The 57,671-nt window shown below is 39.9% G+C and carries 50 protein-coding genes and 3 pseudogenes; 46 read left to right on the plus strand and 7 right to left on the minus strand.

Features of this window, described 5'->3' with window-relative positions; translation table 11 throughout:
* The 10 genes and pseudogenes from CZ225_RS19505 to CZ225_RS19555 all read left to right on the plus strand — a co-directional run.
* Window positions 1–344 (plus strand): hypothetical protein (locus tag CZ225_RS19505; RefSeq protein ID WP_077155121.1); only part of this gene is annotated, 344 nt, incomplete at its 5' end.
* A 4-nt stretch (window positions 345–348) separates the two neighbouring features.
* Window positions 349–690: an IS66 family insertion sequence element accessory protein TnpB gene (tnpB, locus tag CZ225_RS19510; protein WP_234982990.1), complete on the plus strand. Its 342-nt coding sequence runs from the start codon at window positions 349–351 to the stop codon at window positions 688–690.
* Between the two features lie 88 nt (window positions 691–778).
* Window positions 779–2,374, plus strand: a complete 1,596-nt coding sequence (tnpC, locus tag CZ225_RS19515; protein WP_077155898.1) for an IS66 family transposase — start codon at window positions 779–781, stop codon at window positions 2,372–2,374.
* A gap of 185 nt (window positions 2,375–2,559) precedes the next feature.
* A pseudogene (locus CZ225_RS19520) lies at window positions 2,560–3,387 on the plus strand (Rpn family recombination-promoting nuclease/putative transposase); the annotation flags it as partial.
* 84 nt (window positions 3,388–3,471) lie between these two features.
* A pseudogene (locus CZ225_RS19525) lies at window positions 3,472–3,909 on the plus strand (PD-(D/E)XK nuclease family transposase); the annotation flags it as partial.
* Between the two features lie 1,275 nt (window positions 3,910–5,184).
* Window positions 5,185–6,456, plus strand: coding sequence for an Mfa1 family fimbria major subunit (locus CZ225_RS19535; protein WP_077155123.1), 1,272 nt, complete (start codon window positions 5,185–5,187; stop codon window positions 6,454–6,456).
* 117 nt (window positions 6,457–6,573) lie between these two features.
* Window positions 6,574–7,683 (plus strand): FimB/Mfa2 family fimbrial subunit, encoded by a 1,110-nt coding sequence (locus tag CZ225_RS19540; RefSeq protein ID WP_077155124.1) that lies wholly within the window; start codon window positions 6,574–6,576, stop codon window positions 7,681–7,683.
* A gap of 12 nt (window positions 7,684–7,695) precedes the next feature.
* Complete coding sequence (locus CZ225_RS19545; protein ID WP_077155125.1) at window positions 7,696–11,619, plus strand: BACON domain-containing protein; 3,924 nt, start codon at window positions 7,696–7,698, stop codon at window positions 11,617–11,619.
* Between the two features lie 12 nt (window positions 11,620–11,631).
* A complete protein-coding gene (locus tag CZ225_RS19550) occupies window positions 11,632–12,924 on the plus strand; it encodes a hypothetical protein (RefSeq protein WP_077155126.1) in 1,293 nt (430 codons plus the stop codon).
* 30 nt (window positions 12,925–12,954) lie between these two features.
* Window positions 12,955–13,218 carry a hypothetical protein gene (locus CZ225_RS19555; protein ID WP_077155127.1) on the plus strand — a complete coding sequence of 88 codons (264 nt, stop codon included), beginning with the start codon at window positions 12,955–12,957 and terminating at the stop codon, window positions 13,216–13,218.
* 251 nt (window positions 13,219–13,469) lie between these two features.
* Here the strand turns inward: CZ225_RS19555 and CZ225_RS19560 are convergent, their stop codons facing one another.
* Window positions 13,470–14,402, minus strand: a complete 933-nt coding sequence (locus CZ225_RS19560) for a PD-(D/E)XK nuclease family transposase (RefSeq protein WP_077155128.1) — start codon at window positions 14,400–14,402, stop codon at window positions 13,470–13,472.
* A gap of 202 nt (window positions 14,403–14,604) precedes the next feature.
* On the opposite strand from CZ225_RS19560, the gene CZ225_RS19565 reads away from it, so the two are divergent.
* The 31 genes and pseudogenes from CZ225_RS19565 to miaA all read left to right on the plus strand — a co-directional run bounded on the left by CZ225_RS19565 (window position 14,605) and on the right by miaA (window position 44,141).
* Window positions 14,605–15,096: a hypothetical protein gene (locus tag CZ225_RS19565; RefSeq protein ID WP_077155129.1), complete on the plus strand. Its 492-nt coding sequence runs from the start codon at window positions 14,605–14,607 to the stop codon at window positions 15,094–15,096.
* A 25-nt stretch (window positions 15,097–15,121) separates the two neighbouring features.
* Complete coding sequence (locus CZ225_RS19570) at window positions 15,122–16,768, plus strand: flotillin family protein (protein ID WP_077155130.1); 1,647 nt, start codon at window positions 15,122–15,124, stop codon at window positions 16,766–16,768.
* 164 nt (window positions 16,769–16,932) lie between these two features.
* Window positions 16,933–18,642, plus strand: a complete 1,710-nt coding sequence (locus CZ225_RS19575) for an ATP-binding protein (RefSeq protein WP_077155131.1) — start codon at window positions 16,933–16,935, stop codon at window positions 18,640–18,642.
* Between the two features lie 32 nt (window positions 18,643–18,674).
* On the plus strand, window positions 18,675–19,352 hold the full coding sequence (locus tag CZ225_RS19580; protein WP_077155132.1) for a DUF5715 family protein: 678 nt from the start codon (window positions 18,675–18,677) through the stop codon (window positions 19,350–19,352).
* A gap of 131 nt (window positions 19,353–19,483) precedes the next feature.
* Window positions 19,484–19,720, plus strand: a pseudogene (locus tag CZ225_RS19585) (PD-(D/E)XK nuclease domain-containing protein); the annotation flags it as partial.
* A gap of 86 nt (window positions 19,721–19,806) precedes the next feature.
* Complete coding sequence (locus CZ225_RS19590; protein ID WP_077155133.1) at window positions 19,807–20,823, plus strand: PhoH family protein; 1,017 nt, start codon at window positions 19,807–19,809, stop codon at window positions 20,821–20,823.
* Between the two features lie 49 nt (window positions 20,824–20,872).
* Window positions 20,873–21,817 carry a phosphoribosylaminoimidazolesuccinocarboxamide synthase gene (locus CZ225_RS19595; protein WP_077155134.1) on the plus strand — a complete coding sequence of 315 codons (945 nt, stop codon included), beginning with the start codon at window positions 20,873–20,875 and terminating at the stop codon, window positions 21,815–21,817.
* A 2-nt stretch (window positions 21,818–21,819) separates the two neighbouring features.
* Complete coding sequence (ubiE, locus tag CZ225_RS19600) at window positions 21,820–22,557, plus strand: bifunctional demethylmenaquinone methyltransferase/2-methoxy-6-polyprenyl-1,4-benzoquinol methylase UbiE (RefSeq protein ID WP_077155135.1); 738 nt, start codon at window positions 21,820–21,822, stop codon at window positions 22,555–22,557.
* A 38-nt stretch (window positions 22,558–22,595) separates the two neighbouring features.
* Window positions 22,596–23,342 (plus strand): shikimate dehydrogenase family protein, encoded by a 747-nt coding sequence (locus tag CZ225_RS19605; protein WP_077155136.1) that lies wholly within the window; start codon window positions 22,596–22,598, stop codon window positions 23,340–23,342.
* Between the two features lie 61 nt (window positions 23,343–23,403).
* Window positions 23,404–24,351: an alpha/beta hydrolase gene (locus CZ225_RS19610; RefSeq protein WP_077155137.1), complete on the plus strand. Its 948-nt coding sequence runs from the start codon at window positions 23,404–23,406 to the stop codon at window positions 24,349–24,351.
* A gap of 72 nt (window positions 24,352–24,423) precedes the next feature.
* Window positions 24,424–25,350 carry a TPM domain-containing protein gene (locus CZ225_RS19615; protein WP_077155138.1) on the plus strand — a complete coding sequence of 309 codons (927 nt, stop codon included), beginning with the start codon at window positions 24,424–24,426 and terminating at the stop codon, window positions 25,348–25,350.
* Between the two features lie 81 nt (window positions 25,351–25,431).
* Window positions 25,432–26,013 carry a LemA family protein gene (locus CZ225_RS19620; protein WP_077155139.1) on the plus strand — a complete coding sequence of 194 codons (582 nt, stop codon included), beginning with the start codon at window positions 25,432–25,434 and terminating at the stop codon, window positions 26,011–26,013.
* A gap of 124 nt (window positions 26,014–26,137) precedes the next feature.
* Window positions 26,138–26,506, plus strand: coding sequence for a LytTR family DNA-binding domain-containing protein (locus CZ225_RS19625; RefSeq protein ID WP_077155140.1), 369 nt, complete (start codon window positions 26,138–26,140; stop codon window positions 26,504–26,506).
* An 11-nt stretch (window positions 26,507–26,517) separates the two neighbouring features.
* Complete coding sequence (locus CZ225_RS19630) at window positions 26,518–27,222, plus strand: FHA domain-containing protein (protein WP_077155141.1); 705 nt, start codon at window positions 26,518–26,520, stop codon at window positions 27,220–27,222.
* A gap of 290 nt (window positions 27,223–27,512) precedes the next feature.
* Window positions 27,513–28,607, plus strand: coding sequence for a leucine-rich repeat domain-containing protein (locus CZ225_RS19635; RefSeq protein WP_083714677.1), 1,095 nt, complete (start codon window positions 27,513–27,515; stop codon window positions 28,605–28,607).
* A gap of 22 nt (window positions 28,608–28,629) precedes the next feature.
* Window positions 28,630–29,001, plus strand: coding sequence for a hypothetical protein (locus CZ225_RS19640; protein ID WP_077155143.1), 372 nt, complete (start codon window positions 28,630–28,632; stop codon window positions 28,999–29,001).
* A gap of 2 nt (window positions 29,002–29,003) precedes the next feature.
* Complete coding sequence (locus tag CZ225_RS19645; RefSeq protein ID WP_077155144.1) at window positions 29,004–30,521, plus strand: serine/threonine-protein kinase; 1,518 nt, start codon at window positions 29,004–29,006, stop codon at window positions 30,519–30,521.
* 92 nt (window positions 30,522–30,613) lie between these two features.
* Window positions 30,614–31,102, plus strand: coding sequence for a hypothetical protein (locus CZ225_RS19650; RefSeq protein WP_077155145.1), 489 nt, complete (start codon window positions 30,614–30,616; stop codon window positions 31,100–31,102).
* A gap of 47 nt (window positions 31,103–31,149) precedes the next feature.
* Entirely contained in the window at window positions 31,150–32,157 is a 1,008-nt protein-coding gene (locus CZ225_RS19655) for a hypothetical protein (RefSeq protein WP_077155146.1), read from the plus strand.
* Window positions 32,158–32,187: 30 nt separating this feature from the next.
* On the plus strand, window positions 32,188–32,913 hold the full coding sequence (locus CZ225_RS19660) for a caspase family protein (protein WP_077155147.1): 726 nt from the start codon (window positions 32,188–32,190) through the stop codon (window positions 32,911–32,913).
* A 24-nt stretch (window positions 32,914–32,937) separates the two neighbouring features.
* Complete coding sequence (locus CZ225_RS19665; RefSeq protein ID WP_077155148.1) at window positions 32,938–33,495, plus strand: FHA domain-containing protein; 558 nt, start codon at window positions 32,938–32,940, stop codon at window positions 33,493–33,495.
* Window positions 33,496–33,519: 24 nt separating this feature from the next.
* The gene (locus CZ225_RS19670; protein WP_077155149.1) at window positions 33,520–34,428 is read left to right on the plus strand and encodes a PP2C family protein-serine/threonine phosphatase; all 909 of its coding nucleotides are present in this window, start codon (window positions 33,520–33,522) and stop codon (window positions 34,426–34,428) included.
* A gap of 409 nt (window positions 34,429–34,837) precedes the next feature.
* Window positions 34,838–36,004: an AIR synthase related protein gene (locus tag CZ225_RS19675; RefSeq protein ID WP_077155150.1), complete on the plus strand. Its 1,167-nt coding sequence runs from the start codon at window positions 34,838–34,840 to the stop codon at window positions 36,002–36,004.
* A 3-nt stretch (window positions 36,005–36,007) separates the two neighbouring features.
* Window positions 36,008–37,120 (plus strand): peptide chain release factor 1, encoded by a 1,113-nt coding sequence (prfA, locus tag CZ225_RS19680; RefSeq protein ID WP_077155151.1) that lies wholly within the window; start codon window positions 36,008–36,010, stop codon window positions 37,118–37,120.
* 26 nt (window positions 37,121–37,146) lie between these two features.
* Window positions 37,147–37,971: an orotidine-5'-phosphate decarboxylase gene (gene pyrF, locus CZ225_RS19685; RefSeq protein ID WP_077155152.1), complete on the plus strand. Its 825-nt coding sequence runs from the start codon at window positions 37,147–37,149 to the stop codon at window positions 37,969–37,971.
* Between the two features lie 6 nt (window positions 37,972–37,977).
* Complete coding sequence (locus CZ225_RS19690; protein ID WP_077155153.1) at window positions 37,978–39,207, plus strand: HD domain-containing protein; 1,230 nt, start codon at window positions 37,978–37,980, stop codon at window positions 39,205–39,207.
* 81 nt (window positions 39,208–39,288) lie between these two features.
* On the plus strand, window positions 39,289–40,329 hold the full coding sequence (lpxD, locus tag CZ225_RS19695) for a UDP-3-O-(3-hydroxymyristoyl)glucosamine N-acyltransferase (protein ID WP_077155154.1): 1,041 nt from the start codon (window positions 39,289–39,291) through the stop codon (window positions 40,327–40,329).
* Window positions 40,330–40,332: 3 nt separating this feature from the next.
* A complete protein-coding gene (locus CZ225_RS19700) occupies window positions 40,333–41,718 on the plus strand; it encodes a bifunctional UDP-3-O-[3-hydroxymyristoyl] N-acetylglucosamine deacetylase/3-hydroxyacyl-ACP dehydratase (protein ID WP_077155155.1) in 1,386 nt (461 codons plus the stop codon).
* Window positions 41,719–41,738: 20 nt separating this feature from the next.
* Entirely contained in the window at window positions 41,739–42,506 is a 768-nt protein-coding gene (lpxA, locus tag CZ225_RS19705; protein WP_025074266.1) for an acyl-ACP--UDP-N-acetylglucosamine O-acyltransferase, read from the plus strand.
* 22 nt (window positions 42,507–42,528) lie between these two features.
* Window positions 42,529–43,083 carry an IS1096 element passenger TnpR family protein gene (locus CZ225_RS19710; protein WP_077155156.1) on the plus strand — a complete coding sequence of 185 codons (555 nt, stop codon included), beginning with the start codon at window positions 42,529–42,531 and terminating at the stop codon, window positions 43,081–43,083.
* Between the two features lie 155 nt (window positions 43,084–43,238).
* Window positions 43,239–44,141, plus strand: coding sequence for a tRNA (adenosine(37)-N6)-dimethylallyltransferase MiaA (gene miaA / locus CZ225_RS19715; protein ID WP_077155157.1), 903 nt, complete (start codon window positions 43,239–43,241; stop codon window positions 44,139–44,141).
* Window positions 44,142–44,197: 56 nt separating this feature from the next.
* Here the strand turns inward: miaA and CZ225_RS19720 are convergent, their stop codons facing one another.
* Both CZ225_RS19720 and CZ225_RS19725 read right to left on the minus strand, forming a co-directional pair.
* Window positions 44,198–45,577 carry a M56 family metallopeptidase gene (locus CZ225_RS19720; RefSeq protein WP_083714678.1) on the minus strand — a complete coding sequence of 460 codons (1,380 nt, stop codon included), beginning with the start codon at window positions 45,575–45,577 and terminating at the stop codon, window positions 44,198–44,200.
* 67 nt (window positions 45,578–45,644) lie between these two features.
* Window positions 45,645–45,950 (minus strand): G protein-coupled receptor family protein, encoded by a 306-nt coding sequence (locus tag CZ225_RS19725; RefSeq protein WP_077155899.1) that lies wholly within the window; start codon window positions 45,948–45,950, stop codon window positions 45,645–45,647.
* Between the two features lie 291 nt (window positions 45,951–46,241).
* Between CZ225_RS19725 and CZ225_RS19730 the strand changes: the two genes are divergently transcribed.
* The 3 genes from CZ225_RS19730 to CZ225_RS19740 all read left to right on the plus strand — a co-directional run bounded on the left by CZ225_RS19730 (window position 46,242) and on the right by CZ225_RS19740 (window position 50,486).
* Window positions 46,242–48,452: a S9 family peptidase gene (locus CZ225_RS19730; RefSeq protein WP_077155158.1), complete on the plus strand. Its 2,211-nt coding sequence runs from the start codon at window positions 46,242–46,244 to the stop codon at window positions 48,450–48,452.
* Window positions 48,452–49,300, plus strand: coding sequence for a lipoyl synthase (gene lipA, locus CZ225_RS19735; RefSeq protein ID WP_077155159.1), 849 nt, complete (start codon window positions 48,452–48,454; stop codon window positions 49,298–49,300). The genes CZ225_RS19730 and lipA overlap by 1 nt, the downstream gene beginning before the upstream one ends.
* Window positions 49,301–49,364: 64 nt before the next feature.
* Window positions 49,365–50,486, plus strand: coding sequence for a hypothetical protein (locus CZ225_RS19740; RefSeq protein ID WP_077155160.1), 1,122 nt, complete (start codon window positions 49,365–49,367; stop codon window positions 50,484–50,486).
* Here CZ225_RS19740 and CZ225_RS19745 read toward each other — a convergent pair.
* The 3 genes from CZ225_RS19745 to CZ225_RS19755 are packed head-to-tail and all read right to left on the minus strand — an operon-like array spanning window position 50,452 to window position 53,066.
* On the minus strand, window positions 50,452–51,156 hold the full coding sequence (locus CZ225_RS19745; protein ID WP_077155161.1) for an SAM-dependent methyltransferase: 705 nt from the start codon (window positions 51,154–51,156) through the stop codon (window positions 50,452–50,454). The genes CZ225_RS19740 and CZ225_RS19745 overlap by 35 nt on opposite strands.
* A 43-nt stretch (window positions 51,157–51,199) precedes the next feature.
* Complete coding sequence (locus CZ225_RS19750; protein ID WP_077155162.1) at window positions 51,200–52,204, minus strand: gliding motility protein GldB-related protein; 1,005 nt, start codon at window positions 52,202–52,204, stop codon at window positions 51,200–51,202.
* Window positions 52,205–52,208: 4 nt separating this feature from the next.
* Window positions 52,209–53,066 (minus strand): enoyl-ACP reductase FabI, encoded by an 858-nt coding sequence (locus CZ225_RS19755; protein WP_025074255.1) that lies wholly within the window; start codon window positions 53,064–53,066, stop codon window positions 52,209–52,211.
* A 145-nt stretch (window positions 53,067–53,211) separates the two neighbouring features.
* Here CZ225_RS19755 and CZ225_RS19760 point away from each other — a divergent pair, with 145 nt between their 5' ends.
* The gene (locus CZ225_RS19760; protein WP_077155163.1) at window positions 53,212–54,432 is read left to right on the plus strand and encodes a DUF4861 domain-containing protein; all 1,221 of its coding nucleotides are present in this window, start codon (window positions 53,212–53,214) and stop codon (window positions 54,430–54,432) included.
* A 40-nt stretch (window positions 54,433–54,472) separates the two neighbouring features.
* Entirely contained in the window at window positions 54,473–55,120 is a 648-nt protein-coding gene (locus CZ225_RS19765) for an HAD family hydrolase (RefSeq protein ID WP_077155164.1), read from the plus strand.
* A gap of 271 nt (window positions 55,121–55,391) precedes the next feature.
* Here the strand turns inward: CZ225_RS19765 and CZ225_RS19770 are convergent, their stop codons facing one another.
* Window positions 55,392–57,470 (minus strand): BT4734/BF3469 family protein, encoded by a 2,079-nt coding sequence (locus CZ225_RS19770; protein ID WP_077155900.1) that lies wholly within the window; start codon window positions 57,468–57,470, stop codon window positions 55,392–55,394.
* Window positions 57,471–57,671 lie beyond the last annotated feature (201 nt).

Below are 57,671 nucleotides of genomic sequence, written 5' to 3' on the forward strand. Positions count from 1 at the left end.
GTCACAATGAGGGTTTCCATCGCTCCAAGTTTTACGAATGGAAGTTGCGTTTCAAAATCACAGATGAAGAGCTTGCCTGTTCCCCCATGGAGGATATGGTAGGTTTCAGTCCCATTATCATAGAGGACCGACAGGCTTTACCGGCTTCCCATTCCGCCCCTATGTCTCCTCCCGCTACGGAACCTTACCGGCCGATGAGACAACCGTGCAAGGTTGTAGATAACTCAGAGATCTCCCTTGAACTTCCCAACGGGATGAAATTGAAATTTAAAGGTCAGTCCGGTTGCAAGGCTGCCCTGAGTTTTATCTCTAAAATATACAATGCCAATGTTCTGCCTAAATGATAACATGCGCTACTTCCTGTGCGGCGGCTATACAGACATGCGCAAAAGGATTTTCAGTCTCAGCGGTCTTGTCCATGACAAGATGGGTGGTGATGTAAGAAGCGGCGATGTCTATCTGTTCGTGAATCGTGCGAAAAACCGTCTCAAATTGCTTCACGCGGAAACCGGCGGCTTGGTTCTGTATGAGAAGCTTCTTGAAGAGGGTACTTTTAAACTGCCTGATTATGATCCCGACACAAAATCCTATCCCATGACGTGGAGCGATCTGGTGATGATGGTCGAAGGAATAAGTGAGGACAAGAAAAAACGTCAGAGGCGTCTGCGGGATCTGAGAAAGAGGTGGTGATGCCTTAAAAGACACTGAAAATAAACCTTTTGCAAACTTGCCTATCCCGATTTTTTTCCTTATCTTTATATCACAAATAAATCAGGAAATGACAAGGGAAGACACATTAGTGCAAATGATACAGTCCTTGAAGGAGCAACTTTCTGTGATGGCGGCGACCAACCGCAAGCAGAATGAGACGATTGTCTCGCAAGCCCAAACAATCGAGGAACTCCGGAGTACGATAGTTGATCTGAACGCTTCACTGGCATGGCTGAAAAGGAAAGTGTTCGGAAAGATGAGTGAGAAATGTAAACCCATTAAGGGGGACCCCATGCTCCCTTTTGAATACGGCGATCTGGAACAGGTCGAGGCGGAAATCGAAGAAGCCCGCAACAGGGCGGCGGCGCAGATTACCGTCCCGAAAGTCCAGATCGCCGAAAAAACATCCCGCCGTAACCGGGTGGTGATGGATGACCTGCCTGTGGTTACCGTCGTCATCGAACCCGAAGGCCTTGATCCCGATAAATACGTCAAGATAGACGAGGAACACACCAGAACTCTTGAGATGAAGCCGGGATATCTCTATGTGAAAGACACGGTACGTCCCACGTATGCCCTCAAGGATGACACGGAAGCCATTGAGAACGGCAGGAAAACTGTTATAACCGCTCCCATGCCACTGATGCCCATATATAAAGGCATGCCCGGGGCTTCCATGCTCGCTGAGGTCCTCTTACAGAAATACGAATACCATGTCCCGTTCTACCGACAAGTGAAACAGCTGGAACATCTGGGGGTGAAGCTGTCACGAAAGACATTGGGAGGTTGGTTCAAACCCGTCTGCGAACTTCTGGAACCGCTTTATCTGGAACTCAAGAAGGTAGTACTCTCCTCCGATTATATACAGGTTGACGAGACCACGCTTCCGGTTATAGACCATGACAGGCACAAGGCGGCGAAGGAGTACATCTGGATGGTCCGAGCGGCTATGCCGCGCCTGCTCTTCTTCCATTATGACGACGGTTCACGTGCGCAGAAAGTGGCGGTCGAACTCCTGAAGCCGTTCAAGGGATACCTTCAATGTGACGGTTACTCCGCTTATGACATTTTTGAAGAGAAGGAGGATGTGCATCTGTGTGCTTGTCTCGCACACATACGCAGGCATCTGGAGTCAGGAAAGGAAGAAAACCGGGAATATGCCATGCAGGGACTTAAATTTATACAAGACCTGTATAATGTGGAGCATATGGCTGATGAGCGGCAACTCTCCTATGAGGAACGTGCGGCACTGCGGCAGCGTCTGGCCGGACCACTGCTTGACGCCTTTGAGCTCTGGCTTCAGAACACATACCCCAAAGTACTTAAACGCAGTCTTATGGGAAAGGCCATAGCCTATACTTATCCTCTCATGCCAAGAATGAGACACTATCTGTATGATGGAAGAATCTTTATTGACAACAACGGGGCGGAAAACGCACTGAGACCTATCGTTCTGACCAGAAAAAACATGCTGTTCTGTGGGAATCAGGAGGCGGCTAAAAATACAGCTGTCATCTGTTCGTTGCTCAGCTCCTGCAAGGAGTGTGGAGTCAATCCGCGCGAATGGTTGAACCATGTCATCACAAAACTGCCATATTACCTCGAACCCAAATCGAGCAGGAATCTCCGGGAGTTGCTTCCGGACAAGTGGACATTAGCATGAGACAAATCCATAGACAGTCCATGGAAAGTCCACGGAAAATCCATGGACAATCCACGACAATCTCACTTCTGAGATACGACAACCAAACATGAGCAGTAATAATCATATCTGACCACCATTAAGGTAGTGCGTAAACAAACTACACTAAAATCAAATACGCAAGATGGAGTTGTTCAACCGCTTACGTTATTACAGACCTTACTTTTCTGAACAACGAGCAACTACCGCAATATGATGAGGGAAGAGGAATTATCTACGACATATATTGCAGTACCGATACGGGAGAAAAGATCATTGTGGAAATGCAGAACAAATCACAGTTGCATTTTAAAGAACGCGCTTTATTCTATCTATCCAACGCAATAGCACAGCAAGGAGAAGCAGGAACAGAGTGGAAGTTCAATTTAAAAGCAGTATACGGAGTGTTCTTTATGAACTTTCTGCTAAATGACAATGTTAAGTTACGTACCGATGTGATATTGGCCGATCGCGAAACAGGTGAACTGTTCAGCGACAGGATGCGGCAAATATTCATCGCGCTACCACGCTTCTGCAAAGAAGAGCATGAATGTGAGAATGATTTTGAACGTTGGATTTATACATTAAAAAATATGGAGACACTCAAACGAATGCCTTTCAAGGCGCGCAAGGCAGTCTTCGAGAAATTAGAAGAAATTGCCGATGTAGCTTCTTTGAGCAAAGAAGAGAGAGAACGTTATCAAAATAGCGTGAATGTGTATCGTACACACCTATGTGTTATGGATGCTGCAAAAGAGGAAGGACGCGAAGAAGGACGTCAAGAGGGACGTGAAGAAGGACGTCAAGAAGGACGTGAAGAAGGTCTTAAAGAAGGGCTTAAAAAAGGACATCAAGAAGGACATCAAGAAGGGCTCAAAGAAGGACGTGAGGAAGAGCGTCTAATAATTGTCCGTAATTTAAAGTCCGCCGGAATGTCCGACGAGCTCATAGCTAAAGCAACAGGAGTATCTTTAGAAGAAATAAGGAAATTATAAGGCTCCTCTATTGGTGCCATTACTAAGCCAAGAAAAATGTGACACTCGTCAGAAACTTGACAATGTCCAAAGTTCATCCACGCTCGGATGCGGCAAATATTCATCGCACTACCACGCTTCTGTAAAGAAGAGCATGAATGTGAGAATGATTTTGAACGTTGGATTTATACATTAAAAAATATGGAGACACTCAAACGAATGCCTTTCAAGGCGCGCAAGGCAGTCTTCGAGAAATTAGAAGAAATTGCCGATGTAGCTTCTTTGAGCAAAGAAGAGAGAGAACGTTATCAAAATAGTGTGAATGTGTATCGTACACACCTATGTGTAATGGATGCTGCAAAAGAGGAAGGACGCGAAGAGGGACGTCAAGAAGGACGTCAAGAAGGACGTGAAGAAGGGCTCAAAGAGGGACGTGAAGAAGAGCGTCTAATAATTGCCCGTAATTTAAAGTCCGCCGGAATGTCCGACGAGCTCATAGCTAAAGCAACAGGAGTATCTATAGAAGAAATAAGGAAATTATAGACTCCCTATCATCCTGTCATAACTAAGCTATTAAAATACTAGTTTTTATTGTCACTTGTCACTTTTCCGCATTAAACATCTGATAATCAACAACAAATCAGTGACAATAGACAGTGACAACAGAGTGACAATAAGAGTTCAAAGCATTTTTATTGTCACTCGTTAAACTTCTTATTAATACTTATGCAACAATCGTTGCAGATTTAATATCCTCTTCCCATCTTCCATTTATTGCCGAGTCAGTTTTTCCATAACCATATTTGCGACTCTATTATAAGTCATGAGCATAAGTATTAATAGATTAGTTCATCTCCTCCTATTACAAACTTTATTTTCTTTAATGGTAAAGTTATTTCTTATTAATTATAATCTATAAACGGAAATTGCGTTTATATAAACAGAAGTTTCATTTATATAAACGCAATCTTTGTTTATACAAATGCAACTTCCATTTACAGATTACTTCTAACAAAAACAAATTATCTATTAAAGGAAAAGAAGTTAGGTATTAAAGAACAAGAAGTTTGTTATTACAAAGATGGATAATATCTATTAATAACAAATGGATTATTCATGTAGTCATTGTATCTCACCATTATATATAAGAACTGATAGGATAAGTGTGCTTCATAACCCATGTAAAAAGAGACATGAGTTCCCAGAAATTAGTCCCAAGGAGAAGCAACTGTAAATCATTCAAGAAGCATAAGAACCTCCAACTCCCACAAGAATACCAGGAATTCATCCGGTTCAACAAGAAAATAATAAAAATCAAAGAAGAAACGCATGTGTTAAATCATAAACAAAGAGGGCGAATTAATCATAACGCATGTAGTTTTATTCAATACACGAACAAAACACCTACCACAAACAACAAAATCAAAAGTTTGCAGAAACCACCTTGAAAATTGAAAAAAATGCCAATCTTCAAAACTACAAATCTCCCATATCTTTGCAATGTCGATAAGGAACAAACGAGTTCCTTGAAACGATTGAGAACAAAACAATTTATAAAAAATAAGTAGTAAAAAACAAATAAACAAACATTGCCTATCGAAAAGGAAAAAACAATCCCCTACACGGAAGCAACTCTCTTCCTTATTATATATAAGGACTTCCGAAGTTCCTCTCTGGAACTAGAACCCCACAGATGAAACAAGCTCTCACATTATTATCAACTACAATTTTTAATAATGACTCTTTCTCAAAAAAGAAAAAAACAAAAGTATTTTAAAAAGAAAAAATCAAATAATTATCATTCAAATCATTTAAATTATGAAACTTAGAAATTTATTTTTAGCAGGGATCGCTGCATTTGCAATGGCATCATGCAGCAATGAAGTTGAAGGTATCGACAATGGCGATAACGGTACAAAAGATGCTATTATGCAGTTTGGCATTTCATTTGCAAATTCTTCAAACACAGGAGTAAGAGAAGCCGCAAATGGAGGAGAAGATAAAGGTATACTAGCAGAACAGAATTTCACAGATGCTACCATTGTCATAGAGCAAGAAGGTAAGAGAAATATTCTGAATGTTCTTAAAGAAGACTTTAAGTCAGAAACAAGTACAACAACTACGATTCTATGGCTAAAAGAAAAAATAGCTGTAAATCCGGGAGAGGCAAGTGTTTGGGTATTTTTGAATGCTTCTTCAGCACTAAAAAGTGCTTTATCAACAACAAATGATTACAAAACTTTAAAAGAAACAGCTTCATTCACTGGAAACATAAAAGCATTGGAAAATACGGGAGGAATCGCAGAAGCTAATCATTTTTTAATGAGCAATGCTAGTGGTAATGCCGAGCCTGCAAATTTTAAAGCAAATGAGACTAATGATCTGACAGTAAATGTTAGCCGTGTAGCTTCTAAATTAGAAGAAACCACCCCTGTAGATAACACCTACAACGTAACAGATGATGCAGAAAATTTAGCAGACAAGACATTAAAAGTTAAATTGACAGATTTTGCATACGCAGGTTTGCAACAAGAAGTTTCAGTTCTTGCAGGCGGAACAGTAACTCGTAATTTATTTGCCCCATATAATTCAACAGCATTCGATGGTTTTATCTTCCAAAAATTTGTAGCTACTGAAACCGAAGGTGCCGTAAGCAACTACTGTATGGAGAATTTGATGGGAGATGCAATTGAAACATATACTAACGTTATCTATAAAGGTGAAATCAGCGTGAATGGTAAAGTAGGAACACTCTACATTACGTCAGACAACAAAGCTTTTACAAGTGTAGAAGAGATGGCAAAAGCTGGTTATAATTTCGCAGGATTAACAGAAAGCACTTCTATTGATGACTGTTGGAACAACTATGCTTTAAGAAAATACGATAAGGGCGTATGTTACTATGTAGCAAAAATTGAAACAGCCGGTCAAGGTGCAAAGATTGTACGTAACAACATCTACCGTTTAAAAGTAAACTCAATTAAAGGAATTGGTTCTGTCCTTCCCAAAACATTTGATGATCCTACATTGCTAAACTTAAAAGTAGGAATTGAAGCTTGGACAGTAAACGATAACGCATTCAATCTCTAATCTGCATCCCACACAGACAAACTTATAAAAGAGGGGAAGGTACTACCCTCCCCTCTTCACTTAAAGAATTTGCCAAACAAAGCAAAACAAGAATTTCAATAGAAAAAACCTAAAAGCATGAAACGGATATTCACTAACATACAGAAAAAAGTAAGCAAACTGATGCTACTCACCGTATTGGCTGGTGCAATCGCATCTTGTGATTCTGTCCTCGATTTTGAGGATGGCGATTGTGACATCAAATACCGAGTAAAATTCAAGTATGACTACAACATGGAGAAAGTAGACGCTTTCGCACAAAATGTGAAATCAGTCACGCTTTATGCTTTTGATAACGACGGTAATTTCGTTTACCAAAAGACAGACCAAGGAGAACCCTTGGCTGACGGAAGTTACGCTATGGACGTGGACATCGATCCGCAAAAATACCACCTCGTCACTTGGGCAGGACTTGACAACGAATCGTTCGCTGTTCCTGTGATGACTAAACAATCAGAGATAACAGACCTCACCGTTTTGACACTTCGCGATCCGGCTGTACGTGCCTCAGAAGGTGAAGAAGACCAATATATTGTAAAGAAGAACCTTTCTCCATTATGGCACGGTGAAGCCATCGAAGGAAAAAGCGTACTTTACACCACTCCGGCTTCAGGGAATAGTGTCCGCGAAGAAGTTACAACCATCGGATTAATGAAGAACACGAACAATATACGCATCGTAGTGGCACAAGTAAACCAACACCCGGAAAAAGAAATTCCGGCAACAAGAGCTATCAAAGATGATATGTTCACGTACGCTATCTACGATGACAATGGGAAAATGAATTATGACAACTCCCTGATGGAGGATAACCTGCTCACTTATCAGCCGTTTGTTACAGAAACAGACAGAGTGACAACCAGAGCATTCAGTGACGAAGACGAAGCAGCCAATACTTACCCGGCAGCAATAGCTGAAATCAGTGTAGCCAGACTAGTGGAAACTCAAAATCCCAAACTAAAGATATACAACAAAGAGAATCAAACGGAATTGCTACCCGATGGAGCACTCATCCGTTACCTCGGATTGCTGAAAGAACAGAACTTCATAGATATGCCACTGCAAGAATATCTGGACCGCCAAGATTCTTATGGCATGGTTTTCTTTGTGGATGAGAATCTCACATTAATCAATACTGTCATTCAGATTAATGATTGGGTAATAAACCTTAATGATTTTGACCTCTAAAAAACAAACAAGATGAAAAAGTATATCTATTATATAGTCACGTTATTTTTTTTGCAGGCTGTTGTTGGTGCTTGTACGGACACTGAAATCTACGATACATCGGATAACAGCAAAGGCAGTCAACTGAAGATTGTCCTCAATGTGCCGGTAGACAATGCAAGAACACGCGGTTTAGTTCATGGTCCGGACGAAGATCCTACAACGAGTGAAAGTGTTATTAACGACGTTTATGTTCTGGCATTCAACAAAGCAAACAACAAATATTTAGGTAAGTTCCAACCGTCCATGTCAAACAATACATTAATTGCAAGCATTGACATTGAGAAAATAGGTACTGATGAAATTACTGCTTTAGTTTTGACTAATCTGAATAGTTTAGAAAACGGAAGCGAATTAGTTAATAAAATAAATCAGTTAACCACCGGTCAAACAAAAGAACAGTTACTAAAATCACTGGTATATACTTTTAATAATATATGGAGTGTAAATGAACGCCCTCTTCCGATGTGGGGAGAAACCGATATCACTCCAGTAAAAGAAAGTACCGTAACGGGAACTGTCAATTTGTATCGTGCAGTATCCAAAATCAATGTAACATTCAACGGTGGTAAACAACAGCTCGCTGGTGATAATAAAACTGAGATATTCAAGTTGAAAAGCGTACGTGTATATTACGCGCGCACCAGTGGTCTGGCAGGTTCGTTACACGCTCCGATAGCCAATAAAGAAGGTGGTTCGGACTTAATCGACACACCTTCAATTCCTGATGAAGTAAATTACTTTCCAAGATATAAAGAAGATGGAACTCCAAACAACTTGTTATTTGAAACTACAAGCGAAGATGGTGACTATGCCATTGAAAATCAAATATATGTTCCCGAATCAGATCAAGATCAGACGGACGAACCGATGTGTCTCGTCATCGGAGGTTACTATATGGGAAGCGATAAGGAAACGTTCTATCGCGTAGACTTCAAGCAAGGTAACAAAGGAAGCGAATATTATGACGCAATCCGTAACCATATTTACAACTTCAACATCAACACTGTGACTCGCCCGGGTACCGACGAACCGGATCCGGCATTGGATCATGTAGTAGTGGGTATGGATGTAACGATCACTGACTGGACAACTGAATGGATGCAGGGAATCGGCGGACAATACACATTGAAAGTAAGTACAGGTGGATTTGTATTCGCATCAGATAATACTTCAAATAATGAAATAGCAGTAGAAACCACACACAATGAGGGTTGGGACATTACAGACCAATCAGGAGATTGGTTTAGCTTAAAAAAAGAGGGTGAAAAAGTTATTGTAACTCCAAAGGCTAAAAATGCAGGCGGGCAACGTCGTGGAAGTTTTGTAATTACAAGCGGTAATTTACGTAAAGAAATAATAGTACGTCAGCAAGGAAAAGGAACAGCTAATTGTTACGTTGTATCGGATAAAATTGTCAATGGTGAATATCAACACATTCTTCATGATTTGATTGTTACTGTGAAAGGTAATGGTGAAGAAGGGTTAGTTGCCGACGGTCATCCATTCAAAGACAGCAATCCCAATTTAGAGCCAGATGAAGTAAAAGTGATTTGGGAGACAGCTACGGGGCTAATCAATATAAGAACCGAAAACGGGAAAGCTTTTATCAATGAAAATGGTATTATACAATATAGTGTAGACTTATCAAAACAAAATCAGGATATCTTGAAGGATGATAAAAATCAACTTGGAGGTAACGCTTTGATTGGTGCATTTAAAGATGGAGAGGTTATTTGGACATGGCATATCTGGGTATGTCCGGATTTTGATAACAGCAATGATCTTGACGGAGAAATCACAACTGAAGAATTAGAAGAACATACTCAAACATGGGCTACTAATGGTACAACAGATGGATATGATTTCCTAGACCGTTATTTAGGAGCACTCAGCAATAAACCGGGATTGGCTTCATTAGGTTTACTATATCAATGGGGACGTAAAGACCCGTTTATAGGTGCTGCAAGTATTTCAGAAAATCAAAGTCAAAACAGAATGTATACTGATAATTTATCAGGATATGAATGGAATAATAGTGCAAGCAATATTTCAATAACCGAGTCTATCAAAAAGCCTACAACTCTTATTAATGGAACAATTGCAGATGACGATGATTATAAATTCTTGTGGGGCACAGATAAAGGATTTAGTGATATCAGAGATGCCGGAAATAAGACAATCTATGATCCATGTCCGATAGGCTATCGTGTACCTCCGGTATCTGCTATTGTTTTCAAAAATGGCAGTACAACAAGTGAAGAAACAAATTACAAATATAATAATATATACTGGCCCAATACAAGTACTTATATATCCCCACAAGATGCAGAATCTTATGGTTTTTGGGTAAATTATCGGAACTCAACTATTAGACCAAAATTAGATGAGTATAAAGACGACAAAAATCCGACATCAATTGACGGTGCCACATGGCTACCGCTAGCTGGAGTATATGATGGAGATATAAACAAATTCGCATTAGTAGATGGAAATAATTCATTAACTGTAAACAGTATTATTTGGACTAACTCATCCGTTACCGTTGATGAGAATGGTACCATCAGACCAGGAGCACTATTTTTACATGGAACAGAACCTGATAGCAAGATTAATGGACGTCATTTGCATCGATTAATTGAAAACGAAAATAACCTATATGCTAAAAAGACTCATGCAGGTTCAGTACGTTGCATCCGAGATACAAAATCAAGTGTCCAGAATGCAATATCAGTTCCTAGTTCAATAACTTTAGGATACAAAAAAGGATCCAGTGTGAGTGATTATCTGACCTCTATTACAAGCAGCTGGGAAGTGATAGATCCGGGAGCTAAGTGGTTCGTTATGACACCCGACCAAGGTAATGCCGGAAGTAAGCAACCCATCAAATTCACAGCAACAAAAGATAATCTAACTTATAAGCCACTTACAGCTTATGTTAAGATTAAATTTAATGATGAACATCAAACCGAAAAGACGATTAAGGTGATCCAAGAGGGTAAAAAACAGCCTTCAGTATCTCATGAAGATATTACACTTGATTATAAAGGAAGTGAAAAGAGTGTTGATGTGATTTCCGATGATAACTGGAAAGCTACAACAGAAGCAGAGTGGCTTACTATAACACCAAAATCCGGAAGTGAAGGTGCAACCATCAGATTTACCGCAACTCAATATAATGAATATGATGAAAACCGTGAAGCAACAGTAATTATTACATTTGATGATAGTAATACTACAAAGACGATTAGAGTCAAGCAAAATACAAAGAGAAAGCCGACTGTAACGAATCCTCGAACTTTGGGGAACAGCGTATCTAGTTCTGTTACAGGTAACATAGACTCCCCAAATGATAGTTGGACAATAAGTGGGGTGCCTGATTGGCTTTCCGTAAGTCCAATGTCAGGAGATGCAAATTATTACGACTACGGCAAAACTATCACCTTTACAACCAAAAGTATGAATCCAGATACTACTGAGCGTATTGCCGAAATCACTGTAACATTTGAGTCTGGATACACAGAGACAATGACAGTAAAACAAAAGGGAGCTGGCAAGATAAGTATAGATTCTGATAAGAAGGAATTGAAATTCGCAGGATATAAGAGTGGAAGGTATACTACTTATGCTCCTTCTACTCAAAAAATAACCATCAAGGGTACTGGAACATGGACAGCATCCACTAAGGATAAGGATACTTGGATAACCATTAAAAATAATAATAAATGGGAGTCTTACAGTCAATCGACATCCGGAACAGCACCCAATGATGAATTAATAATACAATTAGAGAAAAATACTAGTGATAATAACCGAGAAGGAGAAATAATTCTACAAGGAGAAACGGGAGAGCCTATTACGATTAAAATAATACAAAGTTCAAAAAAAGAAAAATAAATACTTTGAAGTATGAAACTTATATATAACATCTTGTACAGTCTGTTATTTATCGCAGGAGTCAGCTCCTGCGTAACAGAAGATGCTTTCACCGATTGCCCCGATATCGGGAACGCAGGATCGGGTAAGAGAGCACAAGTCATGCTTAATTTATCCGTTCCGAATAACCAGATGCCCTCTACCGCTCGGTCAATCACGAATGAAAAGGCGATCAATACTTTGTATGTATTGGAATTTGAGGATGGAATACTCAAAGAGAAGATAGACATTACGGAGAAGTACAATAATTCTAACGGTAAAAGTCTTTACGTAGCCATTGAAGAAACAGACAAACCTGTAAGTTTATCTCTTGTAGCCAATGCAGATGTAGCAACATTAGAGATAGGAAAGAGCAATCTGGGAAACACTAAAAAAGCACTGACCTTCTCGGATGCTAACAATTTGTCATATACTCCCATGTATGGTGAAACCAAGACTTTTGATAATATTACTCGCAACCAAAAGTATGATGTTAATGTAGAACTTGTTCGCTCGCTAGTCAAAATAGAAGTGCAATATAACTCTACACAACCTAAATCTGAATTCGAGTTTTTAGGAATAGAATTAATCAATGTCAATACTAATGGATATGTAGCAGCAGGTCAAAGCATATCTACAGGAAATACCAATCTCACTGTAACCCCTGATATCCAGAGAACAGAGCCCAACCGGTTGGAGATTGCTTCTGTATATATTGGAGAAACGAAAAATGATAATAACAAAATCTCCGTATTAGTACATGGTAAATACTTCGGAATAGAAGGTTATTACCGATTGGATATGATTAAAAACTCGGGAGAAAAAGTAGGTGTATTGGAACGTAACTATAGGTATGTATTCTCACTGCAAAATGTTAATTATGAAGGACGCCCAGACCGTGCAAGTGCTTTAAATGGTCCCTCTGACAATGAAGCGGTCCAAGCTAATGTTATGACCATTAAAGACAGTGATATTCTGGATATAACCACAGATGATCAATATTTCTTAGGTGTAAACTCATCTACTCTTCAATTGGAAAAGAACAGTGCCGGTCTATGTTTCACTAAATTGAAGATATTGACAGACAATACAACAGAAGAATGGACAATAGCTGACTATCCTAAGGATGGAGTTGAATTCAATTATAATCAAGATCAAATAGGAAGTACAATTGCTGCAACAAGTGTATGGATTTACGTAGATCTAATGAAAATAAAAGAATCTTTCAACTTCTATGTGAAAATTGGAAAGATCAGAAAAACAATTACGGTAAATTTACCTAAATAACCAAATAGTTCACTAAATACAAAAGATATTATGAAACCAAATGACATCCTGCAACTGGAATCGACAGATACGCGTCAAGCCTATCTGTTTGAAGAGAACGGACATTGGTACGCTTATGAGCACTCAGCCAACCGGATCGATAAATTTGTGAAAGGTTTTGTAGACTTCAAACACAAGGTGCAAGATGTCTGCGGACGAATGAAAGTAGAAATCGACCTCAGCATCTTGGAAAGATGTTCCATTACGCTGTGTGAAGATTCATTGCTTGTGCTTGATTGCCCGAGCAGTAACTAGAATATTTAATGGTGTGTAACTTTCCGTAAGCGTACGGATCACTCCCCCATATAAATTAGATTTACACAAAATTGTTTGTTTTGTTTGTGTTCCTCATTCCACTCAGATACTGCCTGTGAAGGTAGTCCTGAGTGGGTGGGGATTTTTTTATTGGTGTTCCTTTCAGAGACCCAATAAACAAAATAGCACATAACAAAAAGTCCAGCACTTTTTTCTGTGCCGGACTTTGATTCCTTTTGTTTTAAGTGATTTTATAAGTTTTTTATTTCCTCGGTAGAGAGCCCGGTAGCTTGAATGATCATCTCGATAGATAACCCCATCTTTTTAAGGTTCCGGGCTATTGCTATTTTCCCTTCTTTCTGCCCTTCTATTCTCCCTTCCGTTCTCCCTTCTATTCTCCCTTCCATTCTCCCTTCCGTTCTCCCTTCCATTCTCCCTTCCATTCTCCCTTCCAGTTTGGCAGAATCCAGCACATCATTTTGTATCATGATAGCACTTAGATGTTCGTCGTATGCACGCCTTTCTTCAGGTTTCATGTTATAGTAAATAAGTTTCTGGCGTGCTTCTGCAAGTCCGGGTGCTGTAGTGTCTGGACGTATACGACCGGTTTTCAGATATTCAATCCATTCTTCGAGTGGAGTTATGGCGACTTTATTGAACTCATTCACCCGAATCAGAAAGTATTCGGGGAATATCTGGGCGGGAAGTTTGTTTACCAGAGCGTCTTTTTCTTTGGCACTCACCAATAGCTGATCGCCTGTATGTACACCTAAAAAGGTATTTTGCCCATGATAAAGATAATCGCTCCCTTTACCAATATCAAAATAAAGAATGCTGATGGAGTATATTTTCTTCACTTCGTAGTAGCGTTCGCCCAACGAGATGTGCTCCGTAATAGCTTTGGCTACTCCATAGAGAATACGTTCCAGATAGTATAGCTCCCGGGTATTCTGAATTTCTACAATAATAATTTCCCCTTTGCTGTTCTTTGCTTTGATATCTACCCGATTGAATTTATCATCGGCAGTGAGCTGGTTGCCTTCGCTTTCGAGTATTTCTACTATTTTAACTTGTTCGTTCAGCAATACGGTTAGCAGACCTTCGAGCACTCCGAAATTGGCTTTTTGACGCAAAAGACGCTTTACAGCCCAATCAAATCTGATATAACGGTCAACTGTTTCCATAATCGATAATTTAAATCCTTTAGTACCACAAAGATATACTTTTTAAAATGAATAGATGCTATTTCTTCTGTTTTTCCTCACTAAAACGTTATTCCGTACGCTTTATTTCTTGCACAACTTTACGTCGTTTATCTTTGCACACTCCGCACAAAACTGTATATTTGGAGAATTATAACTATGATCTAACAAATATCAAACAATTATGAGTCATTCTATTTTTCTCATTATCGCCCTTGTCACGACAGGTATCTTTCTGGTTCAATTCGTTTTATCCATCTTTTTCGGAGACTTGGATGCAGATGTGGACGCGGACATCAGCAGTGTAGTCTCCTTCAAAGGACTTACCCATTTCGGAATTGGATTCGGATGGTATATGTATCTCTCCGGCAATACGGAGATTCAAAGTTATGTCATCGCCATTCTAACAGGGCTGTGCTTCGTCTTCGCCGTCTGGTTCCTCTACAAAAAGGCATACCAACTGCAACAAGTCAATCGATCGGAACAAACAGAACAACTGGTAGGACGGGAATGTACCATCTATTTCAAACAAAGTGAAAACAAATATACTGTACAGACCAGTCGGGACGGAGCTATGCGCGAAGTAGACGTAATCTCCGAATCGGGCAAAGCCTATCAGACAGGGGACAAGACTATTATCAGCAATTATAAAAACGGAATATTATATATTCAATAAAATAACCAATTAAAACACACTATTTATGACACAAGAAATGCTCATTATGGCTGCTATATTAGTAGCGGTCATCCTACTCACTTTCATCGGTATCCTATCACGTTACCGTAAATGTAAGAGTGACGAAGTTCTCGTTGTATACGGTAAAACAGGAGGAGACAAGAAATCAGCCAAGTTATACCATGGTGGGGCCGCTTTCGTATGGCCAATCATTCAGGGATATGAGTTTCTGTCGATGAAACCGATGCAGATTGACTGCAAATTGACCGGTGCACTGTCCGCACAAAATATCCGTGTAGATGTGCCTACTACGATCACGGTAGCCATCAGTACTGATACAGAAGTGATGCAAAACGCTGCAGAACGTATGTTGGGACTGACTATGGACGACAAACAGAACCTGATTACCGATGTAGTTTATGGTCAAATGCGTTTGGTTATCGCTGACATGACAATTGAAGAATTGAACTCCGACCGCGACAAATTCCTCTCTAAGGTAAAAGATAACATCGATACGGAACTTCGTAAGTTCGGTCTGTATCTGATGAATATCAATATCAGTGATATTCGTGATGCGGCCAATTATATTGTCAATCTCGGGAAAGAGGCTGAAAGCAAGGCACAAAACGAAGCACAAGCCAATATTGAAGAACAAGAAAAGTTGGGTGCTATCAAGATTGCCAACCAAATAAAAGAACGCGAAACAAAGGTTGCAGAGACTCGCAAAGATCAGGATATCGCCATCGCCGAAACAAAAAAGTTGCAGGAAATCTCAGTAGCCAATGCTGATAAAGACAGAATCTCGCAAGTAGCCATCGCCAATGCCGAGAAAGAATCGCAAGTGGCAAAAGCGGAAGCGGAGAAGAATATCCGAATCGAACAGGCAAATACCGAAAAAGAAAGCCGCATCGCCGAACTGAATTCCGACATGGAGATTAAACAGGCGGAAGCTGCCAAGAAAGCGGCTATCGGACGAAATGATGCACAAAAAGAAGTGGCTCTTTCGAATGCAGAACTTGCTGTTACGCAAGCTAATGCAGATAAACAAGCCGGTGAAGCTAGTGCAAAATCGGAGGCAGCAGTACAAACTGCACGCGAAATTGCACAGAAAGAAGTAGAAGAAGCAAAAGCCAGAAAGGTAGAATCTTCATTAAAGGCTGAGAAAATTGTTCCGGCAGAAATTGCCAGACAAGAGGCTATTCTACAGGCAAATGCCATTGCTGAGAAAATCACTCGGGAAGCGGAAGCACGCGCTAAAGCGACTTTGGCACAGGCGGAAGCGGAAGCTAAAGCCATCCAACTGAAGTTGGAAGCGGAAGCGGAAGGTAAGAAGAAATCATTACTTGCCGAAGCGGAAGGTTTCGAGGCAATGGTAAGAGCTGCCGAATCAAATCCGGCTATCGCTATCCAGTACAAGATGGTGGATCAATGGAAAGAAATTGCCGGCGAACAGGTGAAGGCTTTCGAGCACATGAACTTAGGAAATATTACCGTATTCGACGGAGGAAACGGAAGTACAAGCAATTTCCTGAATACGTTAGTGAAAACTGTTGCACCGAGTCTTGGAGTACTCGACAAGTTGCCTATCGGAGAAACGGTAAAGGGCATTCTGAATCCGGATAGCAAAAATGAAGAGAAGCCGGAAGTAAAAACTGAAGAAAAGAAGAAATAATAGTTTCTAGCACGGATCCGGTATAGCATCGAGGCTATAATGGAAGCTAAATAATGAACTAAGCGCAGATGGATGCCGATTTTATTTTCGCATCAGTCTGCGCTTATTTGTGTTTTTCCGAAGAAATTCACTACCTTTGTTTAGTATTACATAAACAAAAGACAATGAATATCACTATACCTTATGCTGTAGCCGATTTCGCCGACTTACGTGAACGGGGATTCTACTATGTAGATAAAACCGGATTCATCCCACGTCTGGAGCAATACAATGCTCCTGTCTTCCTGCGCCCGCGCCGTTTTGGAAAAAGTCTGCTGGTGTCTACACTGGCGCATTATTACGACCGTAGCAAAGCACACCGTTTCGAAGAACTGTTCGGCGGTACGTGGATCGGTGCACATCCTACGAAAGAGCATAACCAATATATGATTATCCGCTATGACTTTTCTCAAATGGTGATGGGAAATGACATAGAAGAATTGGAAAAGAACTTCAATATATTAAACTGTGATCCGGTAAAAATAATGGTAGAACACAATAGAGACCTTTTTGGTGATTTCCAATTTACCAATTTCGGGAATGCATCACAAATGTTAAGAGAAGTTCTCAGTTTTGTTCGCGCACATAATTTGCCTAAGATTTATATTTTGATTGATGAATATGACAATTTCACTAATCAACTGCTTACTGCCTACAAAGATCCACTCTACGAGAATGTGACAACAGGTGAAAGTTTCTTGCGCACATTCTTTAAGGTCATCAAAGCCGGTATAGGAGAAGGTAGTATTCGTACCTGCTTCTGTACAGGGGTGCTTCCCGTTACCATGGACGACCTGACAAGCGGATATAACATTGCTGAAATACTCACCCTGGAACCAACTTTTACCGAAATGTTAGGTTTCAATCATGACGAAGCAGCAGAGTATCTGCGATATGTTATCCGTAAATACGGAAACGACGAAGACCGTTTTGACGAGTTGTGGACGCTTATCTTGAATAATTACGATGGATACCGTTTTTTACCTAATGCACGTCCACTGTTCAATTCGACGATATTGACTTATTTCTTCAAAAAGTTTGCTGTCAACAACGGAGCAATTCCCGATGAAATGGTGGACGAAAATCTCCGTACGGATGTCAATTGGATACGAAGACTCACCATCACACTGGAAAATGCTAAAGAGATGCTCGACGCACTAGTGATTGATAATGAACTGATTTATTCTCAACCGGAATTGCGCAGCAAGTTCAACAAACAGAAGTTCTTCGACCCACAATTCTACCCTATCAGTCTCTTTTATCTGGGAATGACTACTCTGAAAGATGGATTTACAATGGTACTTCCCAACCTGACAGCCCGAAGTATCTACATGAATTATTATAATGAGATAAATCGGGTAAGCGACGATGCACGACGTTTTGTCCCCGTTTATCGAAAGTTTATGGTTGATCGCCTGCTGGAACCACTGATAGCAAACTATTTCGAACAATATCTAGGACAATTCCCCGCACAAGTTTTCGATAAAATAAATGAGAACTTTATCCGCTGTTCCTTCTTTGAAGTATGTAGCCGCTATTTGAGCAACTGCTTCACTTTCGCTTTGGAGCAAAATTTGCCATCCGGACGAGCGGATTTTGTGATGACAGGCATTCCCGGCACAGATTTCCATAATGATTGCCGTATCGTAGAATTCAAATACTTTAAATCCAAAGAGGCTACCGAAGTAGAAAAAATGAGTATGCCGCGTCCTGCAGACGTAAGCCAAGTAAAGAATTACGCTACAGATATCAATAACCAGTTCCCCACTTACCGGATACGTACTTATGTAGTATATATTGCTGCCGGAAAGGCATGCAGAACGTGGGAAGTATAAATAGTAAAAACATAAAGATTTATATAATAACAATGAACGCCCGTAAAAATCAGATTTTATTTCCAATTACTTTTATCATCGCTTTACTTACTCTCACTGCCGGTTGCAAAAAGAAAGATATGTCACTCAAAGTAAACGAGCCTCGCAATATCCATGGTGTAGTTAGTTACAAACGTTCTTTCCCTGATTTAAACGAAAAGCATCTGGCTATAGCCCAAAATATAGGCATCAAACCATTGGAGGATCGTGAAGAAGCCGAAAGCATGAAGGAACAATTGATACATATCACAGACAATAAGTTTTATTCTGTTGATTCACTGACGCATTCTATCCCCTACCTCATCCCCCGCGCCAGCGAGCTCCTTGATACAATCGGTTCTAATTTCCTCGATTCATTAACTTCCAAAGGTCTAAATCCTAATCAGATAATTATTACTTCTGTACTTCGCACCAATAAAGACGTGAAACGTCTTCGCCGCCGCAACGGTAATGCATCTGCAAACTCTGCCCACTGCTATGGAGCTACTTTCGACGTTAGTTGGAAACGCTTCAAAAAAGTGGAAGATGAAGACGGACGTCCTTTACAGGATGTTAGCTCGGATACTTTGAAACTCGTTCTGTCTGAAGTGCTAAGAGACTTACGACAAGCTGATAAATGCTATATAAAGTATGAACTGAAACAAGGGTGTTTCCACATTACTGCACGATGATTTCGTTTTAATTTTATGTTATGCAAAGAAACTTTTATCTTTGTACAACTGCAATTCAAAAAGATCAGATCATGGACAAAATATATCCTATTGGCATATAGAACTTTGAGAGTTTACGAAAGGAAAGAACTTTTCATGTAAAAGCTGAGTATCATACTTCACAAGGGCAAATTGACCTTATCCTTCAAACAGAGTGTTTTATTTATATAATGGAATTCAAACCGAAAGGAACAATCGAAGAAGCTTTGAAGCAAATTAATAAGAGACATTATGCCCAAGCATTCTCTGCCGATGAAAGAGTATTTATCAAAATAGGTGTAAACTTCAGCAATGAGACAAGAAACATTGAGAAGTGGATAGTAGAATAAAAAGAGAAATAAAATTCATCCCTAAACAATCTAAGAATCCAAAACGTTTCATTAAATTTGCAGAAATTTTTCTTTAATACGATTCAATGATAGAGAAACTGATTGTTCTTGAGGATATTGACCCGGTTATTTTTTATGGTGTAAACAACGCCAACATACAGTTAATTAAAGCTTTATATCCGAAGCTACGCATCGTTGCACGCGGTAATGTAATCAAAGTGCTGGGCGATGAAGAAGAGATGTGCGCCTTCGAAGAAAATATCACCAAACTGGAGAAATATTGTGCCCAATATAATTCACTGAAAGAGGAAGTCATCATCGACATTATCAAAGGTAATGCCCCTCAGGCAGAGCAAACAGGTAATGTAATCGTTTTCAGTGTCACAGGTAAGCCAATTATTCCCAGAAGTGAGAATCAATTGAAACTGGTAGAAGGATTTTCCAAGAATGATATGGTATTCGCTATCGGTCCGGCAGGATCGGGAAAGACATATACTGCTATTGCACTCGCTGTTCGTGCTCTGAAAAATAAAGAAATCAAAAAGATTATTCTCAGCCGCCCCGCTGTAGAAGCCGGAGAAAAGCTCGGATTCCTGCCCGGCGACATGAAGGATAAGATAGACCCATATCTGCAACCTTTATACGATGCGCTACAGGATATGATTCCTGCTGCCAAGCTAAAAGAATACATGGACTTGAATGTTATCCAGATTGCACCATTGGCTTTCATGCGTGGACGTACGCTGAATGATGCAGTGGTGATTCTGGACGAAGCACAGAATACGACTACGCAACAAATCAAAATGTTCCTTACCCGCATGGGTATGAATACCAAGATGATTGTAACAGGTGACATGACACAGATTGACCTACCATCCTCACAGACATCAGGATTGGTCCAAGCACTCCGCATCCTGAAAGGAGTAAAAGGTATCAGCTTCGTAGAACTCAACAAGAAAGATATCGTACGCCACAAATTAGTGGAACGTATCGTAGACGCTTATGATAAATTCGACAAAGAGATGAAGATTGAACGGGAAAATCGGAAGAAAGAGCAACTGATCATCAATGGTGAACGTCCGTCTAAACTGGTTAGCGAATAACTAGTGTTGCTGTAAATTGGAACTTGTAATATATAATTATATAAAAACGATGAAAGCATTAACAAAAACAGATTTCAACTTTCCGGGACAGAAAAGTGTGTACCACGGAAAAGTGCGCGATGTATACAACATCAATGGCGAAAAACTTGTTATGGTAGCAACTGACCGTATTTCGGCCTTTGACGTAGTATTGCCTGAAGGTATTCCTTACAAAGGACAAATGCTGAACCAAATTGCAGCAAAATTCCTCGATGCCACTACCGACATCTGTCCGAACTGGAAACTGGCTACACCTGATCCAATGGTTACTGTAGGTGTATTGTGCGAAGGTTTCCCGGTAGAAATGATCGTACGCGGTTATTTGTGCGGTAGTGCTTGGCGTACTTACAAAAGTGGTGTACGTGAAATCTGTGGTGTGAAATTGCCGGATGGAATGCGTGAAAACCAGAAATTCCCGGAACCAATTGTTACTCCGACTACCAAAGCTGAAATGGGTCTTCATGACGAAGATATCTCTAAAGAAGAAATTCTGAAACAAGGTCTGGCTACTCCGGAAGAATATGCTATTCTTGAAAAATATACATTGGCTCTCTTCAAACGTGGCACTGAGATCGCTGCTGAACGTGGATTGATCCTCGTTGATACTAAATATGAATTCGGAAAGCACAATGGTACGATTTATTTGATGGATGAGATTCATACTCCGGACTCCAGCCGTTATTTCTATTCAGAAGGTTATCAGGAACGTTTCGAAAAAGGTGAACCTCAAAAACAACTTTCTAAAGAATTCGTTCGTGAATGGTTGATGGAGAATGGCTTCCAAGGTAAAGATGGACAGAAAGTTCCTGAAATGACTCCGGCTATTGTACAGAGCATCAGCGACCGCTACATCGAATTGTTTGAGAACATCACCGGTGAGAAATTTGTGAAAGAGGATACCAGCAATATTGCTGAACGTATCGAAAAGAATGTAATGAATTTCCTGACTAAATAAGAATGGATTACCCACAACAGCATATCAAACCTTACAACGAAGAAGGTGAAAAGACCGAGCAAGTAGAGAAGATGTTTGATAACATCGCTCACGCTTATGACAAACTGAATCATACCTTATCTCTGGGTATTGACCGCAGTTGGCGCCGTAAAGCAATTGCCTGGCTCCGCCCCTTCCGTCCGCTACGTATAATGGACGTTGCTACGGGAACAGGAGATTTTGCCATCCTCGCTTGTCGCGAATTACAGCCTGCCGAATTGATCGGTACGGACATTTCGGAAGGTATGATGAATGTGGGTCGTGAAAAAGTTAAGAAGGAAGGACTCTCGGACAAAATTTCTTTTGCCCGGGAGGACTGTACTTCTCTTTCATTTGCCAACAGCAGTTTTGATGCTATTACTGTAGCTTTCGGTATACGTAACTTTGAAGACCTGGATAAAGGACTTTCGGAAATGTGCCGTGTACTAACCCCCGGCGGCCATCTTGTGATTCTCGAATTGACTACCCCGGATCGGTTTCCAATGAAGCAGTTATTCTCTATTTATTCCAAAGTTGTCATCCCGTTGCTTGGTAAACTACTCTCTAAAGATAATAGTGCCTATCACTATCTACCGAACACCATTAAGGTATTTCCCCAAGGGGAAATCATGAAGGAAGTTATCACTAAAGCCGGTTTCAGCGAAGTGAATTTCCGACGTTTAACTTTTGGTATCTGTACACTTTATATGGCTACTAAATAAAACTTAAGCAGAACTAATCATTTTAACTTTTTCGTGTTATGGAAAAATATGGTTTAATTGGCTACCCCCTAAAACATTCGTTTTCTATCGGCTACTTCAACGAGAAGTTTAAATCAGAAAACATTAATGCGGAATACGTAAATTTCGAGATTCCCAGTATTAACGATTTTATGGAGGTCATCGAAGAAAATCCGAACCTATATGGGCTCAACGTTACCATTCCTTATAAAGAACAGGTTATTCCTTTTTTGGATGAGTTAGATCCTGATACTGCTAAAATCGGTGCTGTAAATGTAATCAAAATTATCCGCCAGCAGAAAGGTAAAGTTAAATTAATTGGATATAACTCTGACATTATCGGATTTACCCAATCTATCCAACCATTACTGCAACCTCACCACAAGAAAGCCTTGATTCTTGGCACAGGCGGGGCTTCTAAAGCAGTGTACCGCGGACTTCAAAATCTGGGAATCGAAAGTGTATTTGTGTCCCGTACTCACAAAGCAGACGGGATGCTAACCTACGAAGAGCTTACTCCTGAAATCATGACGGAATATACTGTAATAGTCAATTGTACCCCATTAGGTATGTATCCTAAAGTGGACTTTTGCCCAAACATCCCGTATGACCAACTGACTCCGAACCATTTACTTTACGATTTGTTATATAATCCGAACGTTACTCTCTTCATGAAAAAAGGAGAAGAGCAGGGTGCCGTTACTAAAAATGGGTTGGAAATGCTATTATTGCAAGCATTTGCAGCTTGGGAGATTTGGCATAAGTAAAGCCTCTCCTCCATTCCTTTTTTAAGGAGAAAGAAATAAAAGTGAAAAGAGATTCGGGCTTATGAAGAAGTATATTTACATTATTATTATCATTTTGCTGGTGCTCACCAGCTGCACTATCGGAGGAAGTTTTTATATGCTCAACTTCTCTTTAACTCCGAATGCCAAGATATTATCTAAAAATGCAGACTCTTATCCTTTTATGTATAAAAACTATCCGTTTCTTCGTTCATGGGTAGACAGCTTAAGGCAAGTAGATGCACTTAGAGACACTTTTATCATTAATCCGGAAGGAAGACAACTGCATGCATTTTATGTCGCCGCTCCACAACCGACCAATAAAACGGCCGTCATTGTGCACGGATATACAGATAATGCTATTCGCATGTTTATGATCGGTTATCTTTATAATCGGGATTTAGCTTATAATATCCTCTTGCCCGAACTACAACATCAAGGAGAAAGCGAAGGTCCTGCCATTCAGATGGGTTGGAAAGACCGACTTGACGTGTTGCAATGGATGAACATTGCGAACCAGATTTTCGGGGACAGTACACAAATGGTGGTACATGGCATATCTATGGGAGCTGCCACAACTATGATGGTATCCGGTGAAAAGCAACAACCTTTTGTGAAATGTTTTGTAGAAGATTGTGGTTATACCAGCGTTTGGGATGAGTTTGCACACGAATTAAAATCAACCTTCCATCTTCCTCCTTTCCCACTGTTACATACTACCAGTTGGCTGTGTGAAAGAAAATACGGTTGGAATTTCAAAGAAGCCTCTTCGTTAAAACAAGTTGCAAAATGTAAGTTACCTATGTTTTTTATTCATGGAGACAAGGATACGTATGTACCTACCTGGATGGTTTACCCTCTCTACGAAGCCAAACCGGAGCCCAAAGTGCTATGGATTGTCCCGGGAGCGACTCATGCCGTTTCATACAAAGAGAATAAAAAAGAATATACCGAGAAAGTTCGTGAATTTGTCGGGCAGTATATTCATTAAACCTATTAAAAACAGGGAGTTTGAAATTCGTAACAGAAAAAATTATATATCCGTAAAAGTTAAACAACTGTCATGAAATCAATATTCACACTGTTATTTATTACTTTTCTACTGACATCTCTGCAAGCTCAAGAAAAAGTATATACGGTAGACAATCTGCCGAAAGTACATCTGCAAAATAAAATGCAGTATGTTTGTAACCCAACTGGCATACTATCGCAAGCCGTTTGCGACTCTATTGACGCGATGCTTTATGCTTTGGAACAACAAACCGGAATTGAAACAGTAGTAGCTGTTGTTCCTTCCATCGGAGAAGAATCGTGTTTTGATTTTAGTCATCAGCTATTGAACAAGTGGGGTGTGGGGAAAAAAGAGATGAATAACGGATTAGTCATTTTACTAGTGAAGGATCAACGTTGTATCCAATTTTATACCGGCTATGGATTAGAAGGGATACTTCCTGATGCAATCTGTAAAAGGATTCAGACCCAATATATGATTCCATATTTAAAAGATGGAAATTGGGATGCAGGAATGTTGGCTGGGGTAAAAGCCACTTGTCAGCGTCTGGACGGTTCTATGGAGAACGATTCCGTTTCCGAACCAGAAAGAAGTGGTTCAAAGGATATGATTATTGCCATTATTGGTTTTATTGCCTTTGGTATCGGGGTAGCCTTCTATGCCTCATGGAATCAGAGTCGTTGTCCCAAATGTGGCAAGCACAAATTGCAAAGAAGTAGTAGCAGACCCATTTCAAATGTAAATGGCATCAAGACAGAAGAGGTTGTTTACACATGTAGAAATTGTGGACATACGGTCAAAAGGCAACAGCAAAGTTATGATGACGACTACCGTCACAGAGGAGGTGGCGGAGGTGGTCCGTTTATTGGTGGCTTCGGTGGAGGAAGAGGACATGGCGGAGGCTTTGGAGGCGGTTTCGGCGGAGGAAGCTTTGGCGGTGGTTCAGGCGGCGGAGGTGGTGCCGGTTCAAGGTTCTGATTCTAAGTATGATTATAGAGAAATAAATTTGAATTCAACTAATAAGAAATCTGATTTTCAAACTTAATAAAAGCAAGAGACATGAAAAAATCAATTATTATCATTTTAGCCATTGTAGTAATCCTTGTGATCTGGGCTGTTAATGCATATAATGGTCTGGTGGCAATGGAAGAAAATGTAAACGGGCAATGGGCAAATGTAGAAACTCAATACCAACGGCGTGCAGACTTGATTCCAAATCTGGTAAATACAGTAAAAGGATATGCAACTCACGAAAAAGAAACGCTGGAAGGTGTAGTTGAAGCACGTAGTAAAGCCACGCAAATCAAAGTGGATGCTGCGGATCTCACTCCGGAAAAATTAGCAGAATATCAGAAAGCACAAGGTGCAGTCACATCTGCTTTGGGTAAATTACTTGCAATCACTGAGAACTATCCGGATTTAAAAGCTAACCAGAACTTCCTGGAATTACAAGCGCAGTTGGAAGGCACGGAAAACCGTATCAATGTGGCTCGTAAAAATTTCAATGATGCTGCACAGACATACAATACCAATATCCGTCGTTTCCCGAAAAATATTTTTGCGGGAATGTTCGGTTTTGACAAAAAGGCCTATTTCCAGGCAGAAGAAGGAAGTGAAAAAGCTCCGAAAGTAGAGTTCTAAAAAGAACTCTACAAAGGCAGATTGAAACAATATGGAGAAAATAATATAATTTTCTCCTCTTAATAGCGCATTTTTTATTCAATTATTACTATTTTTAAAGCGTGAAAAAAAATGCTCGAAAGCTATGAACACGAATTATTTATTTCTTAATTCCCGCGATGAACTATTACGTATAGATATCTCTAAAATCGTCTATTTTGAAGCGGATGGTAACTACACATCTATTATTCTTACTAACAAGTTACGACCTACCATAGGTATAAACCTGGCACAAACCGAAAAGTTGTTAAACGAACGTTTGCGTGAGAGATCACGAATCTTCGCACGCATTGGAAAACGTTATATTATCAATCTCAATTACGTGTACCAAATCAATGTTCTCAAGCAAAGGCTGGTCTTAAGCGATTACACCAACTTCGCTTTCCAATTGGAAGTTTCTAAGGAAGCATTGAAAAAGCTGAAAGAGATATTTCTATCCGTTAAAACTGCATAACTATATAAAAAATGGAACTAATCTTAGGAAGAGAGTCTGGTGCTGCCCGACTTCATATCATCGTGAACAACCAAGACCGTTTCTACGGTAATGCCAACAGTGTCCCCCACTCCGTCAGTCGTCAACACTGTAAAATAACAATTGATGGACAAGGAGGATATACTGTTACCAATCTGAAACCCGAGAACGTGACTTATGTGAATGGAATACGGATCGACTCTAAACAAGTTACCGTCAATGACCGTATTGAATTAGGAAACGACCGTTATCACCTTAATTTAAAGTCTATACTGGAAGGAATAATGGGACCTATCCCAGAAACATATTCCATCCGTCCCCTCGAAAAGATATGGAAAGATTATAATGAGACAAAACTTCGGGTACAAATTCAAGAGAGAAAATCGAACGCTATCCGATCGGTAACAGGGGTACTTTCCATGGCCTCCATCGCTTGTGGTTTTATCCCGGGGATTCCTGCACCATTACGAATTGTGTTGTATGCAGTTGCACTCATTCTGGCAATCTACTTCTTTGTGATTGCGTACCGTTCATCTTCCACAGGTCCTATATTCTGGAATAATCTGGATAAGAAGTTCCACGAAGATTATGTCTGCCCTAACCCAAAGTGTCGTCGTTTCTTAGGTTATCAGCCTTATGATGATCTGAAAAAGACCAAGAAATGTTTTAATTGTAATGCTCAATATACCGAGAACTAACAGATTCTCCAGTAAACCGGGTAGTTTGTACATTAAACAAGGGAATTGGTGTAGTATGATTTTAGAAATTTGTCGATATCTGTTTACCGCTTTACATTTGCAACAGAAAAAGAACATAAACCATTAAAAAAAGCATTATGAAAGCGAAAGAAGAAAAACAAGTAAACGAGACATTAAAGGAAAATGTAAAAGAACAGGGAAATACTAATAGCTCGGCACGAAGAAAATGACTATGTTAATGATGGAGACGTAGACGATTACATGGCATAAATCTTAAATACGAATCAGTTATGAAAAGAATAAATATGATATGGATTGCCTTAATATTAGGGAGCTATTCCATCCTAAACGCACACGACTTCGCTGCTACCACCCCAAACGGTCAGAAATTATATTTCAATATCACCAATAGGGTGAATAAACAGGTAGAACTCACTTTTCAAGGTAGTATTTCTTCTCCTACTCCCTCACCTTATAAAGGAGACATCGTTATTCCGTCTACCATCAAGCACAACAATGCCCTCTATCGTGTGACAAGTATCGGTCAGAAAGCATTTAGCAATGCTACCTCTTTAAAAAGCATAGTCCTTCCTTCCGGATTACTTTCTATCAATGATTTTGCTTTTGAAGGTTGCACTTCACTCGAAAATATAGTATTTCCCGGCAATGCCGTACGCTTTGGTGAAGGTACTTTCTTCCGATGTAACGCAATCAGTCAGGTAACTTTAGGCAGCGATTGGACGCAAGTCAATCTAAAAATGTTCCGTTGGAGCAATCGGCTATCCAGTCTGTTCATACCTGCCAAGATCCAACAGCTACAAAACATGAAAGCACTCAAATGCCTGAAAGAAATAAAAGTGGATGACAATAATCCGAAATTTACTACAATAGATGGAATTCTCTATAACAAGACAAAAAGTATCCTACTAGGATGTCCCCGCGGATACGCTAACAAAATAAAAGTTCCCGAAGGCGTAGAAACAATTCATCGGGGAGCTTTCATCGACTGCCCGAATATCACCTCTGTCGATCTGCCCGCTTCACTCAATGTAATTTCATTCCGCGAATTCTCACGTATGAAACAATTAATACAAATCATCATGCGCTCAGAAAAGCCATTATTGACTGCCGGAGCCAATAATGAAAAGAGATTTCTATTGCAAGTATCGGATAACCGGAAAACAAAATTAATTGTCTCAAAAGCTGCACAGGATACTTACAAAGAAGCGATCTGTTCTACCGAAGGCGAATATACTGAGCTATCCGGCAATACGTCTAATGGCACTTCGCCCGATTATACATTACTTCCACTGACTGTCAAAGCAAATAATTTGTTGGACAAAAAAAGTATCGTCGGAGTAAAAAAATTCTCAAAATACGAATAATCACTTAATACCGATAAATGATATGAAAAAAAATACTTGTTGGATCATTATCCTATTGATAACCGGATGTTTCTTTGGAAACCTACGTGCATCTTCTACCGGCAAAAACTACCTTCTGCCGGCTAAAGACTCCGTAACGATTGACACTAGATTAAAAGCATTGACAATCAAAGAAAGTGCTTTAAAAAGTAAAATAGAAGCAGAGGATAAGAAACGAAATGCCAGCTACAACGACGTTTCACCCGAAACGACGGAGAACTTACGAGACCAACAAGACTCTATCTGCCTCGACCTACGTTCCCAACTAATAAGTGTTCGGATCGAACTAAATGAACTTAAAAAAGCGAACGCACTGAAAACATTGAGACAACACCAAATAAAAAAAGATAAATAGTTATGCAACTGCAACCTGACACTCTCCTTCAAGGAGGTAAATACAAGATCAAAAGCGTCTTGGGGCAAGGCGGTTTCGGTATTACATATCTGGGATGGCAAGATGAATTGAATCGTTATGTTGCCATAAAAGAGTTCTTTATGAAAGAATATTGCGACCGCAATGAAACCACTTCACAAGTTTCTTTGGGAACCGTAGGAAACCATGAACAGGTGGAACGTTTTCGACAGAAGTTTATCAAGGAAGCTCAACTAATTGCGGGACTAAACAATACGTACATTATACCAATCTATGATATATTCAATGAAAACGGTACATCCTATTATATCATGGAGTATATAAACGATGGATCACTGAAAGACAAAATTGAAGCACAAAGAGCCATGTCCAGTCAGGAAGCAACAACTTACATACAGCAAGTAGCAAAAGCACTACAATACCTTCACGACCGGAATATTATGCATTTAGATGTGAAACCATCCAATATTTTACTCCGTAATTCAAATGAAGTGGTTTTAATTGATTTTGGCCTGTCTAAACGATATGATAGTTCCGGAAGCCAAACAAGCAGTACTCCCATCGGTATAAGTAAAGGATATGCACCGTTAGAACAATACAATCAAGAAGGTATCAAAGCATTTTCTCCATGTACTGATATCTATTCCCTAGGAGCTACTTTTCTCTATTTATTAACAGGGAAACAACCACCGGAAGCCATTGATGTCTATGAAAATGGCATACCTGCCTTACCACCTTCAATACCTGTGGAAATCATCACGGTTATAAATAATGCAATGCAGCCCAAGCAAAAGGATCGTTTACAGAGCACAGAAGCTTTTATGCGCCTAAAAGCTACGCAAGAATCACAAAATCTGAAAGAGAATGAGGCTGAGGAAGACTCCGAAACAGTTGTCGTAAACAAAAACATCGCCCCGAATCCCATCAATGCAGAAATAACCACCCGAGTCACTCCACTCCCGAAGAAGAGATATGCTAATCAAAGAAATCTATTTATCAATCTCTGGCTCATATTCCTTTTTATACTAACTTGCTTCACAGAAATAAATGTTGCCTGGATTAGTATTGGGTATTTCGATCTTATTTTTACATCCTTATTTATAGCATTATTCCCATTCTGTTACTACATTACAGGGCTATATCAGCTATACTTAAAAAATCAAAAAGCGGGTTTCTGGATGATAGGTTCGGGAACTATGATTGTACTATGCTTTATTTTTTCCGTCGCAGCAGAATGGTTAACTCCCGATGGAGGACAAGGAGCAGATATTCTCACAAAATCGGATTTTATGCAAACCGGAATCAAGTATGGAATTCCAGTCGCATTCATTTGCCAGTTCTTATTTTATCTGATATTATTATTGAAGAAAAATGGAGTCTCTACGTGGGAGCTATTAGAGGATGGAAGCGGATGGATGAATGAAAAAGTTCAAAGATACATCTTCCTATTCATACTTATCGCTGAGTTATGCATTCTCTTGCAAATGCATTTCGTACAGTAATCCCCCTATTTCATGTAATAAGCTTTTAAAGATTCGGCATTATCAATTCAATCCCTTATCTTTGAATCAGTAAAATCAAAAGTAGTTTAGTTATGAACGATTACGAGAAACAAAATCAAAAGGCAAACCTTAATAAAGAGCGGATGAAAGCAACCGGTCTGGGGGGCGTGGCTAGTGGTGCAGGCGTAGCGGCAGCTATTTACAATGCTGAAAAAGATGGAGAAGCACCATCTTCAGAGGAAACTTCCCACTCTACGACCGAAGCAAACGGATATGTCCACCAGCATCCGACTAACGAACAGGATATTTCAGCAGAAACAAATTCCATTATGCCTGATGCTATCAACCCTACATCGGAAAATAATGAAATAAACATTCTGAGTGTAGAAAGTGCGGAACAACACGAAGAGGTAAACATCGAATGTGTAGAATATCCGATAGAAGGAGATTGCTTAGCTTCGGACAGCCAGCAAATGATGGACTATTTAAATGATCCTATCGTTGATACGCTACCAGATATTCCCGAAGAGATGTCTTCACAGGATTATTCCTTCGACGACTATACCATAACACTTGTATAAACCAATATTCTTAATAAAATTAATCACCTTTTAAATATTACAACCTTATGAAGTCAGATGATACTACTATCCTCAACAGACAGGATGAAAACGAAGAAACTCAGTTAAAAAACAATCAGCAAGAAACAGTTGAAACAGGACAAAACACTACTCCTAAAAGTGATAAGAAAAACTCTGTAAACTGGAAAGAAGTAGCAATAGGTGGTGTATCCGGTATATTACTAGGCGGTGCCAGTGTAATCTTTAGCGGTGCAGTCAGTGCCCTAGATGATCCGGACGCTCCCCAAAAAGAAAATGAACATGACGATCACGGTACACCTATTTCTCCTGATTCGCATATTACCGTAGACGGACTTCAAGTAGCAGATAACGTGACTGATGATATGTCGTTCTCTGAAGCCTTTGCTGCCGCTCGTGCAGATGTAGGTGCAGGAGGAGTATTTGAATGGCATGGAGGTGTATATGGCACTTACTATGCGAATGAATGGAACAGTATGACACCGGAACAGCGCGCTGAATTCGGAAGCCACATTTCATACGGTGCAACATCTACAACTGCTTCTACAAGCGGACAACATCCTACAGCGACTTCTAACCAGAGCAACGAACACCATCAGACTGCTGATACCAACCACACCACAGATACACATCAATCAGAAGAACATCAGCCTGCCACCCAACAGCAACATTCCGAATCTGTTGAAGTAGTGGAGGTGGAACATCCATCGGACAATGGAGTGCAAATTCTAGGTATTCATGAAGCAACACTCGAAAACGGAACAGAAGTCACAATGGGACAACTTGCTGTGGAAGGGCAAGATGTTATTGTAGTAGACATCGACCAAGACGGTACGTTTGATGCTTTGATCGTTGATGCCAACGGAGATGGACAGATTGATAGCAACGAAATACAAGATATTCAAGGAGATGGTCTTACAGTAGACGCTCTGCAACAACAAATGGATGCACAAGACGCGCAGATTAACAATTATCTGGCCGATGATACTCAACCTGACTATATTAATGACGCCGATGCTACCGGATTTAGTGCATAAGTTACTGCGTCCTACTAATAAAAAGAAACGATGAAACGAATTACTTTATTACTCCTCTGTGTCCTATTTATGGGCACAGGAGTATTTGCTCAAAAAATATATCTGGTAGCTGCCGGAGTGAGTGATTATCCCGGAGATAAGCTTGACCTCCGCTTGCCTGTCAATGATGCCACTGCAATCCAATGGCTTTATCAGAAAAACAAAAATGCCGAGACTGTATTACTTACTAATAATCAGGCTACTAAAAGTAATGTATTACGCAACATGGAGAATATGTTTACCAAAGCTAGTCCAAAGGATATTGTAGTGTTTTTTTTTAGTGGACACGGTTATCCTGGTGGATTTGTAGGTTACGATGAAAAGATAGATTATGCCGATATAAAGAAAGTAATGGCGAAGAGTAATTCACTAAATAAAATGATTTTCGCCGATGCTTGTTTCTCCGGAAAGATGAGAAATCAGCACTCCAGCACCTCTTCTTCAACACCTTCCTCATTAAATGTCATGCTACTCCTTTCGTCACGCAGCAACGAATACTCGCTTGAATCACGATCAGATAAAATAAAAAATGGATACTTTACCGCCGTATTGCAACGGGCACTACGCGGAGCAGCAGACAAAGACCGCAATCGCATTATCACAGCCAAAGAGCTATTCGATTACGTCAGCACCAGGGTGAAAGAAGTTACGAATGATGAGCAACATCCTGTAATGTGGGGTAAGTTTAGCGACTCGATGCCCGTAATGAGATGGTAGTAAACAACTAAAAAAACAAAAACTATGGTACCCGATACACTAAAAATAAAATGTCCGAATTGCAGCTGCATCCTGATAGTCAAGAACATGCCGAACATAGAGACTAAAACAATTCCCTGTCCTACCTGCAAAAAGACATCTAGATTTACCGAATATAAATTAATACCACCGCCCTCCACCAATGACGACTCTACACAGATAGAAGATATCACTAAATTAGAAACTTTTGGAAAAGGCATCGGACGCCTACGCCAACCAGGAACCGGAAAAGAATACAGCTTGAAACTAGGACTCAACATCATTGGTAGGAAAGCACAGACATCCAATGCTACTCTACAAATAGATACGAACGACCGCACTATGAGTCGTTCACACCTTTCCATCGAAGTATGTAAGCTGACTACAGGCGGATATATCCATTATTTATCCAATGCACAAAACAAAAACGCCACTTATGTTAACGGCCAGGAGGTGAAGAACAAAGACCGTATTGTTTTGAACGGAGGAGAAATTATCAAAATGGGTGATACTATCATGAAATATGTTTGCAGTCACCATGAGGATTCAGACACTACCTATTAATTTAATTAATAAAACAAAAGATTTATGAGATACCTATTATCCAAGCCACAATCTATCCAGGAATTGGGACAGCGTGCCAATCAAGAGGATACCATTTTCCCCGAACCGGATAAATCAACGGCTACCGACCGTCTGTTTATCGTATGCGACGGAATGGGCGGTCACGAGTCGGGCGAAGTGGCTAGTAGCACTGTCTGTCAGGTTCTAAGTGAATATATTCTGAAACACACAAATTCTGATGAGGAATTTACTCCCGAACAATTCAACGAAGCACTCAATGTAGCTTACGAGGAATTGGATAAAAAAGACAATGGTGCTGTTAAAAAGATGGGCACTACTCTTGCTTTATTAAGATTTCATCGATCAGGGTGTTTGATAGCTCATATAGGCGACAGCCGTATCTATCACGTTCGTCCCTCAGAAAAATATATCTTTCATACCCGCGACCATTCATTGGTGAACGACCTCTACGACATTGGTGAAATCACCCAAGAAGAAATGAAAACATCGAAACAAAAAAATGTAATCACACGTGCCATGCAACCCAACCAGGAACGACGTGTAAAAGCAGACATCCGGAATATTACCGACATACGTCCGGGTGACTACTTCTACCTTTGTTCGGATGGAATGTTGGAAGAGATGGAGGATGAAAACCTTCTGAACATCCTTTCGGACACAAGTACAACTGATGAGGAAAAACGAGAAATCCTAATAAAAGCGACAGCAAGCAACCGGGACAATCATTCGGCACACCTGATTCACGTATTGAAAGTGATTAAGGAAAAAAGCGAACAGCCTTTGAAGAATACTATTGGAGATACTACATCTATCCCCTCACAAAAGAAATTTCTAAAAGTAATCACTACAATATTGTTCGCGGTCATTATATTTCTGATCGCCTATTTGGCAACTACTTTGTTTATCAAATAACTCTTGTAGTTCATTAAAGAAGCACAGCCCATTGCCCAACTGGACAATCGAAATATTATTCGTATCCACGATATATTTGAGGAAAACGAAACCGCTTATTATGTATGGAATATATTGGCGACGGATCTCTGAAAGATAAGATTAGTGCTTAAGAGCTTTGTCAGAAGCAGATGTATTCATGGAAAAGGAACTACAACATATTCTGCCTTCCTATTGGCATAAGTATGACAATAGCTAGTTACAGTCATGCCAACAAAGTGGCACTACTTCAAGACTTGCAAGAATCAAATAAACACAGTAAATGCCAAAATGATGTACGAGACCATTATTAAAGACAAAGATAGACGTTTTTTAGGCTGTACGGAAAAAAAGTAGTATTTTTGCAGCCGTATACAAAATTCTATAACTCATGAGTAATCAACGATACATGATGCGTGGCGTTAGCGCATCAAAAGAGGATGTGCACAACGCCATCAAAAACATAGACAAAGGTATTTTCCCGCAAGCTTTTTGTAAAATCATTCCTGATATATTGGGCGGTGATCCGGAATATTGCAATATTATGCATGCTGACGGTGCAGGAACCAAATCCTCATTAGCGTATATGTATTGGAAAGAGACAGGCGATCTCTCCGTTTGGAAAGGTATCGCACAGGATGCTTTGATTATGAACATCGACGATTTGCTTTGTGTAGGAGCCGTAGACAATATCCTTGTTTCCTCTACCATTGGACGTAACAAATTATTAATACCCGGGGAAGTGATTTCCGCCATTATCAACGGAACTGATGAACTACTAGCCGAACTCCGTGAAATGGGTGTAGGTGTATATGCTACCGGTGGAGAGACTGCTGACGTAGGCGATTTAGTACGCACCATCATCGTTGATTCAACCGTTACTTGCCGCATGAAGCGTTCGGACGTTATCAACAATGCAAATATCCGTCCGGGTGATGTAATTGTCGGTTTAGCATCTTATGGACAGGCAACTTATGAAAAAGAATATAACGGAGGAATGGGTAGCAATGGCTTGACCAGTGCCCGTCACGACGTTTTCGGCAAATACCTAGCCAATAAATATCCTGAAAGTTACGACGCTGCCGTTCCCGAAGAATTGGTATATTCCGGCATGTTAAAACTGACTGATAAAGTCGAAAATTCTCCGATTGATGCAGGAAAGCTAGTTCTCTCTCCTACCCGCACTTATGCACCGGTAGTGAAGAAACTACTTGATGCTCTCCGTCCCAATATTCATGGCATGGTCCACTGTTCCGGTGGTGCACAAACTAAAGTACTTCATTTCGTAGAAAATGTACGTGTCATCAAAGACAACCTGTTCCCGGTTCCTCCTTTGTTCAAGACTATTCAGGAACAAAGTGGTACGGATTGGGCTGAAATGTATAAGGTATTTAACATGGGACATCGTCTGGAAGTTTACCTGTCACCGGAACACGCAGAAGAAGTCATTAAGATTTCTGAATCATTCGGGATTCCAGCACAGATCGTAGGACGTATTGAGGCATGTGATAAGACAGAGTTAATCATTAAGAGCGAATTCGGAGAATTTAGATATTAAAGAATGGCAGATAACAATACCATATTAGAGAAACTGGACGGACTTGTAGCCCGCTTTGAAGAAATATCTACTCTTATTACCGATCCGGCAGTCATTGCCGATCAAAAGCGTTATGTCAAACTGACGAAGGAATATAAAGAGCTGGATGATTTGATGAAAGCCCGCAAGGAATATATCCAATTATTAGGGAATATCGAAGAAGCTAAAAATATTCTGGCAACTGAGACAGACTCCGAAATGCGTGAGATGGCAAAAGAAGAAATGGACAACAGCCAGGATCGTCTTCCACAATTAGAGGAAGAAATCAAACTTATGCTTGTCCCCGCCGATCCACAAGACGGTAGAAATGCAATTCTTGAAATCCGTGGTGGAACAGGGGGCGATGAAGCTGCCATCTTTGCCGGTGACCTTTTCCGTATGTACGCCAAATATTTCGAAACTAAAGGTTGGAAAATGGAAGTTTCCAGTGCCAATGAAGGAGCAGCAGGCGGATATAAGGAAATAATATGTAGCGTCACAGGAGATAGTGTTTATGGAACATTGAAATATGAATCAGGTGTTCACCGCGTACAACGCGTACCTGCAACAGAGACTCAAGGACGTGTACATACTTCAGCAGCTTCTGTTGCCGTACTTCCCGAAGCCGAAGAATTTGATGTAGTCATCAACGAAGGAGAAATCAAATGGGATACTTTCCGAAGTGGTGGTGCCGGCGGACAGAACGTAAATAAAGTAGAGTCCGGTGTACGTTTGCGATATATATGGAAAAATCCAAATACTGGAATAGCAGAAGAAATCCTGATCGAATGTACCGAGACCCGCGACCAACCCAAAAATAAAGAACGTGCTTTAGCTCGACTTCGTACATTCATCTACGATAAAGAACATCAAAAATATATTGATGATATTGCTTCCAAACGCAAGACAATGGTATCAACCGGCGACCGTTCAGCAAAGATCCGTACCTACAACTATCCGCAAGGACGTATCACCGATCATCGTATCAACTATACTATTTATAACCTTGCAGCCTTTATGGACGGAGATATCCAAGATTGTATCGACCATCTGATTGTAGCCGAAAATGCAGAACGACTGAAGGAGAGCGAGCTTTAAATGATTAGTAATTTGTAATAATAGATATGGATAAACAACAACTATTTGAAAACATAAAACGCAAAAAATCATTCCTTTGCGTAGGTTTGGATACGGATATTAAGAAGATTCCTGAACATCTGTTGAAGGAAGAGGATCCAATATTTGCTTTTAACAAGGCTATTATCGACGCTACAGCCGATTTATGTATCGCTTACAAACCTAATCTGGCTTTCTATGAGAGCATGGGTGTAAAAGGTTGGATTGCTTTCGAAAAGACAGTGCAATATATAAAAAAGAACTATCCTGATCAATTCATTATCGCTGATGCAAAGCGCGGTGATATCGGGAATACCTCAGCCATGTATGCGCGTACCTTTTTTGAAGAATTAAACATCGATTCAGTAACTGTAGCCCCTTATATGGGTGAAGACAGTGTGACTCCATTCCTTACTTACGAAAGGAAATGGGTCATTTTGTTAGCACTGACTTCAAACAAAGGTTCTCACGACTTCCAATTGACAGAAGATGTAAACGGTGAACGTTTGTTTGAAAAAGTACTGCGTAAATCACAAGAATGGGCCAGCGACGACCGCATGATGTATGTGGTAGGTGCTACTCAGGGACGTGCTTTCGAAGATATTCGTAAAATTGTTCCCAATCATTTTTTATTGGTTCCTGGCATTGGTGCTCAAGGTGGTTCACTTGAAGAAGTGTGCAAATACGGCATGAATAGTACTTGCGGACTGATTGTTAATTCTTCGCGGGGCATTATCTACGTAGATAAAACAGAAAAGTTTGCAGAAGCTGCCCGCAAAGCTGCACAAGAAGTACAGGCACAAATGGCTGAACAACTAAAAGCGATTCTCTAAAAACGAATGCCTTACGAAAGAAAGATAATTAATGACCCGGTATTCGGGTTTATCAATATCCCAAAGGGGTTGTTATACGATATTGTACGGCACCCCCTTTTGCAGCGTCTCACCCGTATCAAGCAGGTAGGGCTCTCTTCCGTAGTGTATCCCGGAGCACAGCATACCCGTTTCCAACATTCCTTAGGTGCTTTTTACCTGATGAGTGAAGCCATCACCCAATTGGCATCCAAAGGAAACTTTATCTTTGACAGTGAAGCGGAAGCTGTACAAGCCGCAATCTTGTTGCATGATATAGGTCATGGTCCTTTCTCACACGTGCTTGAAGATACCATCGTCAAAGGGGTTTCTCATGAAGAGATTTCCTTGATGCTTATGGAACGGATGAACAAAGATATGAATGGACAACTCAACCTTGCCATTCAAATCTTCAAAGATGAATATCCGAAGCGTTTTCTGCACCAGCTTGTTAGCGGCCAGTTGGATATGGACAGACTTGATTATCTTCGTCGGGATAGTTTTTACACAGGTGTTACGGAAGGGAACATCGGTTCTGCGCGTATTATCAAAATGCTCGATGTAGCTGATGACCGGTTGGTTATCGAATCTAAAGGAATTTATTCCATCGAGAACTTTCTTACAGCGCGCCGCCTGATGTATTGGCAAGTATATCTGCATAAGACTTCGGTAGCCTATGAGCGAATGCTGATCAGCACATTGCTTCGTGCCAAAGAACTAGCCTCTCAAGGAATAGAGTTATTTGCTTCACCTGCATTGCATTTTTTCTTATATAACGAAATTAACCATGAAGAATTCTATAGCAATTCTGCCTGTCTGGAACAATTTATCCAACTAGATGACAATGACATTTGGACGGCATTAAAAGTATGGAGTTCTCATCCGGATAAAGTTCTTTCAACTTTAAGTATGGGAATGATTAATCGTAACATCTTTAAAGTGGAAACTTCGTCCGAACCCATCGGTGAGGACAGAATAAAAGAATTGGCTTTGCAAATCAGCCAGCAACTAGACATACCCCTTTCCGAAGCGAACTATTTCGTTTCTACCCCCAGCATCGAAAAGAATATGTACGACCCGGCCGATGATAGTATTGACATTATCTACAAAGACGGTACGATCAAAAATATTGCTGAAGCATCGGATATGTTAAATATCTCCTTGCTATCTAAAAAGGTAAAGAAATACTATCTCTGCTATCATAGATTACATACATAAGTATAAAATATTCATTCAATAGTACGGAAATCTGAAAAAAAAGTCCGTTATTTGTGAACTAATTAAATTTAAAATAAAGACATGGAGTTCTCGGCTAAACAAATTGCAGCATTTATCCAAGGGGAAATCGTAGGAGATGAAAATGCAACGGTACATACATTCGCCAAGATTGAGGAGGGAATGCCCGGAGCTATTTCTTTCCTATCAAACCCTAAATATACACCTTACATATACGACACACAATCCAGTATTGTATTGGTAAATAAGGACTTTGTTCCCGAGCAAGAAATTAAAACAACTCTTATCAAAGTAGACAATGCTTATGAAAGCCTTGCAAAGTTGCTTAATCTCTACGAAATGAGTAAGCCTAAAAAGCAAGGAATCGACTCATTGGCTTTTGTTGCACCTAGTGCCAAAATTGGTGAGAACGTATATATAGGTGCTTTCGCATACATCGGCGAAAATACCATTATTGGTGATAATACCCAGATTTATCCGCATACTTTCATTGGAGATGGCGTGAAAATAGGCAATAGCAGCCTGCTTTATTCCAATGTAAATGTTTATCATGACTGTCGCATCGGTAACGAATGTATTGTGCATTCGGGTGCAGTAATAGGAGCTGACGGGTTTGGTTTTGCTCCTACGTCAAACGGGTATGATAAGATTCCGCAGATAGGTATTGTCATTCTGGAAGATAAAGTTGATATAGGTGCCAACACTTGTATAGATCGTGCAACAATGGGAGCTACAGTGATACATAGTGGTGCTAAAATAGATAATCTTGTGCAGATTGCACATAATGACGAAATCGGTTCGCACACAGTTATGGCTGCTCAGGTAGGTATTGCCGGTTCAACCAAAATTGGAGAATGGTGTATGTTTGGTGGACAAGTAGGTATTGCCGGACATATCAAAGTAGGCGATCGTGTCAATTTAGGAGCACAATCCGGTGTACCAAGCAGTATCAAACCGGATAGTGTACTTATCGGAACGCCTCCTATGGAACCCAAACCCTACTTCAAGGCTGCTGTTATGGCAAAGAAATTGCCGGACATGTACACAGAACTGAATAATCTACGCAAGGAATTGGAAGAATTAAAACAACAATTAAATAAGTAACCAATGCTGAAACAAAAAACGCTGAAAGATAGCTTTTCACTGAGCGGGAAAGGTCTTCACACTGGACTTGATCTCACTGTTACATTTAATCCTGCCCCGGATAATCATGGATATAAAATACAACGTATTGATCTGGAGGGAGCACCAACTATTGATGCAGTAGCCGACAACGTAACAGAAACGACTCGTGGTACTGTGTTATCAAAAAATGGAGTTAAGGTAAGCACTATAGAGCATGGTATGGCAGCCCTTTATGCATTGGGCATTGATAACTGTCTTATCCAGGTCAATGGTCCGGAATTTCCCATTCTGGATGGTAGTGCACAATATTATGTTCAAGAAATTGAACGTGTAGGAACAGTAGAACAAAGTGCTGTTAAAGACTTTTATATCATCAAATCGAAAATTGAATTTCGTGACGAAGAGACCGGTTCCTCGATCATTGTACTACCTGACGAGAATTTTAGTTTGAACGTACTGGTTTCGTATGATTCAATGATCATCCCGAATCAGTTTGCTACACTTGAAGATATGAACAAGTTCAAAGACGAAGTGGCTGCCAGCCGCACATTCGTCTTTGTTCGCGAAATAGAACCTCTTCTTGCTGCAGGCTTGATCAAAGGAGGTGACTTGGACAATGCGATTGTTATCTACGAACGCAAAATGTCGCAGGAAAGTTATGATAAGCTGGCAGACATCATGGGAGTACCTCACATGGATGCTAACCAACTGGGATACATCAACCACAAACCACTGGTTTGGGCGAATGAATGTGCCCGTCATAAACTGCTAGATGTTATTGGTGACCTTGCATTGATTGGTAAACCAATCAAAGGCCGTATTATCGCGACTCGTCCCGGTCATACAATCAACAATAAGTTTGCCCGTCAGATGAGAAAAGAAATCCGTCTGCACGAAATTCAGGCACCAACTTACGATTGCAATCGTGAACCAGTGATGGATGTAAACCGTATTCGTGAATTATTGCCCCATCGTTACCCATTCCAATTGGTGGATAAGGTGATCGAAATCGGTGCTAACTACATCATAGGCGTTAAGAACGTAACAGGTAATGAGCCCTTCTTCCAGGGACATTTCCCGCAAGAGCCCGTAATGCCGGGAGTACTTCAAGTTGAAGCAATGGCACAAACTGGTGGACTACTTGTTCTGAACTCTGTAGACGAACCGGAACGTTATTCTACCTATTTCATGAAAATAGATGGAGTTAAATTCCGCCAGAAAGTAGTTCCCGGAGACACATTAGTTTTCCGCGTTGAATTACTAGCTCCGATCCGTCGAGGAATCTCTACAATGAAAGGATATGCATTTGTTGGCGAGAAAGTAGTTTGCGAAGCTGAATTTATGGCACAGATAGTAAAAAACAAGTAATTCATAATTAAGTATTTAAGATGATAAGTTCCTTAGCGTATATTCATCCCGAAGCAAAGATCGGAGAAAACGTAGAAATTGCGCCTTTTGTATTTATTGATAAAAACGTGGTAATCGGCGATAATAATAAGATTATGGCTAATGCCAATATTTTATACGGTTCACGCATTGGTAATGGAAATACAATCTTTCCGGGAGCCGTTATCGGAGCCATTCCTCAAGATCTGAAATTCCAGGGAGAAGAAACCACCGCGGAAATAGGAGATAACAACCTGATTCGTGAGAATGTAACGATTAACCGCGGTACAGCCGCTAAAGGGCGTACAATTGTAGGTAGCAATAACTTGCTGATGGAGGGTATGCATGTTGCTCATGATGCATTAATCGGTAACGGTTGCATCATTGGTAATTCTACCAAAATGGCAGGAGAAATTGTAATTGATGACAACGCTATAATTAGTGCTAACGTACTGATGCACCAGTTCTGCCATGTGGGTGGTCATGTGATGATTCAGGGAGGATGTCGTTTTAGCAAAGATATCCCTCCGTATATCATTGCAGGACGTGAACCAATTGCTTTCTGCGGGATCAACATTATCGGTCTCCGGCGTCGGGGATTCTCTAATGAAACGATTGAAAGTATCCACAATGCTTATCGTATTATCTATCAAAGCGGTCTGAATACGACTGATGCATTGAAGAAGATCGAAAATGAATTTGAAAAGAGTCCGGAAATTGATTATATTGTCAATTTTATACGCAGCTCAGAGCGTGGAATTATAAAATAACATAGTTCAAAATAGTCATATTATGATATACAGATTTACCATTATATCTGATGAAATTGACGATTTTGTCAGAGAAATACAAATTGATCCGGAAGCTACATTTTATGACTTCCATGAAGCAATACTGAAATCAGTAGGTTATACCAATGATCAGATGACTTCTTTCTTTATCTGCGATGAAGATTGGGAAAAAGAAAAAGAAGTGACTTTGGAAGAGATGGACGATAATCCTGAAATGGATAGTTGGGTAATGAAAGAAACTGCTATCAATGAATTAGTGGAAGATGAAAAACAAAAACTGCTTTATGTATTCGACTACATGACAGAACGCTGTTTCTTTATTGAATTGACCGAAATCATCACAGGAAAAGATATGAATGGTGCCAAATGCACCATGAAAGCTGGTAATGCTCCAAAGCAAACTGTAGATTTTGAAGAGATAGCTGCTAGCAGTGGCTCACTCGACCTAGACGAAAACTTCTACGGTGATCAAGATTTTGATATGGAAGACTTTGATCAGGAAGGTTTCGACATAGGTGGGGATGCAAGTACTTCTTTTGACGAAGAAAAGTTTTAATAAGTAAATGCCAATCCATTTTGGTACTTCTAAAATCACAAAATTAGTTACGGATTACACGAATAATGTCTCAAATTCATTCGTGTAATTCATAACTAAGATACTAAGTTACTTTTCCTCAGTTTTATCCTCAACTCTCATTCTTTATTTATTTTATGCCCACTCTCGTTGTATTAATCGGACCAACCGGTGTAGGAAAGACAGAATTAAGTCTGCGGCTGGCAGAACATTACCGTACTAGTATTGTCTCGGCCGATTCAAGACAATTATATGCAGAGCTTAAAATAGGGACAGCTGCTCCTACAACCGATCAACTCCAACGTGTACCTCATCATTTGGTAGGTACTCTTCATCTGACCGATTATTATAGTGCAGCTCAATACGAGGCAGAAGCAATGGAAATCCTGACTCGTCTATTTGTTCAACACGAGGTCGTGATTCTTACCGGAGGTTCAATGATGTACGTAGACGCTATATGCAAGGGCATCGATGATATTCCTACAGTGGATATGGAAACCCGACAGCTAATATTGAAGAAATATGAAGAAGAAGGACTTGAAAGGCTTTGCGCAGAACTACGTTTGTTAGACCCGGATTATTACCGTATCGTAGACTTGAAAAATCCCAAACGAGTGATCCACGCCCTAGAAATCTGCTATATGACTGGCAGAACCTATACATCTTTTCGTACTCAAAAGAAAAAACAACGCCCTTTCCGTATCTTGAAAATTGGCCTGACTCGTGATCGTGAAGAACTTTATGACCGTATCAACCGACGCGTTGATCTGATGATGGAAGAAGGACTATTGGAAGAAGTAAAGTCTGTTCTCCCCTACCGTCATCTAAATTCACTTAATACCGTAGGCTATAAAGAGATATTCAAATATCTGGATGGTGAATGTGAGTTACCTTTTGCTATTGAAAAAATCAAACAGAATTCCCGCATTTATTCTCGTAAACAAATGACTTGGTTTAAAAGAGATGAAGAAATACGTTGGTTCCATCCGGATCAAGAAACGGAGATACTCGAGTATCTCCGTCTAGAAATCGGAAATTAATGTTCCCATGGATCTACTCCAATTAAACGCTCAATAGCCAATCATAAACTTACCCTTTATTTATCAGAAGCCTTTTTACTTAATGTATTTTTCTCATCTGTTACCAATGTGATAATAACAACTCCATCCTTTTTCAAAACATTTATAGACTTTTGTTTAGCAATCGTCTGTATTAGCCAAACACCATCTTTCCCTTTCTCTCCATACATTTCAAGTGCAACTTTATCCTGTAACACGGTCAAACTCGCTATACTATCCTGAGAAATTCCAGACAATGGCTCATCTCCCACTGCTTCTTTTCCATTAATGATAATCAACGGCTTTTTACCATCTGATCTCATCTTATTTATGGTAGGAGCATATAATACACATGATTCTTCACTGACTGCGAGCGAATCTGCAGAATAGGCCAAAGGCATATGTGATGGTAAGCCTGCAATTTTTTGCTTTAGTGAATCCTTATCATTACTTATTTTCTCCACTTTTGCTTCGATAATTGCAGCCAAATCATTAACTTTGACGGTCGAAATTTCTTCAGCTTTTTCTGAGGTTTCGGGACGGGCAAAAGCTGACACTGCAAAGGCTGCTAATGGAAGTACATATATATACTTCAAACGTGCCCATGGACTTGATTTTTCTTTTAACATCATAGTGATACGTTTTTTAAGTTTACTGTGATTAAAGCTGTTGGCCATAGAGTAGAGCCTTGTGCCAACAGCTTTTTTGATTAATAATAATTGATATTCTCTTATATCTATCCCTTTTTTGATTACTGTTTCGTCTGCTTCATATTCATGAATATTCTGCATTTCCTGTTTCAGCAACCACGCACTAGGATTGAACCATTGGAAAAAAATACAAATATCAGCGAGAAGTAAATCTATTGAATGTCGATTATGTAAATGCGCCATTTCATGAAGAAGAATAGCTTTACCATCCTCTTCCAAATCTTTGCGAGAGATAACAATATACTTCATCCAACTGAATGGTGAAATCTCACGCTCATGTACAATTAATGTAATACCTCCTTTTAATTCTTTCCGTTTTCCTGATTTAATCAATAACAATAAACGTGATAAAGAATATAAATTCCGGCATGTGAAATACAAAATCCCGACCCAATAAATGACTAATAAAATTTGTGTCCAGGCTATAGTAATATCCTCCGATTGCGTAGTTACAACATCTACAGAATGTATAGTATCCACCATCACCAATAATTGTTCAACGGTTTGTACAGCTTGATGAACCTCCGTCTCCTGAGTTGTTGTTAGTACTATAATAGGAATGGATAATGATAAAAACAATATTCCCAATAATGCCATCCGGTTGAGTCGATGAAACGTCTCCCGACTTAACAGTAAGCGGTAGAACAAATAAAATAATGACAAACAGATTGCCGATTTCAGAATATATGTATAAAATGAGAGTTCCATATTGAACACACCATAAAAAGAATGATACGCTCAATTTATTTGATATTTATTGCAATACAATGTACAATTAGCATCCCTGGATCTTATCTATAATAAAATTTCCAATAAAAAACAGATCACCAATAAACACTACTCCAAATACTAAAAACGTAAAACAAGTACTCCAACGAGCTTTCACTCCTTCTTCCCCACTTTTTATACGAAGCAAAGAACTATGCAAACAATCACCTGCAATAAATAACACAAACAAACTAGGAATCAAATCACCCCATGAGACTAGCCACAAATTATCCCCTTTCCCCATCAAGAAAGTCAATACTACTGCCAATAGAAAAACGGAAGCATACTGCAAATCTTTTCTTTTTGAATTCATAGCGGTCATTATTTAAAGTACTTTTCACAAAGATATTGAATCTCTTTTATAATCCACACTGAGTTTTTATAAAATTCAGTCACATTACAAAAAAAATCAAAAGTCATCACCGCCCAATTAACTAAACAGCCGCAATTGGATACTAAACAAACATAAAAGTAAAGAAAACAAGAGGTTATCACAAACTAAAAAAGAGCTTGTATTTTGAGGTATCTAAGTTTATTGTTACATTTGCAACATTGAATTATACCATATCCACTACTATAAATAAAATATAAAACGATTCATAAAATGAAAAAAATAAATTTGGCTCTGCTCTTTTGCCTGCTCAGTCTCGCCGGAATGGCACAAGGACAAAAGGCACTTGATCTCAAAGATATCACCACCGGACGTTTCCGTACGGAAAACATCCAAGGAGTAATCCCAATGTTTGATGGTGAACATTACACACAAATGAATGCCAACAGAACACAAATCATCAAGTACTCTTTCCGTACAGGAGAAAAAGTAGAAGTTATCTTTGATGTAAATACCGCTCGTGAATGCGATTTCAAGAGCTTCGACAGTTATCAATTCTCTCCGGACGGAAAACAATTATTGATTGCAACCCAAACAACCCCGATTTATCGGCGTTCTTATACAGCTGTGCATTATATTTACCCTTTAAAACGCAATGATAAAGGAGTTACGACAAACAACATAATTGAACGGCTGTCGGACGGTGGTCCTCAACAAGCCCCCGTCTTTTCTCCGGACGGAACAATGATTGCATTTGTCAGGGACAACAATATTTTCCTCGTAAAAATGCTTTATGGCAACAGTGAAAGTCAGGTTACTGAAGATGGGAAAGCAAACTCAGTTATCAACGGTGTACCGGATTGGGTATATGAAGAAGAGTTCGGATTCAACAGTGCTCTAGAGTTCAGCGCGGATAATACCATGATCGCTTTTATCCGTTTCGATGAATCGGAAGTTCCCTCCTACTCTTTTCCCCTTTTCGCCGGAGAAGCTCCCCGTATCGATGCATTAAAAGATTATCCGGGACAATACAGTTATAAATATCCGAAAGCCGGATATCCCAACTCTAAAGTAGAAGTGCGTACTTATGACATCAAGTCTCACGTTACCCGTACTATGAAACTTCCGATTGATCCAGACGCATATATTCCCCGTATACGCTTTACAAAGGATGCCAGCAAATTGGCTATTATGACATTAAACCGTCATCAGGATCGTTTCGATCTTTATTTTGCAGATCCACGCTCAACACTCTGCAAGTTAATTTTACGCGATGAATCACCTTATTATATAAAGGAGAATGTATTAGATAATATTCAGTTCTATCCGGAAAATTTCAGTTTGCTTAGCGAACGCGATGGTTTCAGCCATCTGTATTGGTATAGTATGGGCGGAAACCTGATAAAGAAAGTAACGAATGGTAAGTTCGAAGTCAAGGACTTCCTAGGCTATAGCGAAGAAGATGGTTCTTTCTATTTTACCAGTAACGAAGAAAGCCCATTACGTAAAGCAGTCTATAAAATAGATAAAAAAGGGAATAAGATAAAACTTTCTCAACAGGTGGGAACAAATACTCCACTTTTCAGTAAAACGATGAAGTATTATATGAATAAGTTTTCGAACTTAGATACTCCATTGCTTATCACGCTCAATGATAACACTGGTAAAACATTAAAAACACTCGTTACCAATGATCCATTGAAACAGGCTTTATCTGGATATGCCATACCGAAAAAGGAATTCTTCTCTTTCCAAACAACAGATGGTGTATCACTCAATGGCTGGATGATGAAACCTGTTGATTTCAGTGCTTCAAAGAAATATCCGGTGCTTATGTACCAATATAGCGGACCTGGTTCTCAACAGGTTCTCGACACTTGGGAGATCAGTTGGGAAACTTACATGGCAAGTCTCGGTTATATCGTAGTATGCGTAGATGGTCGTGGAACCGGAGGTCGTGGAGAAGCATTCGAAAAATGCACTTACCTAAAAATTGGTGTAAAAGAAGCGAAAGATCAGGTGGAAACAGCTCTTTATCTGGGCAAACAACCATATGTAGACAAAGATCGTATTGGAATCTGGGGCTGGAGTTACGGTGGTTATATGACTATCATGAGTATGAGTGAAGGAACTCCGGTATTTAAAGCAGGAGTAGCTGTTGCAGCTCCAACCGACTGGCGTTTCTATGATACAGTATATACCGAACGTTTTATGCGTACTCCGAAAGAAAATGCGGAAGGATATAAAGAATCTTCTGCATTCACTCGGGCCGACAAGCTACATGGCAACTTATTGCTCGTACATGGTATGGCTGATGATAACGTTCACTTCCAGAACTGTGCAGAATATGCGGAGCAATTAGTACAGCTCGGGAAACAATTCGACATGCAGATATATACGAATCGTAACCATGGCATATATGGTGGAAACACTCGCCAGCATTTATATAACCGGATAACTAACTTCTTCCTGAACAACTTGTAATGACTGATAGAGTACGTAAGCCTGAATGGCTGAAAATCAATATCGGTGCTAACGAACGATATACTGAAACAAAACGAATCGTAGACTCCCACTGCCTGCATACGATATGTAGCAGTGGGCGTTGCCCTAATATGGGTGAATGTTGGGGAAAGGGAACAGCAACATTTATGATTGGAGGTGACATCTGTACCCGTAGCTGCAAATTCTGTAACACGCGAACAGGTCGTCCTCAACCTTTGGACAGTAGCGAACCTACTCATGTTGCCGAATCTATCACTTTGATGAAACTCGACCATGCAGTCATTACTTCTGTCGATCGGGATGACCTATCCGATTTAGGAGCTAGCCACTGGGCAAAAACAATTCGGGAAATAAAACGTCTGAATCCTAAAACGACCATCGAAGTGCTTGTTCCTGATTTTCAAGGAAAGATGGAACTACTAGACATGATAATTGAATCCTGCCCCGATATCATCTCTCACAACATGGAAACGGTACGACGTATCAGTCCGTTAGTACGTAGCGCAGCCAATTATGACACTAGTTTGAAAGTCATTGAACATATCTCACAAAGCGGTGCAAAATCGAAAAGTGGTATTATGGTAGGTTTAGGAGAAACTCCCCAGGAAGTAGAAGAGTTGATGGACGATTTATTAAAGGCCGGTTGCCAGATACTTACTATTGGACAATACCTACAACCCAGCCATCGCCATTATCCGGTAGCAGAGTATGTTACCCCTCAACAATTTGTTATTTATAAAACAATCGGTTTAGAAAAAGGATTTAACATTGTAGAGAGTGCTCCACTTGTTCGCTCATCCTATCATGCAGAGAAACATATAAGATAGAAAACAAAACACATTCTCTATTTGTTTTATATGTATAACACCGGCAAATAATGATACAAGAGAGATGAAGCATAAAGGAATACTTTCTTCCGCATTTAACATGTCATTGGGTTTTATCCCCGTTATTATTTCCATTTTACTGTGTGAATTTATAACGCAAGACACGGCTATTTACATTGGTACAGGTTTAGGTATCGTGGGTATTTATCTATTGCTTCATCGCAAAGGTATACTAATACCTAATTTCATCCTATACATATCGACCGTAATATTATTCCTGCTGACACTTGCCACGTTTATTCCGGGTGACTTTGTTCCTAACGGAGCTCTTCCACTTACTTTAGAAGTAAGTGTTCTCATTCCGATGCTGATACTCTATATGCACAAAAAAAGATTCATCAATCACTTTTTGCGGCAAATAGGTTCTTGTAATAAACGTTTATATGCCCAAGGTGCGGAATCATCCATAGTTTCTGCCCGCATTGCTTTAATATTCGGAATATTACATTTCTTAATTATCAGCATTGTAGTTGTTTTCCAAGATACTGAAACTCCGACAAGTATGCTTATTCTTTATAAGATACTTCCCCCTAGTGTCTTTATCCTTAGTATTTTGTTCAATCAGGTTGCCATCCGATATTTCAATCATTTAATGGCTCATACCGAATATGTTCCTATTGTAACTACCCAAGGAGACGTGATAGGAAAAAGCCTTGCCATTGAAGCAATCAATTATAAGAATGCGTATATAAACCCTGTTATCAGAATCGCCGTTTCCACTCACGGAATGTTATTCCTCTGTGACCGCCCGATGACTGCCATACTGGATAAAGGCAAAACAGACATACCCATGGAATGTTATCTCCGTTTTGGCGAGTCTTTATCAGACGGCGTCTCCCGCTTATTCAATAACGCCTTTCCTCATGCGGATCAATCAATCAAACCTAAATTTAATATCGTCTACCATTTTGAGAATGAAGTAACCAACCGTCTTATTTACCTATTCATAGCAGAAATAGAAGACGACTCCATACTTTGCAGCCCACGCTTTAAGAACAGCAAATTATGGAGCTTCAAACAGATAGAGGAAAATTTGGACAAAGGTTTCTTTAGTAGCTGTTTCGAAGAAGAATACGAGCACCTTAAAGAGGTTATTTGTATAAGAGAAAAATACAAGGAATCTTAGATAAGTCAGGAAGATTTCCCTTCCAATCCTTTACTGCACGGGTTTGTATATATTCATCGTCACAAGTGATATTAGCAGCAATACAGAGTTTAGTCTGAGGACGACAACTTTGTAAGATATTTTCTATCATCTTATGATTACGGTAAGGTGTCTCAATAAATAGCTGTGTCTGATTTTCAGCATAAACCCGTTGTTCCAAAGCTTTCAATTTTTTCGAGCGTTCTCCCGGTTCAATCGGCAGATATCCATGAAACGCAAAGCTCTGACCATTGAATCCCGAAGCCATCACAGAAAGAATTATAGAAGAAGGTCCGACCAAGGGGACCACTTTCAATTTTTTACGCTGTGCAATGGCAACTACATCTGCTCCCGGATCGGCTACTGCCGGACAGCCCGCTTCGGAGATTACTCCCATAGAGGCACCACCGATCAATGGTTTCAAATAGCCGGAAATATCTTCAGGAGAAGTATGTTTGTTTAATGGGTAGAATGTTAATGAATCAATATCGATATCATGATCAACCTTTTTCAGGAAACGACGGGCTGAACGGATATCTTCGACTATAAAATACCGAATACCATGAATTATTTCTGCATTATAGGAAGGCAACACCTTCTCAATGGATGTATCACCCAACGTAACAGGTAACAGATAAAGAGCAGTTTCCATTTTTTAATAAAGAGTTAAGAATGAAGAATGAAACTGGATATAATTAAGAAGCCGGATAGCCGGATTCTTTGAGCATTTTATGATAATCCTTTCTTTCCAGCAAGTCTTTCAGTTTGAGTTCTTTATGCTTCTTCATATAAGAAGCAATAATCTGCGCTCCCATCCAAGTGCCAATCGATGCCGGAGCTTGTTCACCCAACATATCGATAGCCGCTGCCGGTTTCATATAATACCGGATAATCATCGGGTCGCGTGCATGTAGGTGATCATTCGACTGAATGTAATTCCAAATATCCTTTTCATGTTCCTTACACCATTTATGCTCTTCTTCAGAATACCCTATTGCCTCACCGATATTATCATAATCCAACAGACTCTGCATCACATAATAAATCTTTCCATAATGCAGCATCCTGTCGATCAAACATGTACCCTCATGATAATCCAGACCATAACGACTCAATAGATAGAACACAAAACAATCCGGAGCTATTCGTTCCGGACGCATGGAACGGCACTGATAATCGTAATAAAAACGCTTATAAAGAGGATAATCTTCCCCCATATATTTATCAAGGCTGATTCCCAACAAGGTATCCACTACAACGATGGACTCATTAAATGCCGACACTTGTGAATAAATAAACGGCACTTTCGTCTCAGGAACTTCCTTTTTTAGTTTCCGAAAGCCTTTATTCAACTCTTTCTCCACTACATCCAAATTAGGAAATTTCTTTTCTACATCGTTCAGCAAACGAATCAAAGTAGTATCCGAATAATAACTCTGTAAGCGTTGAGAAATAGCATCATCTCTCACTTGACCTATCGACAACACATCTTCTATCAAGATTTTGGTAGGTTGCTGATAGTTCATTATCAATTTTTGTTTAGCAGAAAAGCTGTTAGAGCGAACATATTCGCTCAACAGCTTATCATATCTTAGAACAGAAATCTCTTCTTCCTTCTGCCCGTTCGTCCATGTGCTTATTCCACAGGAGGTAAAAAGGATACATATTAATATAACCAGAAGAGAGATCCGTAGTTTCATCTTTTTATCCGTAAATAATATTACCGTTTTCGTCCATATATTCATCCAGACCTTTCTCGTAAGTGGCCATTGCACGAAGACTCATACCTACACTAGAGAACCCGCCATCATGGAAAAGATTCTGCATTGTAACCTTACGGGTAAGATCAGAAAACATAACGATGCAATAATCAGCACATTCGTCAGCAGTTGCATTTCCCAATGGAGACATACGGTTTGCAAAGTCATACAACTTATCCATACCTTTTACACCCGAACCGGCTGTAGTGAAAGTAGGCGACTGAGATATCGTATTCACACGTACGCTATGTTCACGTCCGTAAATGTAACCAAAACTACGTGCAATAGACTCCAGCAATGCTTTTGCATCTGCCATATCATTGTATCCATAGAATGTACGCTGTGCAGCCACATAACTCAATGCCACGATAGATCCATAATCAGCAATAGCATTCAACTTCTTGGCAGCCTGAATCATTTTATGAAATGAGACAGCTGAAATGTCCAATGTTTTATCCAACATTCCATAGTCAAGGTCATCGTAAGTACGTTTCTTGCGCACGTTGGGAGACATACCGATAGAGTGAAGAACAAAGTCTATTTGCCCATTCAGTATGTCCATAGAGGTTTTGAATACATTCGACAAATCCTCCACGTTAGTCGCATCTGCAGGAATGACCTGGCAATTCAATTTCTCTGCCAATGCATTGACTTCACCCATACGGATAGCCATCGGAGTATTTGATAATGTAATAGTTGCACCTTCTTCTACGGCACGCTCTGCTACTTTCCAGGCAATTGACTGGTCATTAAGAGCACCGAAGATTATACCTCTTTTTCCTTTCAACAAGTTGTAACTCATATCTTATAACAGTTAAATTTTGTGCAAAGATAGCAACTTTCTGCATAAAAACACGCAAAGTGTGTAAATAAGTAAACACCTTGCCACTTTTTCAATTATTTTTGCATCATAAAAACATAAAGATATTATAATCATCTTCCGAATCATGAGAAACAATTTCATCATCATCGCACTTTTAATGGGTTGTTGTTCACTGCCGCTGAATGCACAAAAACAAGAAAAGTCACTCACCATAGAAGTCAGTAATAACTGGAAACAAGAGAAAACCGATGCGCCTGTCGTCATCAAACTAAAGGAACTAAAAGTAGGATTTAAAATAAAATCAGCCGTTGTAACGGAAGAGAATATAGAAATACCTTCTCAACTCGATGACATGGACAGAGATCACAAGATGGACGAGCTCGTGTTCGTTACCGATCTTCCGGCTCAAGGGAAAAAGACTTTTAAAGTTATGCTCTCTTCGGAAAAAAGTTCCAAGACTTATCCGGCACGTGTCTACTCGGAAATGTTTATTGCAGAGCCACGAAAAAACAGACACCAATCGGTACAATCTATCACAGTGCCCGGTTCAAGTGATATCTATAATATGATACGTCCGCATGGTCCGGTTCTGGAATCCGAATTGGTGGGATATCGTCTTTACTTTAACGAGAAACAGACACCGGATATTTACGGCAAGTTCAACAAAGGTCTTGAAATCAAAGAGTGTCAATTCTATCCTACAGACGCGCAATTAGCAAAAGGATTCGGTGACGACGTACTCCGCGTATTTGATAGTTGCGGACCAGGAGCTTTCAAAGGTTGGAATGGAAAGAAAGCAACACATATCACTCCCGTGGACACCCGTACCGAACGTATTATATCTTACGGGCCTGTTCGTGTGATTGCAGAGATTGAAGTTACAGGATGGAAATATCAAGGTGCTGAACTGAACATGATGACGCGTTATACCCTTTATGCCGGACATCGTGACCTGCATATTGAAGCCTTCTTTGACGAGCCATTAAAAAATGAGATTTTCTGTACAGGCGTACAAGATATTATCGGATCTGTTTCATACTCAGACCACAAAGGATTAGTGGGCAGTTGGGGAACGGACTGGCCCGTAAATGATACTGTCAAATATGCCAAAGAAACGGTTGGGCTGGGAACATGTATTCCCCAACATTACGTTCAATCGGAAGAGAAAGACAAAGACAACTATCTGTATACGGTTGGTGCACCGCAGGCCAATTATTTCGATTATTACACTACTTTCACCTCTATGAAAGAGACTTTCGGATATAAAACACCTGAAGCGTGGTTCGCCTATCTTCGCCAATGGAAAGAAGAATTAGATCATCCGATAACAATCAAAGTTAAGTAAATGAATCTTTAGTTACACATAATTGACATTCAAAATCACAATGAAAAAACTAGTTATATTCGACTTAGATGGTACTTTACTCAATACAATTGCCGACTTGGCACATAGTACTAATTATGCTTTAAATAAATTAGGATATCCTACTCATGAAATTGACCAATATCACTTCATGGTAGGAAATGGAATCAATAAGCTTTTTGAACGGGCACTTCCCGAAGGAGAGAAAAGTGAAGAGAATGTACTTCGTGTCCGCAAGCAATTTATCCCTTACTACGATCAACATAATGCAGATGATAGTTGCCCTTATCCCGGTATTCCCGAATTATTATCCAATTTGCAAACTGCCGGTATTCAGTTAGCCGTTGCTTCTAATAAATATCATTCGGCAACACAAAAGCTGATTGAACATTATTTCCCCGAAATCCATTTTACAGCAGTGTTTGGTCAGCGCGAAGGAAGGAATGTGAAACCCGATCCGACCATCGTTTTTGATATACTTAAAATAGCCGGCGTAGACAAAAAAGAAGTGCTCTATGTGGGAGATTCGGGAGTAGATATGCAAACAGCCGCTAATGCCGGAATTACCGCTTGTGGAGTTACGTGGGGATTTCGCCCACGGACTGAACTGGAAAAGTTCAATCCCTCTTATATTGTAGATTCTGCCGAGGAGATTAAGGAATATATCTGATAACTCAATAAGGAAATACACTTTTTCAATGGCTTCTCTCTAATATTAATTTTCTATTCTAGATTATAAACCAACAGTTACAACTTGAACTCAAGGCACTCTATGATTTATAAGTCCTTTTTATTGTCATTTGTCACTTTTCATAGTTAAGTCACTAATAATCAGCAGCAAAATAGTGACAACAAGCAGTGACAATAAAGTGATAATAGAAAAATACCAGTTTCTATTGTCACTTTATTGCCACTAATTTTTATATTATCATTCACTCATTTTACAACTTAACTACCCGATACACAGTTCCTTTGTTGGTATGTCTTGAAGGTATTCCGGCTTTTTGAAGCAATCTTCCAAAGTGATTTGCTTTGCCGGAAGACAAAGAAATAGTCGTCCTTTTTTGCAAATAATCCAGAATTTCCATCGGAGAAAGGAACTCTCCTTCCCGATCATCTCCTGCAGCCTTGAAATAATGATAAAACAACTGAATAGCAGGAGGCGTCTGCTCAAACTCCCGATTACTTTGCCTCAAAATATCCTCATCTTTCTCATCAAACCAATACCGTTCCCCATGATAAATCTCATACATGGCCTGTGCATACAACTGCTGATAGTCAATCGGACGGGTCGTATCAATAGCATCTTTTACCTCAATACAGATAAAACGACGACTACCCGAAGGATCAGCCAGCAAATCCTTTTGATTGCTAGTGGCAATAAATGAAGCATAACGTTGCAGTTCCTGTACCGAATTTCCATAAGGTTTACGAAGATTAACTACCGGCTTTTGCAAAATATGTTTCAAGAAACCTTGTTGCGTAAGAGTTATCTGATCAAATTCATCAATATTAATCAACGCAAAGCGATTCAGATACATTTCCGCATCCCGCTTTCGGCTAAAATCAATACTATCGGTATAATAGCCACGAAGTTCGGGTGGTATCAAATCTCGACAAAAGGTAGATTTATGAGTTCCCTGCGCACCTACTAGCAAGGGAGAAGTACTGTTTGCATACTGTTTATCAAGCCCTCGCCAATGTAACACCATGTTCAGAAACCAACGATGAAAAAGCATGTTCCAATGTGGATTATCACAAGGCACACGAGCTGCCAATTCCGTTATCCGATCTTTCCGGTCCCAATTGGGAAGATGAAAGATGAAGTCTTCTAAAGGATTATAAACAGGCACACGATTTGAATGCAAATAACGATCCACATCACGATCCCATACCGCAATACCTTCACTTTGTGCATCCAATAGGATACTATTCTGCATCCGCTTATCCAACGGCCGGAAACGAAAATAGAACGAACAACGATCCCGATACTCGACCTCTCCTACCTGTGTGTTATACCGGAATTCATAACGTCGATTCATAAATTCTTCCGTTTGCAAAGCAAGGTATTGTTCTTTTGTCAGCCCGTCTTTCTTACCGAAACCTTTGCACTCCTTATATACATTTCCTATCATCGCCCGGACCAGCATTGCTTGTGCGGCAACATAATACCGATGAATAGTCCTTCGAGTCACTTCTTCTTCGGGAATACCGGAAAGAAAACAATTCCTAGCCAACTGTACCACCAAAGGTTGCAAATCTGTCTCCGGCATCCACCCTTCCTTCATTTCTTCCAACGTTTTCCGCAAAGCTGCTTCGTAAAGTAATGCTAATGCGTCTTTTGCATCATACCCGGGTACAATACGTTGCCAAGGAGATTTCTCTGCAACTGCTTTTTCGCGGTAAGTTGTTTCCTTAGGCATCCCCAAAGGTTGAGATAAATAGAAAGCGACGGAATTCACCCGATAAAAAGGCTCGGGATCATAACTTAATCGTGAATATTGTTCCAAGGTAGGTTCTTTCAACTGAATGTCGAAAGGAATTTGGGGTTGGTAACACTTCACAGCCAACCGATAAGCATGAGCCTGAAAGATTTCCGCTTCCTCCAAAGTCTGAGGTAATGTTCCGTCCGGACGAGTGAAACATGTCCATATTTTAACCGATTTCCCACTCGACCCCATAAAGGCAAACATAGTTTGCGGCAGTTCCGCCGCTTTTCTCTTCACCAACTCGACTTCTGCCTTTCCAGCCAACGGACCGACACTTAGTTCAACAACTCCATTGTATGTTTTCATACGCCTTACGCCATTCACACGTCCGAAGACGGCAGCAGGCATTACTTTAGGAAGCTTTTGTGCTAACATACAAGTATCTCCGGGTAAAACATAATGCAGGGCCTGGCGTAATCCGGTGACCGGACATGTCTTTATCTCTGTTTTTATTTTCTCCTTCAACAAGTCAAACTCTATTATACTCAACGCTTCTACGCCTTCCTTTTCCCTGATTTGTGTTATCTTCATTTTTTCTTCTTGAATGTTTATATGTTCTTCAAAGATAAATAAAATAATAGCACAAAACAATCTTTTTACCTTTTTATTTCAGTGGAATAAATTCAGCGTATAAAATTGCGTAATTCCCTTTGTTTAAGAGGAAATAAACCGTTCATTTAGTTGTTTTAAAGCTCCAATTAGTGTATCTTTGCAATGATAAAAATCGTTTTA

This window comes from Bacteroides bouchesdurhonensis, assembly GCF_900155865.1.
GTDB lineage: Bacteria > Bacteroidota > Bacteroidia > Bacteroidales > Bacteroidaceae > Bacteroides > Bacteroides bouchesdurhonensis.

Excerpts from the sequence above, each read along its gene's own strand:
- tnpB (WP_234982990.1), top strand. The coding sequence starts at position 349 with ATGCGCTACTTCCTGTGCGGCGGCTATACAGACATGCGCAAAAGGATT.
- tnpC (WP_077155898.1), top strand. The coding sequence starts at position 779 with ATGACAAGGGAAGACACATTAGTGCAAATGATACAGTCCTTGAAGGAG.
- CZ225_RS19535 (WP_077155123.1), top strand. The coding sequence starts at position 5,185 with ATGAAACTTAGAAATTTATTTTTAGCAGGGATCGCTGCATTTGCAATG.
- CZ225_RS19540 (WP_077155124.1), top strand. The coding sequence starts at position 6,574 with ATGAAACGGATATTCACTAACATACAGAAAAAAGTAAGCAAACTGATG.
- CZ225_RS19545 (WP_077155125.1), top strand. The coding sequence starts at position 7,696 with ATGAAAAAGTATATCTATTATATAGTCACGTTATTTTTTTTGCAGGCT.
- CZ225_RS19550 (WP_077155126.1), top strand. The coding sequence starts at position 11,632 with ATGAAACTTATATATAACATCTTGTACAGTCTGTTATTTATCGCAGGA.
- CZ225_RS19555 (WP_077155127.1), top strand. The coding sequence starts at position 12,955 with ATGAAACCAAATGACATCCTGCAACTGGAATCGACAGATACGCGTCAA.
- CZ225_RS19560 (WP_077155128.1), bottom strand. The coding sequence starts at position 14,402 with ATGGAAACAGTTGACCGTTATATCAGATTTGATTGGGCTGTAAAGCGT.
- CZ225_RS19565 (WP_077155129.1), top strand. The coding sequence starts at position 14,605 with ATGAGTCATTCTATTTTTCTCATTATCGCCCTTGTCACGACAGGTATC.
- CZ225_RS19570 (WP_077155130.1), top strand. The coding sequence starts at position 15,122 with ATGACACAAGAAATGCTCATTATGGCTGCTATATTAGTAGCGGTCATC.
- CZ225_RS19575 (WP_077155131.1), top strand. The coding sequence starts at position 16,933 with ATGAATATCACTATACCTTATGCTGTAGCCGATTTCGCCGACTTACGT.
- CZ225_RS19580 (WP_077155132.1), top strand. The coding sequence starts at position 18,675 with ATGAACGCCCGTAAAAATCAGATTTTATTTCCAATTACTTTTATCATC.
- CZ225_RS19590 (WP_077155133.1), top strand. The coding sequence starts at position 19,807 with ATGATAGAGAAACTGATTGTTCTTGAGGATATTGACCCGGTTATTTTT.
- CZ225_RS19595 (WP_077155134.1), top strand. The coding sequence starts at position 20,873 with ATGAAAGCATTAACAAAAACAGATTTCAACTTTCCGGGACAGAAAAGT.
- ubiE (WP_077155135.1), top strand. The coding sequence starts at position 21,820 with ATGGATTACCCACAACAGCATATCAAACCTTACAACGAAGAAGGTGAA.
- CZ225_RS19605 (WP_077155136.1), top strand. The coding sequence starts at position 22,596 with ATGGAAAAATATGGTTTAATTGGCTACCCCCTAAAACATTCGTTTTCT.
- CZ225_RS19610 (WP_077155137.1), top strand. The coding sequence starts at position 23,404 with ATGAAGAAGTATATTTACATTATTATTATCATTTTGCTGGTGCTCACC.
- CZ225_RS19615 (WP_077155138.1), top strand. The coding sequence starts at position 24,424 with ATGAAATCAATATTCACACTGTTATTTATTACTTTTCTACTGACATCT.
- CZ225_RS19620 (WP_077155139.1), top strand. The coding sequence starts at position 25,432 with ATGAAAAAATCAATTATTATCATTTTAGCCATTGTAGTAATCCTTGTG.
- CZ225_RS19625 (WP_077155140.1), top strand. The coding sequence starts at position 26,138 with ATGAACACGAATTATTTATTTCTTAATTCCCGCGATGAACTATTACGT.
- CZ225_RS19630 (WP_077155141.1), top strand. The coding sequence starts at position 26,518 with ATGGAACTAATCTTAGGAAGAGAGTCTGGTGCTGCCCGACTTCATATC.
- CZ225_RS19635 (WP_083714677.1), top strand. The coding sequence starts at position 27,513 with ATGAAAAGAATAAATATGATATGGATTGCCTTAATATTAGGGAGCTAT.
- CZ225_RS19640 (WP_077155143.1), top strand. The coding sequence starts at position 28,630 with ATGAAAAAAAATACTTGTTGGATCATTATCCTATTGATAACCGGATGT.
- CZ225_RS19645 (WP_077155144.1), top strand. The coding sequence starts at position 29,004 with ATGCAACTGCAACCTGACACTCTCCTTCAAGGAGGTAAATACAAGATC.
- CZ225_RS19650 (WP_077155145.1), top strand. The coding sequence starts at position 30,614 with ATGAACGATTACGAGAAACAAAATCAAAAGGCAAACCTTAATAAAGAG.
- CZ225_RS19655 (WP_077155146.1), top strand. The coding sequence starts at position 31,150 with ATGAAGTCAGATGATACTACTATCCTCAACAGACAGGATGAAAACGAA.
- CZ225_RS19660 (WP_077155147.1), top strand. The coding sequence starts at position 32,188 with ATGAAACGAATTACTTTATTACTCCTCTGTGTCCTATTTATGGGCACA.
- CZ225_RS19665 (WP_077155148.1), top strand. The coding sequence starts at position 32,938 with ATGGTACCCGATACACTAAAAATAAAATGTCCGAATTGCAGCTGCATC.
- CZ225_RS19670 (WP_077155149.1), top strand. The coding sequence starts at position 33,520 with ATGAGATACCTATTATCCAAGCCACAATCTATCCAGGAATTGGGACAG.
- CZ225_RS19675 (WP_077155150.1), top strand. The coding sequence starts at position 34,838 with ATGAGTAATCAACGATACATGATGCGTGGCGTTAGCGCATCAAAAGAG.
- prfA (WP_077155151.1), top strand. The coding sequence starts at position 36,008 with ATGGCAGATAACAATACCATATTAGAGAAACTGGACGGACTTGTAGCC.
- pyrF (WP_077155152.1), top strand. The coding sequence starts at position 37,147 with ATGGATAAACAACAACTATTTGAAAACATAAAACGCAAAAAATCATTC.
- CZ225_RS19690 (WP_077155153.1), top strand. The coding sequence starts at position 37,978 with ATGCCTTACGAAAGAAAGATAATTAATGACCCGGTATTCGGGTTTATC.
- lpxD (WP_077155154.1), top strand. The coding sequence starts at position 39,289 with ATGGAGTTCTCGGCTAAACAAATTGCAGCATTTATCCAAGGGGAAATC.
- CZ225_RS19700 (WP_077155155.1), top strand. The coding sequence starts at position 40,333 with ATGCTGAAACAAAAAACGCTGAAAGATAGCTTTTCACTGAGCGGGAAA.
- lpxA (WP_025074266.1), top strand. The coding sequence starts at position 41,739 with ATGATAAGTTCCTTAGCGTATATTCATCCCGAAGCAAAGATCGGAGAA.
- CZ225_RS19710 (WP_077155156.1), top strand. The coding sequence starts at position 42,529 with ATGATATACAGATTTACCATTATATCTGATGAAATTGACGATTTTGTC.
- miaA (WP_077155157.1), top strand. The coding sequence starts at position 43,239 with ATGCCCACTCTCGTTGTATTAATCGGACCAACCGGTGTAGGAAAGACA.
- CZ225_RS19720 (WP_083714678.1), bottom strand. The coding sequence starts at position 45,577 with ATGGAACTCTCATTTTATACATATATTCTGAAATCGGCAATCTGTTTG.
- CZ225_RS19725 (WP_077155899.1), bottom strand. The coding sequence starts at position 45,950 with ATGAATTCAAAAAGAAAAGATTTGCAGTATGCTTCCGTTTTTCTATTG.
- CZ225_RS19730 (WP_077155158.1), top strand. The coding sequence starts at position 46,242 with ATGAAAAAAATAAATTTGGCTCTGCTCTTTTGCCTGCTCAGTCTCGCC.
- lipA (WP_077155159.1), top strand. The coding sequence starts at position 48,452 with ATGACTGATAGAGTACGTAAGCCTGAATGGCTGAAAATCAATATCGGT.
- CZ225_RS19740 (WP_077155160.1), top strand. The coding sequence starts at position 49,365 with ATGAAGCATAAAGGAATACTTTCTTCCGCATTTAACATGTCATTGGGT.
- CZ225_RS19745 (WP_077155161.1), bottom strand. The coding sequence starts at position 51,156 with ATGGAAACTGCTCTTTATCTGTTACCTGTTACGTTGGGTGATACATCC.
- CZ225_RS19750 (WP_077155162.1), bottom strand. The coding sequence starts at position 52,204 with ATGAAACTACGGATCTCTCTTCTGGTTATATTAATATGTATCCTTTTT.
- CZ225_RS19755 (WP_025074255.1), bottom strand. The coding sequence starts at position 53,066 with ATGAGTTACAACTTGTTGAAAGGAAAAAGAGGTATAATCTTCGGTGCT.
- CZ225_RS19760 (WP_077155163.1), top strand. The coding sequence starts at position 53,212 with ATGAGAAACAATTTCATCATCATCGCACTTTTAATGGGTTGTTGTTCA.
- CZ225_RS19765 (WP_077155164.1), top strand. The coding sequence starts at position 54,473 with ATGAAAAAACTAGTTATATTCGACTTAGATGGTACTTTACTCAATACA.
- CZ225_RS19770 (WP_077155900.1), bottom strand. The coding sequence starts at position 57,470 with ATGAAGATAACACAAATCAGGGAAAAGGAAGGCGTAGAAGCGTTGAGT.